Source organism: Ruegeria sp. BHSC037 (assembly GCF_059613045.1).
In genome coordinates, this window is the sequence record NZ_JBXWRT010000006.1 from 57,066 (window position 1) to 113,033 (window position 55,968).

The 55,968-nt window shown below is 61.2% G+C and carries 53 protein-coding genes (1 of these 53 cut by a window edge); 25 read left to right on the forward strand and 28 right to left on the reverse strand.

All coding sequences use genetic code 11. The features are described from left to right. From AC2FMN_RS07590 to AC2FMN_RS07620, 7 genes are all read right to left on the reverse strand, one after another. On the reverse strand, positions 1-778 hold the 5' portion of the coding sequence (locus tag AC2FMN_RS07590; protein WP_496687221.1) for a threonine aldolase family protein. Its footprint begins 257 nt before the window's first position; only the first 778 of its 1,035 coding nucleotides appear in the window; the start codon lies at positions 776-778; its stop codon lies off the left edge, out of view. Continuing rightward, entirely contained in the window at positions 778-1,251 is a 474-nt protein-coding gene (locus tag AC2FMN_RS07595) for a YcgN family cysteine cluster protein (protein WP_496678614.1), read from the reverse strand. Before AC2FMN_RS07595 ends, AC2FMN_RS07590 begins: the two co-directional genes overlap by 1 nt. Continuing rightward, positions 1,248-2,180 carry a bifunctional riboflavin kinase/FAD synthetase gene (locus tag AC2FMN_RS07600; protein WP_496687223.1) on the reverse strand — a complete coding sequence of 311 codons (933 nt, stop codon included), beginning with the start codon at positions 2,178-2,180 and terminating at the stop codon, positions 1,248-1,250. The genes AC2FMN_RS07595 and AC2FMN_RS07600 overlap by 4 nt, the downstream gene beginning before the upstream one ends. Positions 2,181-2,260: 80 nt before the next feature. Further along, positions 2,261-2,704: a MaoC family dehydratase gene (locus AC2FMN_RS07605; RefSeq protein WP_138839951.1), complete on the reverse strand. Its 444-nt coding sequence runs from the start codon at positions 2,702-2,704 to the stop codon at positions 2,261-2,263. A 101-nt stretch (positions 2,705-2,805) separates the two neighbouring features. Beyond that, positions 2,806-3,681, reverse strand: coding sequence for a TIGR01459 family HAD-type hydrolase (locus tag AC2FMN_RS07610; protein ID WP_496687224.1), 876 nt, complete (start codon positions 3,679-3,681; stop codon positions 2,806-2,808). Between the two features lie 238 nt (positions 3,682-3,919). Continuing rightward, positions 3,920-4,840 (reverse strand): manganese-dependent inorganic pyrophosphatase, encoded by a 921-nt coding sequence (locus AC2FMN_RS07615; protein ID WP_496687225.1) that lies wholly within the window; start codon positions 4,838-4,840, stop codon positions 3,920-3,922. Between the two features lie 109 nt (positions 4,841-4,949). Next, positions 4,950-5,930 carry a TraB/GumN family protein gene (locus tag AC2FMN_RS07620; RefSeq protein ID WP_496687227.1) on the reverse strand — a complete coding sequence of 327 codons (981 nt, stop codon included), beginning with the start codon at positions 5,928-5,930 and terminating at the stop codon, positions 4,950-4,952. A 105-nt stretch (positions 5,931-6,035) separates the two neighbouring features. Between AC2FMN_RS07620 and AC2FMN_RS07625 the strand changes: the two genes are divergently transcribed. The 6 genes from AC2FMN_RS07625 (at position 6,036) to AC2FMN_RS07650 (ending at position 11,884) form a co-directional block, all read left to right on the forward strand. Beyond that, positions 6,036-6,710, forward strand: a complete 675-nt coding sequence (locus AC2FMN_RS07625; protein ID WP_496687229.1) for a DUF2161 domain-containing phosphodiesterase — start codon at positions 6,036-6,038, stop codon at positions 6,708-6,710. Between the two features lie 162 nt (positions 6,711-6,872). Beyond that, complete coding sequence (locus tag AC2FMN_RS07630) at positions 6,873-7,184, forward strand: co-chaperone GroES (RefSeq protein WP_496678603.1); 312 nt, start codon at positions 6,873-6,875, stop codon at positions 7,182-7,184. 51 nt (positions 7,185-7,235) lie between these two features. Then, positions 7,236-8,879, forward strand: a complete 1,644-nt coding sequence (gene groL, locus AC2FMN_RS07635; RefSeq protein ID WP_496678602.1) for a chaperonin GroEL — start codon at positions 7,236-7,238, stop codon at positions 8,877-8,879. 193 nt (positions 8,880-9,072) lie between these two features. Next, entirely contained in the window at positions 9,073-9,915 is an 843-nt protein-coding gene (locus AC2FMN_RS07640; protein ID WP_496687230.1) for a DMT family transporter, read from the forward strand. A gap of 38 nt (positions 9,916-9,953) precedes the next feature. Next, positions 9,954-10,727 (forward strand): alpha/beta fold hydrolase, encoded by a 774-nt coding sequence (locus AC2FMN_RS07645; protein WP_496687231.1) that lies wholly within the window; start codon positions 9,954-9,956, stop codon positions 10,725-10,727. Beyond that, positions 10,724-11,884, forward strand: a complete 1,161-nt coding sequence (locus AC2FMN_RS07650) for an alpha-D-ribose 1-methylphosphonate 5-triphosphate diphosphatase (protein WP_496687233.1) — start codon at positions 10,724-10,726, stop codon at positions 11,882-11,884. The genes AC2FMN_RS07645 and AC2FMN_RS07650 overlap by 4 nt, the downstream gene beginning before the upstream one ends. Here AC2FMN_RS07650 and AC2FMN_RS07655 read toward each other — a convergent pair. The 3 genes from AC2FMN_RS07655 to AC2FMN_RS07665 form a co-directional block, all read right to left on the reverse strand. Beyond that, on the reverse strand, positions 11,881-12,948 hold the full coding sequence (locus AC2FMN_RS07655; protein ID WP_496687234.1) for a 5-(carboxyamino)imidazole ribonucleotide synthase: 1,068 nt from the start codon (positions 12,946-12,948) through the stop codon (positions 11,881-11,883). The genes AC2FMN_RS07650 and AC2FMN_RS07655 overlap by 4 nt on opposite strands. After that, positions 12,941-13,429, reverse strand: coding sequence for a 5-(carboxyamino)imidazole ribonucleotide mutase (gene purE, locus AC2FMN_RS07660; protein ID WP_496687236.1), 489 nt, complete (start codon positions 13,427-13,429; stop codon positions 12,941-12,943). Before purE ends, AC2FMN_RS07655 begins: the two co-directional genes overlap by 8 nt. Positions 13,430-13,510: 81 nt before the next feature. After that, the gene (locus tag AC2FMN_RS07665; protein ID WP_005981552.1) at positions 13,511-13,735 is read right to left on the reverse strand and encodes a YdcH family protein; all 225 of its coding nucleotides are present in this window, start codon (positions 13,733-13,735) and stop codon (positions 13,511-13,513) included. Positions 13,736-13,900: 165 nt separating this feature from the next. Between AC2FMN_RS07665 and AC2FMN_RS07670 the strand changes: the two genes are divergently transcribed. The 4 genes from AC2FMN_RS07670 to AC2FMN_RS07685 all read left to right on the forward strand — a co-directional run bounded on the left by AC2FMN_RS07670 (position 13,901) and on the right by AC2FMN_RS07685 (position 16,389). Next, complete coding sequence (locus AC2FMN_RS07670) at positions 13,901-14,314, forward strand: Hsp20 family protein (protein WP_149776452.1); 414 nt, start codon at positions 13,901-13,903, stop codon at positions 14,312-14,314. A gap of 3 nt (positions 14,315-14,317) precedes the next feature. Further along, complete coding sequence (locus AC2FMN_RS07675) at positions 14,318-14,542, forward strand: DUF1150 family protein (protein WP_496678593.1); 225 nt, start codon at positions 14,318-14,320, stop codon at positions 14,540-14,542. Between the two features lie 96 nt (positions 14,543-14,638). After that, on the forward strand, positions 14,639-15,526 hold the full coding sequence (locus AC2FMN_RS07680; RefSeq protein WP_496687238.1) for a PhzF family phenazine biosynthesis protein: 888 nt from the start codon (positions 14,639-14,641) through the stop codon (positions 15,524-15,526). After that, positions 15,523-16,389: a hypothetical protein gene (locus AC2FMN_RS07685; protein WP_496678591.1), complete on the forward strand. Its 867-nt coding sequence runs from the start codon at positions 15,523-15,525 to the stop codon at positions 16,387-16,389. The genes AC2FMN_RS07680 and AC2FMN_RS07685 overlap by 4 nt, the downstream gene beginning before the upstream one ends. Before the next feature lie 75 nt (positions 16,390-16,464). Here the strand turns inward: AC2FMN_RS07685 and AC2FMN_RS07690 are convergent, their stop codons facing one another. The 3 genes from AC2FMN_RS07690 to trxB all read right to left on the reverse strand — a co-directional run bounded on the left by AC2FMN_RS07690 (position 16,465) and on the right by trxB (position 21,128). Continuing rightward, the gene (locus tag AC2FMN_RS07690) at positions 16,465-18,183 is read right to left on the reverse strand and encodes a bifunctional sulfate adenylyltransferase/adenylylsulfate kinase (RefSeq protein ID WP_496678590.1); all 1,719 of its coding nucleotides are present in this window, start codon (positions 18,181-18,183) and stop codon (positions 16,465-16,467) included. A gap of 197 nt (positions 18,184-18,380) precedes the next feature. Beyond that, the gene (locus AC2FMN_RS07695; protein WP_496687240.1) at positions 18,381-20,072 is read right to left on the reverse strand and encodes an adenylate/guanylate cyclase domain-containing protein; all 1,692 of its coding nucleotides are present in this window, start codon (positions 20,070-20,072) and stop codon (positions 18,381-18,383) included. A gap of 114 nt (positions 20,073-20,186) precedes the next feature. Beyond that, positions 20,187-21,128, reverse strand: coding sequence for a thioredoxin-disulfide reductase (trxB, locus tag AC2FMN_RS07700; RefSeq protein ID WP_496687241.1), 942 nt, complete (start codon positions 21,126-21,128; stop codon positions 20,187-20,189). A gap of 208 nt (positions 21,129-21,336) precedes the next feature. Between trxB and AC2FMN_RS07705 the strand changes: the two genes are divergently transcribed. After that, complete coding sequence (locus AC2FMN_RS07705) at positions 21,337-21,837, forward strand: Lrp/AsnC family transcriptional regulator (protein ID WP_005981568.1); 501 nt, start codon at positions 21,337-21,339, stop codon at positions 21,835-21,837. Positions 21,838-21,965: 128 nt separating this feature from the next. On the opposite strand, the gene AC2FMN_RS07710 is transcribed toward AC2FMN_RS07705, so the two are convergent. From AC2FMN_RS07710 to lgt, 4 genes are all read right to left on the reverse strand, one after another. After that, positions 21,966-22,748 (reverse strand): Hint domain-containing protein, encoded by a 783-nt coding sequence (locus AC2FMN_RS07710; protein WP_496687243.1) that lies wholly within the window; start codon positions 22,746-22,748, stop codon positions 21,966-21,968. Between the two features lie 736 nt (positions 22,749-23,484). Continuing rightward, a complete protein-coding gene (gene pgeF, locus AC2FMN_RS07715) occupies positions 23,485-24,243 on the reverse strand; it encodes a peptidoglycan editing factor PgeF (RefSeq protein ID WP_496687245.1) in 759 nt (252 codons plus the stop codon). Then, positions 24,240-25,307, reverse strand: a complete 1,068-nt coding sequence (locus tag AC2FMN_RS07720) for a class I SAM-dependent methyltransferase (RefSeq protein ID WP_496687247.1) — start codon at positions 25,305-25,307, stop codon at positions 24,240-24,242. The genes pgeF and AC2FMN_RS07720 overlap by 4 nt, the downstream gene beginning before the upstream one ends. Next, complete coding sequence (gene lgt / locus AC2FMN_RS07725) at positions 25,304-26,191, reverse strand: prolipoprotein diacylglyceryl transferase (protein WP_496687249.1); 888 nt, start codon at positions 26,189-26,191, stop codon at positions 25,304-25,306. Before lgt ends, AC2FMN_RS07720 begins: the two co-directional genes overlap by 4 nt. A 97-nt stretch (positions 26,192-26,288) precedes the next feature. Between lgt and AC2FMN_RS07730 the strand changes: the two genes are divergently transcribed. From AC2FMN_RS07730 to AC2FMN_RS07750, 5 genes are all read left to right on the forward strand, one after another. Continuing rightward, a complete protein-coding gene (locus tag AC2FMN_RS07730) occupies positions 26,289-26,537 on the forward strand; it encodes an accessory factor UbiK family protein (RefSeq protein WP_005981581.1) in 249 nt (82 codons plus the stop codon). A 339-nt stretch (positions 26,538-26,876) separates the two neighbouring features. After that, positions 26,877-27,377 (forward strand): type III secretion system chaperone family protein, encoded by a 501-nt coding sequence (locus AC2FMN_RS07735; RefSeq protein ID WP_496687251.1) that lies wholly within the window; start codon positions 26,877-26,879, stop codon positions 27,375-27,377. Positions 27,378-27,416: 39 nt separating this feature from the next. Beyond that, a complete protein-coding gene (gene proC, locus AC2FMN_RS07740; RefSeq protein WP_496687253.1) occupies positions 27,417-28,232 on the forward strand; it encodes a pyrroline-5-carboxylate reductase in 816 nt (271 codons plus the stop codon). Further along, positions 28,225-28,563: a tRNA-binding protein gene (locus AC2FMN_RS07745; protein ID WP_496678576.1), complete on the forward strand. Its 339-nt coding sequence runs from the start codon at positions 28,225-28,227 to the stop codon at positions 28,561-28,563. Before proC ends, AC2FMN_RS07745 begins: the two co-directional genes overlap by 8 nt. Then, on the forward strand, positions 28,563-29,513 hold the full coding sequence (locus AC2FMN_RS07750; RefSeq protein ID WP_496687255.1) for a 2-hydroxyacid dehydrogenase: 951 nt from the start codon (positions 28,563-28,565) through the stop codon (positions 29,511-29,513). Before AC2FMN_RS07745 ends, AC2FMN_RS07750 begins: the two co-directional genes overlap by 1 nt. Here the strand turns inward: AC2FMN_RS07750 and AC2FMN_RS07755 are convergent. Then, on the reverse strand, positions 29,510-30,088 hold the full coding sequence (locus AC2FMN_RS07755) for a thymidine kinase (RefSeq protein ID WP_496687256.1): 579 nt from the start codon (positions 30,086-30,088) through the stop codon (positions 29,510-29,512). The two genes, AC2FMN_RS07750 and AC2FMN_RS07755, sit on opposite strands and share 4 nt — an antisense overlap. Positions 30,089-30,456: 368 nt before the next feature. On the opposite strand from AC2FMN_RS07755, the gene AC2FMN_RS07760 reads away from it, so the two are divergent. Next, positions 30,457-30,918 carry a hypothetical protein gene (locus AC2FMN_RS07760; RefSeq protein WP_005981593.1) on the forward strand — a complete coding sequence of 154 codons (462 nt, stop codon included), beginning with the start codon at positions 30,457-30,459 and terminating at the stop codon, positions 30,916-30,918. Between the two features lie 88 nt (positions 30,919-31,006). Here the strand turns inward: AC2FMN_RS07760 and AC2FMN_RS07765 are convergent, their stop codons facing one another. Next, positions 31,007-32,131: a beta-ketoacyl-ACP synthase III gene (locus AC2FMN_RS07765; RefSeq protein ID WP_496687257.1), complete on the reverse strand. Its 1,125-nt coding sequence runs from the start codon at positions 32,129-32,131 to the stop codon at positions 31,007-31,009. Positions 32,132-32,296: 165 nt separating this feature from the next. On the opposite strand from AC2FMN_RS07765, the gene AC2FMN_RS07770 reads away from it, so the two are divergent. The 3 genes from AC2FMN_RS07770 to AC2FMN_RS07780 are packed head-to-tail and all read left to right on the forward strand — an operon-like array spanning position 32,297 to position 36,857. Further along, on the forward strand, positions 32,297-32,764 hold the full coding sequence (locus AC2FMN_RS07770; RefSeq protein WP_496687258.1) for a MarR family winged helix-turn-helix transcriptional regulator: 468 nt from the start codon (positions 32,297-32,299) through the stop codon (positions 32,762-32,764). Further along, positions 32,761-33,798, forward strand: coding sequence for an efflux RND transporter periplasmic adaptor subunit (locus AC2FMN_RS07775; RefSeq protein WP_496687260.1), 1,038 nt, complete (start codon positions 32,761-32,763; stop codon positions 33,796-33,798). The genes AC2FMN_RS07770 and AC2FMN_RS07775 overlap by 4 nt, the downstream gene beginning before the upstream one ends. 11 nt (positions 33,799-33,809) lie before the next feature. After that, positions 33,810-36,857, forward strand: a complete 3,048-nt coding sequence (locus AC2FMN_RS07780; RefSeq protein WP_496687261.1) for an efflux RND transporter permease subunit — start codon at positions 33,810-33,812, stop codon at positions 36,855-36,857. Positions 36,858-37,478: 621 nt separating this feature from the next. Here AC2FMN_RS07780 and AC2FMN_RS07785 read toward each other — a convergent pair. The 3 genes from AC2FMN_RS07785 to AC2FMN_RS07795 are packed head-to-tail and all read right to left on the reverse strand — an operon-like array spanning position 37,479 to position 42,074. Then, positions 37,479-39,506: a caspase family protein gene (locus AC2FMN_RS07785; RefSeq protein WP_496687263.1), complete on the reverse strand. Its 2,028-nt coding sequence runs from the start codon at positions 39,504-39,506 to the stop codon at positions 37,479-37,481. 15 nt (positions 39,507-39,521) lie between these two features. Further along, positions 39,522-40,169 carry a hypothetical protein gene (locus AC2FMN_RS07790; RefSeq protein WP_496687264.1) on the reverse strand — a complete coding sequence of 216 codons (648 nt, stop codon included), beginning with the start codon at positions 40,167-40,169 and terminating at the stop codon, positions 39,522-39,524. 18 nt (positions 40,170-40,187) lie between these two features. Further along, positions 40,188-42,074 carry a CHASE2 domain-containing protein gene (locus AC2FMN_RS07795; RefSeq protein ID WP_496687265.1) on the reverse strand — a complete coding sequence of 629 codons (1,887 nt, stop codon included), beginning with the start codon at positions 42,072-42,074 and terminating at the stop codon, positions 40,188-40,190. 324 nt (positions 42,075-42,398) lie between these two features. Here AC2FMN_RS07795 and AC2FMN_RS07800 point away from each other — a divergent pair, with 324 nt between their 5' ends. The 4 genes from AC2FMN_RS07800 (at position 42,399) to AC2FMN_RS07815 (ending at position 44,720) form a co-directional block, all read left to right on the forward strand. Further along, positions 42,399-43,193 (forward strand): DNA-methyltransferase, encoded by a 795-nt coding sequence (locus AC2FMN_RS07800; protein WP_496687266.1) that lies wholly within the window; start codon positions 42,399-42,401, stop codon positions 43,191-43,193. Then, complete coding sequence (locus tag AC2FMN_RS07805) at positions 43,076-43,411, forward strand: DUF5681 domain-containing protein (RefSeq protein ID WP_496687268.1); 336 nt, start codon at positions 43,076-43,078, stop codon at positions 43,409-43,411. The genes AC2FMN_RS07800 and AC2FMN_RS07805 overlap by 118 nt, the downstream gene beginning before the upstream one ends. A 54-nt stretch (positions 43,412-43,465) precedes the next feature. After that, the gene (locus AC2FMN_RS07810) at positions 43,466-43,750 is read left to right on the forward strand and encodes a hypothetical protein (protein ID WP_496687269.1); all 285 of its coding nucleotides are present in this window, start codon (positions 43,466-43,468) and stop codon (positions 43,748-43,750) included. Between the two features lie 82 nt (positions 43,751-43,832). Further along, positions 43,833-44,720 (forward strand): SAM-dependent methyltransferase, encoded by an 888-nt coding sequence (locus tag AC2FMN_RS07815; RefSeq protein ID WP_496687270.1) that lies wholly within the window; start codon positions 43,833-43,835, stop codon positions 44,718-44,720. Positions 44,721-44,848: 128 nt separating this feature from the next. Here AC2FMN_RS07815 and AC2FMN_RS07820 read toward each other — a convergent pair whose 3' ends face one another. Both AC2FMN_RS07820 and AC2FMN_RS07825 read right to left on the reverse strand, forming a co-directional pair. Further along, positions 44,849-45,997 (reverse strand): hypothetical protein, encoded by a 1,149-nt coding sequence (locus AC2FMN_RS07820; protein ID WP_496687271.1) that lies wholly within the window; start codon positions 45,995-45,997, stop codon positions 44,849-44,851. 75 nt (positions 45,998-46,072) lie between these two features. Beyond that, positions 46,073-47,269 (reverse strand): adenylate/guanylate cyclase domain-containing protein, encoded by a 1,197-nt coding sequence (locus tag AC2FMN_RS07825; RefSeq protein WP_496687272.1) that lies wholly within the window; start codon positions 47,267-47,269, stop codon positions 46,073-46,075. 442 nt (positions 47,270-47,711) lie between these two features. Here AC2FMN_RS07825 and AC2FMN_RS07830 point away from each other — a divergent pair, with 442 nt between their 5' ends. After that, positions 47,712-48,854 carry an NADH:flavin oxidoreductase/NADH oxidase gene (locus tag AC2FMN_RS07830; RefSeq protein ID WP_496687274.1) on the forward strand — a complete coding sequence of 381 codons (1,143 nt, stop codon included), beginning with the start codon at positions 47,712-47,714 and terminating at the stop codon, positions 48,852-48,854. Between the two features lie 212 nt (positions 48,855-49,066). On the opposite strand, the gene AC2FMN_RS07835 is transcribed toward AC2FMN_RS07830, so the two are convergent. The 4 genes from AC2FMN_RS07835 to AC2FMN_RS07850 form a co-directional block, all read right to left on the reverse strand. Next, a complete protein-coding gene (locus AC2FMN_RS07835; RefSeq protein ID WP_496687276.1) occupies positions 49,067-49,606 on the reverse strand; it encodes a cysteine hydrolase family protein in 540 nt (179 codons plus the stop codon). A gap of 414 nt (positions 49,607-50,020) precedes the next feature. After that, positions 50,021-50,269 carry a copper-binding protein gene (locus AC2FMN_RS07840; RefSeq protein WP_496687278.1) on the reverse strand — a complete coding sequence of 83 codons (249 nt, stop codon included), beginning with the start codon at positions 50,267-50,269 and terminating at the stop codon, positions 50,021-50,023. A 33-nt stretch (positions 50,270-50,302) separates the two neighbouring features. Then, entirely contained in the window at positions 50,303-53,482 is a 3,180-nt protein-coding gene (locus AC2FMN_RS07845) for an efflux RND transporter permease subunit (RefSeq protein ID WP_496687279.1), read from the reverse strand. Further along, positions 53,479-55,911 carry an efflux RND transporter periplasmic adaptor subunit gene (locus AC2FMN_RS07850; RefSeq protein ID WP_496687280.1) on the reverse strand — a complete coding sequence of 811 codons (2,433 nt, stop codon included), beginning with the start codon at positions 55,909-55,911 and terminating at the stop codon, positions 53,479-53,481. The genes AC2FMN_RS07845 and AC2FMN_RS07850 overlap by 4 nt, the downstream gene beginning before the upstream one ends. Positions 55,912-55,968 lie beyond the last annotated feature (57 nt).

Consider the following 55,968-nt stretch of genomic DNA (forward strand, 5'->3'; position numbering starts at 1 on the left):
CCTTTCGGGCCGATCGCAGCCACAGATCATCGCGCAGATAGGCCGCCATCTGGGCCGACAGATACCGGTGCTTGGAAAACAGATGCGCCCCGCGCTTGCGGCGCAACTCGAACTCCCAGGCCTTGCTTTCGTCGAAGAAGATCACCGCTTCGACCCCCATCAGCCCGTTCTTGGTGCCGCCAAAGCTGACCGCATCCACGCCCGCCTTCCACGTCATCTCGGCCGGAGAGCAGTTCAGCGTGACCAGCGCATTGGTGAACCGTGCGCCATCCATGTGGACGGGCAGGCCGAACTCCTTGGCGACCCCGCACAGCGCCTGCAGCTCGGCCAGCGAATAGACCGAGCCCCGCTCGGTCACCTGCGTGATCGACACCGGGCCACGCTGAGGACCGTGCACGCCGCGGGTCTCTTCTGCGGCGATGGTGCGGCGCAGTGCATCCGGCTGCATCTTGTCGCCGCCCGGAACCAGCGTCAGCTTGGCGCCAGTGTAGAATTCGGGCGCGTTGCACTCGTCCTCATGAATATGCGCGACGGGCGAGCAGAATATGGTCTCCCACGGTTGCGACAGGGTCGCCAGGGCCAGCGAGTTGGCCGCCGTTCCGGTCGCCACCAGATAGACCGCTGCCCCGGGCGCCTCAAAGATGGCCCGAATCCGGTCGCGCACTTCGTTCATCAGATCGTCGGCGCCGTAAGCCATCTGATAGCCCTGATTGGCCTCGGCCAGAGCGGTCAGGACCTCGGGGTGGACGGGCCCGGAATTGTCGGAGGCGAAATGCATCAGGTTGGCTCCTCGATGATGTAGTCTTCCCACTCTTCCTCGGGCGTCTCGAATTCGGACACGGTCAGGCCCTGAACCGAAACGCCTGCGGCGTGGACGCTGTCGGGCGACCCTGACAGCAACGGGTGCCAATCGTACAGGGGCTTGCCCTCCCACAACAGGCGGTAGGCGCAGGTCTGCGGCAACCAGTAAGCGTGTTCGTGAATGTTGTCCGGACGCATGACGATGCATTCCGGTACGAACTGGTGGCGGATGTCATACTGGGTGCAGCGGCAAGTCGCGTCATCCAGCAGCCGGCAGGCGACACGGGTCAGGGCAACCTCGCCGCTGTCCTCGTCCTCGAGTTTGTTCAGGCAGCACTTGCCGCAGCCGTCGCACAGGGCTTCCCATTCACGCGGAGTCATCTTTTGCAGGGGTTTGCGCTCCCAAAAACGTGGGGTCAGCCCGGCGCGGTCGATCGGATCCTTGCTCATGTCGCGGCCAGGATCTTGCGCGCGCGATCGCAGTCTTCGGTCATCTGGGCGATCAGAGCATCGAGGCCGTCAAAGGTCATCTCAGGGCGCAGGAATTCGACCAGGCCCACCGAGAGGGTCGCACCATAGAGATCGCCGGAGAAGTCAAACAGGAAGGTTTCGATATTCGGGACCTCGCCATGGAACATTGGCCGCACCCCGACCGAGGCCGCCCCGTGATAGCTGCCGGCATGCGGGCCATCCAGCACGTCGACCAGAACCGCATAGACGCCGAATTTCGGGGGGTGGATTCCTTCGATCGACATATTGGCCGTCGGAAAGCCTAATTCGCGGCCGCGCTGTTCGCCGCCGATCACCTCGCCTTCGATCCGGTGCCAGTGGCCCAGCATGGCCGCCGCGTCCCGCGGGCGACCATCGCTCAGGGCTTGCCGGATCGCGGTGGACGAGACCACGTGAGCGGATTGCTGCATCAATGGGGCGATGGTGACGCCGAACCCCATCTGCCGGCCGAACTGCACCATATCCTGCGCGGTGCCGCTGCGGCCTTTACCGAAACAGAAATCGGCCCCGATCACCACATGGACTAGACCCAAACCTTCGCAGATCACGTTGCTGGCGAATTCCTCGGGCGTCAGCCCGGCGAGCGCTGCGTTGAACGGCAGTTCGTACAGTTTCTGCACACCCAGCTTCTCCAGCCGGTGCGCACGCGCATTTCCGCGCATAAGACGAAAGGGCGGGGCTTCCGGGGCGAAATATTCGCGTGGGTGCGGCTCGAAGGTCAGAACGCCCAAGGGCGCATCGGGGCATGCCTTCCGAGCCAGATCGATCACCGACTGGTGGCCAATATGAACGCCATCGAAATTCCCGATCGCGGCGCTGGCGCCGCGGTCCTCTGGATCGACATACTTGTAGTCCCGGATGATCTGCATGGGGCTTGCCTAGCGGGACTGTCCACCGGGTTCAAGCGGCAGTTCCAGACCGGGGCTTGGCTGGTCAATAAAACCTGCCGTCAGTCGAACTTCCGCGAGGGGGCCAGAACCATGGCCTCGCCTATCAGGACCTTCTTGCCATCGACCGAGCAGTGGCAGTCCAGCTTGACTCGGCGCTTGGCAAAGTCGATGTCGATCACCTTGACCTCGGCATAGACCATGTCGCCGGGGCGGACCGGCGCAAGGAATTTGAGCGACTGACCCATGTAGACCGTCCCATGGCCGGGAAGCTGTTCGCCGATCACGGCCGAGATCAGACCAGCGGTCAGCATCCCGTGGGCGATGCGCCCTTCGAAAATTGTATCGCGGGCATAGTCGTCATCCAGATGCACCGGGTTCCGGTCGGTCGAGACCTGGGCGAACATCTCGATGTCTTCGTCCGTCACCACTTTGCGCAGGTGCCGGGTCATACCCATTTCGATGTCTTCGATACAGATCGTTCCGCGCGGAAGATTGTCCAACATGTCGCCCTCACTATGCATCGGCCTAGCAATAAAAAATCACTAAGAGACCAAGTTTGGCAACTTTATTACTTCGCAACTGCAGAAAATCAAGCGTTTTCTGCTTAGCGTAGGCGGCCGATCGTATAGGTTGGGTTAATCTTTTCCTTGAAAATATAATCGCTCAAGGCATCCGGATCCGGTTGGTGCGACGTTTTTGTTTCCGATGCCGCCAGCCCGCCGCTGATGAAAAGGGAATCAATGCCCTCACCCATGGCGCCCGCGATATCGGTATGCGGCCCGTCGCCGATCGCGAGGATCTCGTCGTCTGATATGTCCACTCCCAGCGCGCGAAGGCGGCGCCGTGCCAGATCGTAGATGGGCGGATGCGGTTTGCCGAAATACAGGCTCTCGCCACCCATTTCGGTGTAGAGCTTGGCCAGCGCACCGGCGCACCATTCCCGCACCTCGCCCCGGTCGACGACGATGTCAGGGTTGGCGCACAGCAGCTTCAGGCCTTTCTGCTTGGCGTACAGGAAGTCCGGCCGGTTCACGGCCGGATCGGCCATCGGATCGAACGGGCCACAGCAGACGATCCCCTCGGCCTGGTCCAGCGCTACGCGTTCGATGTGGATCGGGTGATCCAGAATTTTCAGTGGCTCGAAAAAGCCCGCGTCCCGATCCCATTCGCCCATGAAATAAACTTTTTCACCAACTGCACCGCGAAACATTGCCGAGCGCGCGGAATCACCGCTGGTCGCGATCGTGTCGTACGCATCCGAAGGAACGTTGAACTGTTTCAGTTGCTCGGCTACGCCAGCTCGCGGTTTTGGTGAATTGGTCACCAAAACCACCTTTCCCCCTTTGCTGCGGTAGGCTTTCAACGCGTCGACGGCCTCGGGGAAGGCGGTGATACCATTGTGCACGCACCCCCACAGGTCCACAAAAAGGGCTTTGTAGCGGTCGGATACCGCGTCGAGAGCAGGGATGATCTGGGTCATGATTGCCTCTTCTGGCTTGGGCCTCGCATCAACCCAAGCCTATGGCAGAGCCGGACCGAATTTGCCAGAGGGGGCTCTGCCCCCGCCGCCTTGGGACGGCTCCCCCGGGATATTTGCCGCCAGACGAAGGGCGACACCTTGACTTCATCTGGCCCAAAATATCCCGGAGTGCGAGGCAGAGCCTCGCAAATGAAATGGCACCCGCACAGCGGGTGCCAATCCTTGTGTTTCGGCGAAGTCAGACCTTCAGGTTCGGAATGATCTGCTTCTTGCGGCTCATGATTCCCGGCAGAACGACTGTGTCGCCGTCAACCGAGGCGCCAAAGCTCTTTTCGGCGACGGATTTGACCAAGTCGTTGGGCACCAGCAGGGTGGCCTCTTCATTCAGGATGTCAACGACGAAGAGCAGAACCTGGTCCACGCCATCTTCCTTGGCCACTTCGAGCATCGACTGGGCGAGGCTGTCCTTGCGGTCCAGCACCACGCTCGGCGCGGTGGTTTCCAGAACGGAGACGCGGAACTTGGTGCCGTCGACTTCGTATTCCTTGCTGTCCATGCGGATCAACTCGGCGTCCGAGAAAGACGACACATCGGATTTGGCTGCGAACATTTCTGCGGCGTAGGCCGAGATGTCCAGGCCCAAGTCGGAGGCCAGTTTCTCGGCAACGTCTCGGTCATGTGTGGTTGTGGTGGGAGAGCGGAATTCGAGTGTGTCCGACAGAATGCAGGTCAGAGCGGCGCCTTTGATGGCGTCGGGCATCTTGGCGGCATCGTCGCCCATGAGGTCGATCATGATGGTTGCGGTACAGGCCAGCGGACGCACGGTGATGTCGATCGGGCCTTTGGTTTCAAGCCCGCCGACCAGCTTGTGGTGGTCGATGATCGCCCGGATATCGGCGTTGTTAACGTTGGCCGGCAACTCGGCCGGGTTGTTGGTGTCGACGATGACAACCGGAGCATCGGTCTCGACATCCCCGATGATGCGCGGCTTGGGCAGGTCCCAGCGCTGCAGCATGAAGGCGGCCTCGGTGTTGGGTTCGCCCAGCAGGACGGCCTCGGCCTTTTCGCCTTTGACTTCGTTGAGATACCAGGCCCACAGGATCGGAGATCCGGTCGAGTCGGTGTCGGGGGATTTATGGCCAAATACTTGGATGGTCATTTTGGATTCCTGATGCTGGATGTTTGCGCGCCTTATAGAAGGCGGGGCGGGCCTTGTCACCCAGCAGAAAAGGGCCTGCGACCGTTGGTCTGACGCCCGCCGCGCCTGATCAGAACGGCGCCCGGGTCAGGCTGTACCCGGCGAGTGAGACTTGGTTCAGCAGCCCGTGCCGCCCGGGCAGGTGTCCGGCGCCAACTGCAATCACTGCGGTTTGGCTGTCAAGCGCCAGAATCTTCTGCATCCAGTTGGCATTGCGCTGGACCAGCATCTGATCTTCGAAACCGGCCCATTCGCGGGCAAACACCTCGGGCGACAGCCCCGAAGCATCGCGCCCCAGAATTTTCGCCAATTGCAGGATTTCGGCGTGTTTCTCCTCGATATACGCGTTGGCCATCGTCGCCATCTGGTCATCTTCGGCCTGCAATGCATCGGCCATGCGAACCAGCGACTGCACCTGGTCTTCCAGGGGGTGGCTCTGGAAGATTGCGATCAGGTCCTCGATCCTTTCCAGGGAATATTGCGGGATCCCTCGCGCCTGCGCTAGTTCGGCCAGGCGCGCGTCCATACCGTAGTCGGCGTCGGGCATCTGCAGCATGCAAGGCGGCATGCCCAGCATCATCGAAAGGAACCAGGGCTGCATCTTGGCCGCCATCCACCCAGGTATGCCGCGCGCGGCAAGAGAGGCCGAGATCCGCGCCCAGTCCGATTCGCTCATCATCTCGATCAGGGTGGGGCCGGAGGTGATCAGAACCGGGCTAAGATCCGTCGCCAAGGTCTTTTCAAATTCAGCCATGTCGGATTGGGTGATCTCGAAATAGAATGCGTCGGCCCGGCTCAGCGTCGGGGTCAGCCGCTCGACGATCGGGCCCATGCGCGGGTCGTTGAGGTGGAGCGTTCCGATCAGGTGGAGGACCGTTTCCCCCTTGCGCGCGATCCAGTGGTTGCCTGCGGGAAATGGCGTCTGGCTGACGGCGGCCTCCAGTTCGGCGCGCGTTTCAGGCGCCATGGCCAGCCGCAGATCGTGCCCGTCGCAGTCGGCCTTGCCCACGACAGGGGACAACAGAAACAGTGCAAGCAGGAACAGGCGCATGGAACGATCCGATTGCAGGAAATCTCGCCCGTCCTTAGACCCCGCGCATGCGCCATGCGCAACCCATCCACTGGCATTCCCCGAGATTCCCCGTAGCATGAGCGCATGAACCGCGAGCAGGACCTCTATCCCCCGATCAAAGCGCTTCTCGAGCGCCAGGGCTATGTCGTCAAGGGCGAAGTCGGCGCGGCCGACATCGTCGCCGTCCGGGGCGCTGAGGACCCCGTCATCGTCGAGTTGAAGCTGCGATTCTCGCTGGCGCTGTTCCATCAGGCAGTAGCGCGCCAGAAGATCACCGATCATGTCTATATCGCCGTTTGCAGACCGACAGGGCGGACGGCAAGGCGCGCGCTGCGGGACAACCTGTCCCTGTGCCGGCGGCTGGGGTTGGGTCTGATGACCGTCCGCGGCGACGGTGCGGTCGATGTCCATTGTGATCCGGGGCCTTACTCTCCGCGCAAGGCCAAGGGCAGGGCTGCCCGCCTGCTGCGCGAGTTCGATCGGTTGCAGGGCGATCCGAATGCCGGGGGCGCCACCCGCCATGGCATCGTGACGGCCTATCGCCAGGACGCATTGAAATGCGCTGCCCATCTGGCCGAACACGGTGCCACCAAGGGCGCCGAGGTGGCCCGCGCCGCGCAAGTGCCCCACGCCACACGCCTGATGCGCGACAATCACTATGGCTGGTTCGAGAAGGTCGAGAAGGGCATTTACGCCCTTTCAGCCGCAGGGTGTGCGGGCTTGAAACATTGGGCCTGCAGCTGGGAAAACGATGACTAATCCGCGCTGGGCGCGGCGAAAAAATTTTTCATCGGGATTGTTGACAGCTTCCGGGCGACCGCCTAGCTATACGCCGTTAGCACTCGCCAAGTGTGAGTGCTAACGCCTCGCGAAGCCGCGAGGAGGGGATTAACAACCTTTGAGCCTCAAGGAGCTGCAAAGATGGCATTCAAACCACTTCATGACCGGGTGCTGGTGCGCCGCGTGGAAAGCGAAGAGAAGACCGCCGGCGGTCTGATCATTCCCGACAGTGCAAAAGAAAAACCCAGCGAAGGTATTGTCGTTGCTTGTGGCGAAGGCGCCCGCAAGGACAGCGGCGAGCTGATCCCGATGGCCGTTTCCGAAGGCGACAAGATCCTGTTCGGCAAATGGTCGGGCACCGAAGTCACCGTCGACGGTGAAGAGCTGCTCATCATGAAAGAGAGCGACATTCTGGGCATTGTCGAGGCGTCGTCCGCCGCGAAGGCCGCCTGAACGCCTCGGATCATCTGAGACACGCAATTTACCGAAGATACGGAGAGAGACATGTCTGCAAAGGACGTCAAATTCGATACCGATGCCCGCAACCGCATGTTGAAGGGCGTCAACATCCTGGCTGATGCCGTCAAAGTGACCCTGGGCCCCAAAGGCCGCAACGTGGTGCTGGACAAATCGTTCGGCGCGCCGCGGATCACCAAGGACGGTGTTTCGGTCGCCAAAGAAATCGAACTGGAAGACAAGTTCGAAAACATGGGTGCGCAGATGGTGAAGGAAGTCGCCAGCCGCACCAACGACGAAGCCGGTGACGGCACCACCACCGCAACCGTTCTGGCTCAGGCCATCGTCAAGGAAGGCCTCAAGCAGGTTGCAGCCGGCCTGAACCCGATGGACCTCAAGCGCGGCATCGACATGGCAACCGCCAAGGTCGTCGAAGCCATCAAAGCCGCTGCCCGCGAAGTCAAGGACAGCGACGAGGTTGCGCAGGTTGGTACCATCTCGGCCAACGGCGAAGCTGAAATCGGCCGCCAGATCGCAGACGCGATGCAGAAGGTCGGCAACGAAGGCGTCATCACCGTCGAAGAGAACAAAGGTCTGGAAACCGAGACCGACGTCGTCGAAGGCATGCAGTTCGATCGCGGTTACCTGTCGCCCTACTTCGTGACCAATGCCGACAAGATGATCGCCGAGCTGGAAGACTGCATGATCCTGCTGCACGAGAAGAAGCTCTCGTCGCTGCAGCCGATGGTTCCGCTGCTGGAGCAGGTGATCCAGTCGCAGAAGCCGCTGCTGATCATTGCCGAGGACGTTGAAGGCGAAGCGCTGGCAACCCTGGTTGTCAACAAGCTGCGTGGCGGCCTGAAGATTGCTGCCGTCAAGGCTCCGGGCTTCGGCGATCGCCGCAAGGCCATGCTGCAGGACATCGCAATCCTGACCGGCGGTCAGGTCATCAGCGAAGAACTGGGCATGAAGCTGGAAAACGTCACCATCGACATGCTGGGTTCGGCCAAGAAGGTCACCATTTCGAAAGACGAAACCACGATCGTCGACGGTGCTGGCGAGAAGGCCGAGATCGAGGCACGCGTTGCCCAGATCCGCGCCCAGATCGAAGAAACCACCAGCGACTATGACCGCGAGAAGCTGCAGGAGCGCGTTGCCAAGCTGGCCGGCGGTGTTGCCGTGATCCGCGTCGGTGGCATGACCGAGGTTGAAGTGAAAGAGCGCAAGGACCGCGTGGACGACGCTCTGAACGCAACCCGTGCGGCCGTTCAGGAAGGTGTCGTCGTGGGTGGCGGTGTTGCCCTGGTTCAGGCCGGCAAGGCTCTGGGCGACGTGAAAGGCGCAAACGCCGATCAGGACGCAGGCATCAACATCATTCGCAAGGCCATCGAGGCTCCGCTGCGCCAGATCGCCGAGAACGCAGGCGTCGATGGTGCCGTGGTTGCCGGCAAGGTCCGCGAATCGACCGATCCGGCCTTCGGCTTCAACGCCCAGACCGAAGAGTATGGCGACATGTTCAAGTTCGGCGTGATCGACCCGGCCAAAGTGGTGCGGACCGCTCTGGAAGACGCAGCCTCGGTTGCCGGTCTGCTGATCACCACCGAAGCCATGGTCGCCGACAAGCCCGCCAAGGAAGGCGCTGGCGCCGGTGCCGGCATGCCCGACATGGGCGGCATGGGCGGCATGATGTAAGCAATCGAATTCGCCTCGGCGAATTCGACCTCCCGATCAGGGAGCATCTGCTGAAGATGATGCGGGGTCGCCTTCGGGCGACCCCGTTTTTTTGCCGCGCACCGATGCACGCGGCGGACCGGTCGAAAACAGAAGATGTCGCGGGCGAAAGGAATGGGGTGAGTGTCGGCGATGAAACGGCTAAGGAGGGGGCATGCGACTGATTGCTCTGACCACTTTGACCATGTGCGCCTTTGCGGCCAACTCGGTCCTGACCCGGGCCGCTATTGACGGTGGCGCCAGCGACCCGGCCGGGTTCGCGGTCGTGCGGGTCATGTCCGGAGCCGTGGTTCTAGCCTGCCTTGTGATGCTGCGCTCTGGCCGGTTGCGGCTGTGGCATCCCCGCCGCATCGTCGGGGCAGGGGCGCTGTCCCTCTACATGGTCGGATTTTCCGCCGCCTACCTGACATTGGATGCCGGGCTTGGGGCACTAATTCTGTTTGGCGTCGTGCAATTGTCGATGTTCGCGGCCAGCAGCCTTAATGGGGCGGCTGCGGATAGGCGGCAGGTGGCGGGAGCGGTGGTCGCGATGGCCGGGCTGACTTGGGTCCTGTGGCCCTCGGGCTCTGTTCGGGTGGATCCGACAGGCGCGGCTCTGATGGCTGCCGCGGGGGTCGGCTGGGCCGCGTATTCCTTTGCGGGTCGCACTGAAGGTGATCCGCTGGCGGGTACGGCCGCCAATTTCGTATGGGCGCTTCCGGTCACTGCGACCGTGCTGCTGGCGATCGGTGGCACATGGCACCTGACCCCTTGGGGTTTTGCGTTGGCCGCTCTCTCTGGCGGTGTCGCCTCGGGGCTGGGGTATGCTCTGTGGTATCGCATCCTGCCGTTGATGGCCCCGGCTCAGGCGGCGGTCGTGCAACTCAGCGTGCCGGTGATCGCCATCGTCGCGGGGGCGGTTTTGCTGAACGAGGCGCCCGGAGCGCGGCTTATACTGGGCGCCGGTCTTGTTCTTGGCGGTATTCTAGTGGCGGTCTTGCAGCCGAAAGCCAGCTAGGTCTTTCCTCGGTTGGGATAAAGCATTATCTGGCGGGAATGCGTTTTCTGATCGTCATCCTTCTGTGCCTGGCGCCTTCGCTGGCGCACGCCAAATGCGTGGTTCTTCTGCATGGGCTTGCCCGGACCGAGGCATCCTTTTCGGTCATGGAGGAATTGTTCGAACTGCACGGTTATGACGTCGTGCGCCCGGGCTACCCTTCCACCGACCTGCCGATTCCCGAATTGGCGGACCAGACCTTGCCAGCGGCCTTTTCGGCCTGCAACGGCGACACGGCGAACGTGGTGGCGCATTCGATGGGCGGCATCCTGCTGCGCTATTGGCTGCAGGATCATCGCCCGAAAAACCTGGGCCGCGTGGTCATGCTGGGCCCGCCCAATCAAGGTAGCCAGCTGGTCGACGAACTGGGCGATCTCGAGGTGTTCGGCCTGTTGAACGGGCCTGCGGGACTGCAGCTGGGAACAGGCTCCGAGGGCATCCCCCGACGCCTGCCACCGGTGGATTTCAAACTCGGGGTGATCGCCGGGGAAAACTCGTTGAACCCTGTCTTTTCGGCGCTGGTCGACGGGCCGGACGACGGCAAGGTCGCGGTCGAGGAAACCAAGGTCGAAGGCATGGCCGACCACATCGTCTTGCCGGTGACACACACCTTCATGATGAACAACCCGCGGGTCATGGCCCAAGCGCTGCATTTCATCGAATACGGATCTTTCGACCGCAGCATCACCTGGCTGGACGGTGTTCTCGATATCATCGATGAGATCTGCATCGGCCAGGACTGCGGCGAACCCAACTCGGAGCCCACGCGGTGACCGCATTGGAACTGACCTTTACCGGGGCGCAGGTCCTGCACCCTGACTGCGGACTTGTCGGTGATGACCTCTCGATCGCCGATGGCTTGATCCAAGAAGGCGGCGGTGCGCCGGTCGTTGATCTGAACGGCTATCTGGTCCTGCCGGGCATCATCGACCTGCACGGTGACGGGTTCGAGCGTCACATCGCCCCGCGCCGGGGGGCCATGAAGCAGATGGACGAGGGAATCCGCGCCGCCGAGGCCGAGCTGGCGGCCAATGGCATCACCACCGCCGTGCTGGCGCAATTCTACAGCTGGGAGGGCGGCGTGCGCGGCCCTCGTTTCGCCGCCGACGTGTTCCGCGCGATCGCGGCGGTGAAGGGCAGCGTGGTCACTGACCTGATCCCGCAGTTGCGGTTCGAAACCCACCTGCTGGACGATTATGCCGACCTGCCGGGGCGCATCGCTGACTGGCAGGTGCCCTATGTCGTGTTCAACGATCACCTGCCGCATGACCGTCTGGCGCAGGGGCGCACCCCGCCGCGTTTGACAGGGCAAGCGCTCAAGGCCGGTCGCAGCCCCGAGGCGCACCTGAAGATGCTGCAGGCGATGCATGCCCGGACCTCCGAGGTACCCGCCGCGCTTGATGCGCTGTGCGCGGCGCTGGCCCAACAAGGCGTGCGTCTGGGCAGCCATGACGACGCGACGGCAGAGGCCCGTTCCCAATGGCGCAAACGCGGCGTGCATATCGCCGAATTTCCCGAAACGCTCGAAGCGGCCGAGGCTGCCAAGGCTGCGGGCGATCACGTCATTCTGGGCTCGCCCAACGTGGTGCGGGGCGGATCGCACAAGGGTAATGTCAGCGCGCTGGACCTGCTCGCCATGGGGCTGTGCGATGCGCTGGCGTCGGACTACCACTATCCCAGCCCGCGCAGGGCGGCGCTGATGCTGATGAAATCGGGGCTGATGGATCTGGCGGGCGCATGGGCACTGGTGTCGTCGGGGCCCGCACGGGTACTTGGCCTTAAGGACCGCGGGTCGCTGCAACCCGGCCAACGCGCCGATCTGGTCATTCTAGACGCTGAAACGCAGCGCGTGGCGGCAACCATCGCCGGCGGCCGGGTCAGTTTCCTGTCGGGGGATATCGCCGGGCGGTTCGTCGCCGCGGCGCGCTAGCTTTTGATCCGGTTGAAATGGCCCATCTTGCGGCCCGGCTTGACCTCGGCCTTGCCGTACAGGTGCAGGGCCACGTCACGCTGTTGCGCAAGCTCGGGCACGCGGTCCATGTCGTCGCCGATCAGGTTCTCCATCACCACATCCGCGTGACGCTGCCCATCGCCCAGCGGCCAGCCGGCCACGGCGCGGATATGCTGCTCGAACTGATCGACCGCGCAGCCGTTCTGCGTCCAGTGACCCGAGTTGTGAACGCGCGGCGCGATCTCGTTCACGATCAGGCCCTGCGGTGTCACGAACAGTTCGACCCCCATGACGCCGACATAATCCAGCGCGTTCAGGATATTCGCGGCCAGCAGCACCGCGTCGGTCCGCAGGGCAGGGGACAGGCGCGCGGGCACCGTGGTCGTGTGCAGGATGCCGTCGCGATGCACGTTCTCGCCGGGGTCGAAACAGGCCACCTGGCCGTCCAGCCCGCGGGCGGCGATGATCGACACCTCGTGGCTGAAATTCACGAAGCCTTCCAGGATCGCGGGTGCACCCTGCATGTCGGCCAGCGCGGCCCGGGCGTCCTCGGGCGTCTTCAGCCGCGCCTGCCCCTTGCCGTCATAGCCGAAGCGGCGGGTCTTGAGGATCGCCGGCGTGCCGATCCGTTCGATGGCGGCCTGCAGGCTGTCCAGGTCGGTCACATCGGCAAAGGGTGCGGTGTTCAGGCCCAGACCTTGCAGGAATGTCTTTTCGGTCAACCGGTCCTGGCTGACCCGCAGCGCCTCGCGGCCGGGCCGGATGGGGCGGTGCGACTCCAGAACGTCCAGCGCCTCGGTCGGGATGTTTTCGAACTCGTAGGTGATGACATCGACGGATTGCGCAAAAGCGGCCAGCGCCTCGGCATCCTCATAGGATGCGGTGGTCACGCGATGCGCCACCTGGCCCGCGGGCGGGTTGGCGCCCGGCTCAAAAACATGGGTCACGAAGCCCAGTCGCGCCGCGGCCATCGACAGCATTCGGCCCAATTGGCCGCCGCCCAGAATTCCGATCACCGCGCCGGGCTGCAAGGGGCTACTCATCGCGGGGCTCCTCGGGGATCGAGTCCGACAGTGCCGCACGCCAGGCGTCCAGCCGGTCGGCCAAGGCTGCGTCCTGCAGGGCCAGAATGCCAGCGGCCATCAGGCCGGCATTGGCGCCGCCGGCCGAACCGATGGCCATGGTCGCAACCGGAAAGCCCTTGGGCATCTGCACGATGGAATAGAGCGAGTCGACACCGGACAGCGCCCGCGTCTGAACTGGAACGCCGATCACCGGCACCCGCGTCTTGGACGCCATCATGCCCGGTAGGTGCGCGGCACCGCCAGCGCCGGCGATGATCACCTGAAGCCCGCGCTGCACGGCGCTCTTCCCGTACTCCCACAGACGGTCCGGCGTACGGTGGGCCGAGACGATTTTGGCCTCGTAGGCCACACCCAGTTCGTCCAGTATCTCTGCAGCGCCTTTCATGGTGGGCCAGTCCGACTGGCTGCCCATGATGATTCCGACCTTGATCTCGCTCATCTGCCCTGTTCCCCGCCTGCGTTAGGAAGCGCGCACTATAGTGAAATCCGCTTGCGTGGCAATGCGGTTGACCGCGCCGGATCAGGCGATGATGTCAGGGGTCAGGCGATCCTCGATCAGCCGGATGATGTCCTTAAGACGCAGCTTCTGTTTCTTCAGACGCTTCACCGTCAGCTGGTCGGCGGTGCCGGTCGCCTCGAGCGCCTTGATCGCCTCGTCCAAGTCGCGGTGCTGCTGGCGGAACACCTCCAGTTCGACGCGCAGAACCTCGTCGGTTTTCATCGAAATGTCGGTGGGCGCATTCATGGGCGACTCATTCGTGGCTGGTGGAGCGTGACCCACAGAATAGTGCGTTCGGGTGAAATCTCCTAGACCTTGTGGTCGGCCGTATTTCACCCCATATTCTGATGTGTGCGGTTGCCGACTTGGGGCCGCGCATCACGTCGCTTTGACAAAGAAGGACGAGAAAACGTGTCAAAACTTACTCTTGGCTCATACCCGCATCTTCTGGGGTTCGAGCAGTTGGAACGCCTTCTGGAACGGTCCGCAAAGGCCGGAAACGAAGGGTATCCGCCCTACAACATCGAACAGACATCCGATCACTCGTACCGCATCACCCTGGCCGTGGCCGGGTTTTCCGAAGACGACCTGTCGATCACCATCGAGGATCGGCAACTGGTGATCCGGGGCCGTCAACGCGACGACAGCGAGGGGCGCGTGTTCCTGCATCGCGGCATCGCGGCCCGTCAGTTCCAGCGCATGTTCGTTCTGGCCGACGGGGTCGAAGTGGGCGAGGCCATCATGGAAAACGGTCTGCTGCACATCGACCTGACCCGCGCCGTGCCGGAAGCCGTGGTGCAGACGATCAACATCAGGAAAGGGTAAGCCATGAATACACCGTATGAAATCAACACCGAAGGCGATCGGATCGTCTATGTGAAAGCCGTGGACGTGGCCAAGCTGCCGCATGAGGTGCGCGCGCAGGCCGGAGATCTGGAACATCTCTATGCCGTCCACAACTCGGATGGGCAGCAATTGGCGCTGGTTGCCGACCGCAAGCTGGCCTTCGTTCTGGCCCGCCAGCATGACCTGTCGCCGGTGGCCGTGCACTGACACGGCCCGCGACGGCGCAGTTCAGGCCGCGCGAATGGAAATACTCCCACCCGCAGGGCCCAGCCCTGAGCGCAGACGGACAGGGCACGAGGGCACATGAGCTGGTTCGAATTCGATTGGGTGGACGCCTTCAGCGACCGCGCCTTTGGCGGAAATGGCTGTGCGGTCGTGCATGAGGGTGCACATCTGCCCGTTTCGGTCTGCACAGCCTTCGTCCGCGAAACCTCGTTGGTGGAATGCACCTTTACCGGCCCTTCGGATGTGGCCGATGTCCGGGTGCGCTATTTCCTGGCCAGCCGTGAAATTCCCTTTGCCGGTCACCCGACCATAGCCACCGTGGCGGCGATGCGCAGTCGCGGGCTGATCTTGGGCAACACCCTGACCCTGGAAACCGGGGCGGGGATCGTGGGCATCCGTTTGGATGGCGACCAGATCATGATGACGCAGGTCGCGCCGGAGTTCGGCCCGCATGTCGCGCCCGAGCTGGTGGCGGCCGCCATCGGGCTGCCCGCCAGCGCGATCGTTTCGCCGCCGCAGGTGGTTTCGACCGGGCTGCCGTTCTGCATTACCGTCCTGCGCGATCACGCGGCCCTGCGCGCGGCACAACTGAACCTGGATGCGCTGCGCCAAGTGGCGCAGGCGGCGGGCTATTCAGGCGCCGACATGGCCGAACCTTTCCTGGTGACGCTGCAAGGCGCAACCGAGGCGGGCGACACGTTCTCGCGCCTGCTACTGGCCCCGCCCAGCCCGCCGGAAGACCCGTTCACCGGATCGGCCACCGGCGCCATGGCGGCGTATCTGTGGAAATACGGGCTTATGGCCAAGGACAGCTTTGTCGCCGAACAGGGCCACGACATGGGCCGACCGGGGCAGGCCGTCGTCACCCGCGTGGGGCCGCCGGATGCGATGACGGGCATCAAGGTCGCCGGGTGCGGGTTCGTCCTGATGCGCGGCCAGACCGACCTGCCGGACACCCTGCAATGACCGAATCTGCGATCGCGATCCTGCCCTACGGCCACCGTCTGGGGCCGAAACTGACATCGGTGCCGCTGTCCGATCTGATCTGGCCTTTGGGCTGCCCCGAGCGGTTGACGGGCAAGACCGTGGGCGACCTGACACCATCGGACCATCTGCTCATGTATCCCAACTCGACTGTGCATTTGCGGCTGCGGCGCGGCACGCGGGCGCGGATATCTCTGATGATGGGCGAGCCGTCGGCCATCCATGGCAAGCATGACCGGATGCTGCGATGGACCTGGCGGCGATTCTTCCGGGTGTTCACCTTCCACGAGGTGTTGTTGGACAGCTTGCCCAACGCGGTGTTCCTGCCCTATGGCGTGACCCAGGTGCCCGATTGGCGCGACTTGGACGTGACCAAACACCGGTCGTGCTCGCTGATCGCCTCGGCCAAGCGCGATCTCGAGGGGCATCAGCTACGCCATGCGGTGATCGACTGGGCGCGCGAAGCGGGGGCCGATGTCGACATCATGGGCCGTGGCTACAACCCGTTCGAGCGCAAATCCGACGGGCTGGCGCCTTATCGCTATTCGGTCATCATCGAAAACGTGCGTGAGCGGAACTACTTTTCAGAAAAACTGACTGACGCGATCCTGTGCGCGACCGTGCCGATCTATTGGGGCTGCCCGAATATCGGTGATTTTTTCGATACCAAGGGCATGATCCTGTGTAACAGCCAAGCCGATATCCAGCGTGCGATTCAATCGGCGTCCGAAGAGGATTATCAATCACGCCTGCCGCATCTGCGGGCCATACAGGACAAGGCGGCGTGGTTCGGCGATTTCGAAACCCGCGCGGCACAGGCCCTGCGTGACGCCTTGCGCGGCTGACGATCACCTTTGGCGCCGGACCAAAAAGAAAGGCCCCCGGAAACCGGGGGCCTCTGAACTTTGGGGCAGCTCGGATCACGACGCCGCGATCAGCCCCATGCTTTCCAGCTTCAGCAGAACCTGGTGGGCGCAGTTGTCCACGTCCACATTCTCAGTCTCGACCCGCAGTTCCGGGTTTTCGGGCACGTCATAGGGGTCCGAAATTCCGGTGAATTCCTTGATCTTGCCTTCGCGCGCCAGCTTGTACAGGCCCTTGCGGTCGCGGCGCTCGCATTCCTCGAGGCTGGTGGCCACGTGGACCTCGCAGAAGGCGCCAAACTGCTCGATCTCCTCACGCACGGCGCGGCGTGTGGCCGCGTAGGGTGCGATCGGGGCACAAATGGCAATGCCGCCATTCTTGGTGATCTCGGAGGCCACATAGCCGATGCGGCGGATGTTCAGGTCGCGGTGTTCCTTCGAGAAGCCCAGTTCCGAGCTGAGGTTCTTGCGGACGATGTCACCGTCCAGCAGCGTTACGGGACGGCCGCCCATCTCCATCAGCTTGACCATCAGAGCGTTGGCGATGGTCGATTTGCCCGAGCCCGAGAAACCGGTGAAGAAGACGGTAAAGCCCTGCTGGCTGCGCGGCGGATAGCGGCGGCGCAGCTGCTCGACCACCTCGGGGAACGAGAACCACTCGGGGATCTCGAGCCCTTCGCGCAGACGGCGGCGCAGTTCGGTGCCCGAGATGTTCAGGATCGTGACGTTGTCCTTGTCCTCGATCTCGTCCGCGGGTTCGTACTGGGCGCGCTCCTGCACATAGACCATGTGTTTGAAGTCGACCATCTCGATGCCGATCTCGTCCTGGTATTTGCGGAACAGGTCCTGCGCGTCGTAGGGACCATAGAAGTCCTCGCCCTGGCTGTTCTTGCCCGGGCCGGCATGGTCACGGCCGACGATGAAATGGGTGCAGCCGTGGTTCTTGCGGATAAGGCCGTGCCAGACCGCTTCGCGCGGGCCTGCCATGCGCATCGCCAGGTTCAGCAGGCTCATCGTGGTTGTCGAGGCCGGGTATTTGTCCAGCACCGCCTCATAGCAGCGTACGCGGGTGAAGTGGTCGACATCGCCGGGCTTGGTCAGGCCTACGACCGGATGGATCAGCAGGTTGGCCTGCGCCTCACGCGCGGCACGGAAGGTCAGTTCCTGATGCGCGCGGTGCAGCGGGTTGCGGGTCTGAAACGCGACGATGCGGCGCCAGCCCAGCTTGCGGAAATAGGCGCGCAGCTCGTTCGGCGTGTCGCGGCGGGCTTTGAAGTCGTAATGCACCGGCGGCTGGATGCCGGTCACGGGACCGCCAAGGTAAACCTTCCCGGCCACGTTGTGCAGATAGTTGACGGCCGGGTGCGCCAAGTCGTCAGCACCGAAAACCTTTTCGGCTTCGCGCGACTTGTCCGGGGTCCAGCGGTCGGTCACCGTCATGGTGCCCAGGATCACGCCTTCCTGGTCGCGCAGGGCGATGTCCTGACCCAGCTCGATCTGTTCGGCGAACTCTTCACTGACATCCAGTGTGATCGGCATCGGCCAAAGGCTGCCATCGGCCAGGCGCATTTTCTCGACCACGCTGTCATAGTCGGCTTGGGTCAGGAAACCCTTGAGCGGGTTGAACCCGCCGTTCATCAGCAGTTCCAGGTCGCAAATCTGGCGCGGGGTCAGATCCCAGCTGGTCAGGTCGGCGGCTTCGACCTTCAGCTTCTGTGCGGATTCATAAGAAACATACAGCTCCGGGATCGGGGCCAGATTACTCAACATCGTCATTGCAATACTCTTGTCGCAGTGTGGTTGCTTGGTGATTCAGGTGCGTTCCGTGGGGGCATGTGCCCCGGTCGGTGAGCAAAGTCCACACCGTTTCATGAAACAAAGGAGGATATGCGCGGTTTTTGCCGGTTTTGGAAGAATTTTCCCCGAAAATCTCGCGAACGTAGCCAGATTTCTGCAAATCGCCGACAATCGGGTCAGTCGGCGGTGATTTGTTCCGCGGGCGCCAGCAAAGTGTTCAGATCGCTGGCACGTTCAACCGCCAGCGCGGCCAGCGGTTCCGACACGCCGCGCAGCAGGAAACTTCGCAAGGTCAGCGCATCGGTCGCGACCCCCGCCGCGCGCAACACGATCTCCGAGGCCAGAAGCTCGACCCCAAGGGCTTTGGTTTCGCTCTCCAGGCGGCTGGCCACGTTGACCGCGTCGCCGATGATCGTGCGGGCTGCATGACCGGCAGCACCGATTTCGCCCAGGACCAGATCGCCCAGATGCAGGCCCATGCCGATGCGGATCTCGGGGCTGTTTTCCGCAGCCAGCTTCTGGTTGAACCGCTGCAGGGCCCGGCTGATATTTGCGGCGGACTTCAATCCGGCTCGGGCCGAACTGGCCGCATCCGCCGTTTCGTAGACCGCCAGCAACCCGTCGCCCATGTATTTGTCGACGGTGCCCCCGTCGGCGGTGATGGCCGGAACGATCGCATCGAAGAACCGATTCAACAGAAACACGATGTCGTAGGGCAGTTGCCCGGTGGTGCGCGCCGTAAAGCCGCGCATGTCGAGAAACAGCACGGCCAGTTTCCGTTCCTGCCCCTGGCTGGCATGGGCGCGTTGCCGCCCGCCGTCGGGCCGGAACACCCGGAACACGGTCAGCGGATCCTGGGGGCGGACCTGGCAGGCGAGGCGCGTGCGGTCGGCGGCTCCAACAGCCTTCAGGCTGCGCGCTTCGGCCGTGCTGGGCGCGGGCAGCCGGTCCGCGCCGTCTTCGACGATCACCCGGCAGGTGGTGCATCGCCCTTTGCCGCCGCACAGGGCGGTATGGGGAACGCCGTTGGCCCGCGAGATTTCCAGCAGGGTCAGCCCTTTTTCCGACACCACCTCGGGGCCGTCCACATAGCGCACCCGGACCGAATGTCGCCTGCGCCATATCTTGCGCCCGAAATGCACCGCGAGCGCCGCGCCCAGCGCCACCCAGAACACCATCAGCACGTTGTCTTTCACGCCGAGCATGGTTTCAAAGGCTTCGGGGCGGGGCCAGTTGTAATGTTCGACATACTGCTCGCGCAGGTCGGGATCGGCGAAATCGGCCCAGATGCGCCGCCCCTCGGTCAGCAGGCCGGCCAAGGCAAAGCCAGGAATGAAAACGGCGACGCCGATCAGATAGGGCACCAGCTTGCCCCACCAGCGGGTCAGTCTCAGCCACATGTGCAGCCCGATGCAGCCGTGGATCCAAACCACCAGCATCAACGTGCTCTGCATCCAGATTGCCACGTTGGGCCACATCAGGATGATGATGTAACCCATCTCGTCATTGACGCCGAAAACCTCATGCGCATAGCGCGTGTGCACGATATGCGAGATCAACTGTAGGGGGATCAACAGTCCCAGCACCACTTGCAGGGCTGTTTGAAAAGGCATGCGCAGCGTCCGGCGCCGGGCGATCGACATCAGGGCAAGCCCGGCATGGGTCAGCAGTGCAGAATACAGCAGAACGCCGCCCAGAACATGCCGGGTGACCTGCTGCCGCGCATCCTGCATCCCGTGCAGGTGGTCGGTGTGAAACAGACCCAGCCCTATATTCAGGAAATGAAAGAAGGCGAAGGTGAACAGAACCAAGCCGCTAGCGATGCGCAGGCGGGTCGTCCAACTGCCCTGCCAAAGAGGGTTGCCCAATCTATCACCCGTTTCTTACGTGCGTGCCGTAAGTCTGCGGCGCGGGGGTACCCCGGGTCAAGCGTAGGGCAAAACGAAAAAAAAACGCGGCACCTGCGTGCCGCGTTTTAGGGGTCATTCCTGTTCGGCCAGGAACCGTTCGGCATCCAGCGCCGCCATGCAGCCCATTCCGGCCGAGGTCACCGCCTGCCGATACACATGGTCGGTCAGGTCGCCGGCCGCGAACACGCCGGGGATCGAGGTCTGCGTGGTGCCGGGTTTGGTTTTGACATAGCCGCCCATATGGGTTTCCAGCACGTCCTTGACCAGCTCGTTGGCGGGCGCGTGGCCGATGGCGACGAACACACCCTTGCAGGGGATCTCGGTGATCTCGCCGGTCTTGACGTTTCTCACCCGCACGCCTTCGACGCCCAGCGGATCCTCGGTGCCGAACACCTCTTCCAGTTCGTGGAACCACAGCGGCTCGATCTTTTCGTTCTTGAACAGGCGGTCTTGCAGTATCTTTTCGGCGCGCAGCTCGTCCCGGCGGTGGATTAGCGTGACCTTGCTGGCGAAATTGGTCAGGAACAGCGCTTCTTCCACGGCGGTGTTGCCGCCGCCGATCACCACGATCTCCTGCCCACGATAGAAGAAGCCGTCACAGGTGGCGCAGGCCGAAACACCGAAGCCCTTGAATTTCTCCTCCGACGGCAGCCCCAGCCATTTGGCGCGCGCACCGGTCGCCAAGATCACCGCGTCGGCGGTATAAATCGTGCCGCTGTCGCCCTTGGCGGTGAAAGGACGTTTGGACAGGTCCAGGTCATTGATGATGTCACCGATCACCTCGCAGCCCATGGCCTTGGCGTGATCCTGCATGCGCACCATCAGGTCAGGGCCCTGAACCTCGGTGTCGCCGGGCCAGTTTTCGACCTCGGTGGTGGTGGTCAACTGGCCGCCCGGTTCGATGCCCTGCACCAGAATCGGGTTCAGCATCGCGCGGCTGGCATAGATGCCCGCGGTGTATCCGGCAGGCCCCGATCCGATGATAAGAACCTTTGTGTGTCGTGTCTCGGCCATGGAATCCCCACTCGAATTTGCCTGTGCCCGTCGCGGGCGCCGGACCTCGATATAGCGGTGGCATCGCACGGCTTAAAGCCCCTTCCTGTCACGCCTGCGTCAGGCGGGGCGGGCAGGGTCGGCGCGAAAAGAAAATTGCGCAGATGCGAAAGAATATTGCGCGCAGCCTGGGTGCTGATATAAGAACCGAAAAATTCAGGAGCACCGCATGGTCACGACACGGCTGGATGAGATCGACCGAAAGATCCTTGCAGAATTGCAGGCGGATGGGCGAATGACCAATGTCGAACTGGCAAAACGCGTTGGAATTTCAGCGCCGCCCTGCCTGCGCCGCGTGCGCACGCTCGAGGAGGCCGGGTACATCCGCGGCTACCACGCCGAGGTCAACGCCCGCGAGCTGGGATTCGAAGTTCAGGTTTTTGCGATGGTGGGACTGGAAAGCCAGGCCGAGGCGGAACTGCGGGCCTTCGAGGACCGCTGCCGCGACTGGCCGCTGGTCCGGGAATGCCACATGCTGAACGGCGAGGTCGACTTCATCCTGAAATGCGTCGCCCCCGACCTCAGCAGTTTTCAACAGTTCCTGACGGGCGAGTTGCTGACCACGCCGAACGTGGCCAGCGTCAAGACCTCGCTTGTCATCCGCGGCGCCAAGGACGAACCGGGCGTCCCGTTCGACGTGCTGGAAGAACGGATGAACCGGACGGCGTGACCCCGGCCTGCGCCGTTTGCGGTGCGCAAGGCGGCAAGATAGCGGCGATGGCCAACGAAATGGCCCAACTGATCAAGATCTGCATGTTTCCCCCAATTTGATGCAGTTTTAAGTAGTAAGTAGATTGTTCAGGCGATGATCGAGTCCATTTCTCCGTCTCGAGCGCGTTCCATGGCCAGCGGTCCGAAGTCGTTGATTGAATGGACGTGCGCGAACAGATTGAGATAGACCGCCCGCAAGGCGGGGGTCATCATCCGCAAAGCCGTCAGGCCGGGGTGGTAGGTTTCGAACTGCAGGCCGTCCACGTTGATCACCGCATGGCGCCTAAGGCAGATGTGGAACAACTCGACTGGGGTCGGCGGCAAGGTCTCGATCACGTTCATGCCGTCCTGGAATTCATCCACTGGGGTCAGCATCGGCTGACCGTTGTTCAGGTGCCGCAAATGCGCGGGTGTGGCCAAAAGGCGTGCCGCGGGCCCTGCGATTACGCCGGATTGCGGTTTTTGCAGCCCGAAGGCGTCGGCCATAATCCGCGTCAGCGGGCGGGTTCGGCCCCGCGAGTCGGGCCGCCCCGGGATCAGGGTGACCGACCCTTTCCATAGAACCGTCTGCGATGTCCCGTCATGGGTCAGCACCGTGTCGCCAGGCAGCAGATCCTCAATTGCCAAAGGCCCGTGTTCAGTCTCCAGCAGCGACCCGCGGGAAAACGCGCAGAAGGCGTCTTCGAAGACCGGTAGAGCGGGCGCGATATGCCTGGTTTGCGAAATGTCGCCATTTGCCAGCAGGGCGCTGACTTCGTAGCGGCGCAGCTGCGGCCGGGGCGCGTGGCAGGGCTGATCGCCACTTTGCGTCAACGGTGCTGTTTCAATAGCGTTTCTCGCTGCGCGCATCAGAGAATTTGGAAAAGTCATGAAATCTTGATCCTCTCAAATGACCATCTGGGCGATTGCAGCGTGGCCGCATTCGCGTCTGACGGTTCGTATTCCTGTCTCGAGGAGTGATACGTGGCCCGGCAACAACCCGGGCAGGCAGTGCAGAAAATACACGTCTTACATTCGGTCAAATCATTGACCCCCCAGACAAACTCGTAAACCGCGGACGAAATTGTCCACGCACTCATGCCCCTGGCACATTTCTCCGCGCATTCAGTGCGCGGACGGCGCATCCGGTCGGGGCAGGCCCGAGATGCGCAGGCGACCATGGGCAGGCAGCTTGCCCAGGATCGCTGTCCGGATCAGGACTGCAGTGCCAGACGGCGCGCAACCCTGACGGATCTGCTGGATACCCGTTTCCAGGGCATTTCCAGCTTTTGGTTCGATGTCGCGGCTACGACGCCGCGAAGAAAACGCGATTTCGACTTCATGTCACATCCTGCGCAGTTTTGTGGGGATCACCCGTTTTTGTGGGGGTCACCCGTTTCCCGCCGAGAATTCCGGACCATTGCGGCACTGATATGGCCGCACTGGGATCAATTGGAGATGGGATGTGTTTGGTCTTTACGCGCCTCTTTTTTTATCGGTCAGCCATACGAACGAGGTCCCGCGTCCAAAGCTTTGATAACCGTCCGAAAACTCTTCTGATTCCGCCTTCGATGTTTTCACGGAATTGTGGCGAAAAGGGGGCGTCGGAACAAATTTTCGCCGAAGTCTACAGCCGGATCGCAGAGATCAGTCGCCCGTAATCGGCTTCACCCGCATGGGTCGCGCGTCGATAGGAATAAAACCGCTCCGGGTCGGAATAGGTGCAGTGGCGCGTCCATTCGGCATGCCCGACGCCGGCCCGCCGCAGCCGGTGCAGCCCAAAGGCCGGCAGGTCGAACAGCATCCGGTCACCTTGGCCATTCGCGAAAAAGCGGGTGTTGTCAGGATCATCGGCGATGAAATCGTCCAAAAATTCGGGGCCTACCTCATAGGCGCGTTGCGAGATCGTGGGCCCGATCACCGCCCGAATGTTTGCTCGTCGGGCGCCCAGCGTCTCCATCGTGTCGAGCGTGGCCTCGAGCACGCCTTCCAAAGCGCCGCGCCAGCCGGCATGGGCGGCGCCGATCACGTTTGCTTCAGGATCGGAAAACAGCACCGGTTGACAGTCGGCGGTCAGTACAGTCAGGGCCAGATCCGGCGTGGCGGTCACGATCGCGTCGGCCTTGGGTTTGTCGCCAAGGATCGGTCCTTCGATCGTGACGACGGCAGGCGAATGTACTTGGTGAACACCGATCAACGCCTCGGGCGCGATCTCCATCGCAGCGGCCACGCGGCGGCGGTTCAGCGCGACCGCCTCGCTCTGGTCCGAGGACCCCAGCCCACAGTTCAGTCCCGCAAATATGCCCGACGATGCGCCGCCGCGGCGGCTGAAGAAACCGTGTCGAACAGGTGAAAGCAAGTCCGAGGTCAGAATTTCCAGTGTCATGGCTCGAGTCCCGGTGGCGGTGCTGCGGGTTTGCAGTACAGGCCCAGCACCTTGAACAGGTTTCCCATTTCCTCGGGGTGCGTCAACCGTCGATGTGCGGCGACCAGCATGTTCAGCGCATCGCCCGTCAGCGGGCCTGCCAAAGTCTGCGCACGCTGGGTGATGCCCAGCCGTTCAAGGAACACGCCTTGCGGCGTCAGCCGGGTATGGGCGCAGCCCGCGGCGCGGGCGGCCTGGGCCAGCAGCTCGAAGTCCACATGGGCCGTCAGATCGGCCTGGCCGGGGCTGGCCAGCGGGTCGGCCCGTTCGTGTCCCTTCAGGGCCTGGAACGTGTCGCCCAGCGAAAGCCAGTCGCCATAGTCGATGATCAGGCCCACGCCGCCATGGGTGCGGATCCGGCGGGCGATTTCGGTGACGACGGGAACAGCGGCGGCACAGAGTTCGACCAGATCGCCATCCCGCGTGTCCTCGAGCCGTGCGGTCAACGCCGGCTGCGCTGCCCGTGCGCCCAGGCCAAAGGCCAGATCGTCGCCCTTGAGCCCCACTAGGCGTTCGCGCCAGCCGTCGCCGTCGCGCAGGAACTGGCGGATGGGCAGGGCGTCAAAGAACTCGTTGGCCACTAGATATAGGGGCAGGTCCGGCAACGCGCCAACCTGTACGATCCAGTCCGGCGCGTGCCCCGCCAGCGCCTCGCCCTGCAGGCCGCGCAGCACCGGCGACGCCTCGAGAAGCACTACCTGTGCCGCGTCGTGAAACCCCGGCACCCCCTTGGTGGCCCGCAGGATGTCGGCCATCAACGTGCCGCGCCCGGGGCCGAGTTCGGCCAGCGCAAACCGATCCGGCTTGCCCTGGTCGATCCAGGCTTGGGCCAGGCACAACCCGATCAGTTCCCCGAACATCTGGCTGATTTCGGGGGCGGTGACGAAATCGCCCTGCGCGCCCAGAGGGTCGCGGGTGGTATAGTAGCCGTAAGACGGATGCAGCAGGCACTCGGCCATGTAGTCGGCGATGCTCATTGGCCCATTCTGCCGGATGCGGGCGATCAGATGGTCACGCAGGTTCATCCCGCCCTCCGGGCGCGTAGCGCGAACCACAGGCCGAGCGCGATCATCGGCAGGGACAACAACTGGCCCATGGTCAGGCCATAGCCGCCGACATGCAAGGCCAGACCCAGCGGGTTGCCGGGCGAGACGAATTGGGCATCGGGCTGGCGAAAGAACTCGACGATGAATCGCGACGCACCATAGCCCGCCAGGAACACGCCCATAACCCGGCCCGGCCAGTGAAACGCCCCGCGCCGATAGACCAGCCACAAAAGAAGCGCGCCCAGCAGCAGCCCTTCGAGCGCGGCCTCGTACAGTTGCGAGGGATGGCGGGCGCACAGCCCGACGGCTACGTTGGCGCAATCCTGCGCCTCCGTTCCCGGAAAGATCACCGCCCAAGGCAGGTCGCTGGGTCGGCCCCATAACTCGGCATTGACGAAATTGGCCAGCCGCCCCAGCAGCAGCCCAGGCGGCACGGTGTGCGCGATCAGGTCGGCCAGCGGCAGAATCGGCACCGTGTTGCGCCGCGCATACAGATATGCGGCCGTCACCACGCCCAACAGCCCGCCATGGAATGACATGCCGCCCTGCCACACTTTCAGAATGTCCAGCGGATGGCTCAGATAATATCCCGGCTGATAGAACAGCACGAAACCCAGCCGACCACCCAGGATCACGCCCAGGATGATCCAGGTGATCAGGTCCTCCAATTGCTCGGGGCGCATCGGCGGGGTCTGATGGGGCCACAGGGCCGGGCGCCGCAGCGCCATCAGCGCCATGCGCCACGCGATCAGGATGCCGGCGATATAGGCCAGCGCATACCACCGCAGCGCGAATTCCACCCCGAAGGCGGAAATCGAGAACAGCTCGGGCGACAAATCGGGAAAGTTCAAAACAGCCTGCATGTGCGTCTCATTGCCCGGGGTTCGCGGGGCAAGTCAACCTTGAGCCCGCGCCCCTGATCCCCCATATAGGGGTCAACCGCGATACCGGAGAAGTGACATGCAGACCCGCAACAAGTTTCTGGACGATATGTCCCAGCTGATGACCAACGCGATGGGTGTGGCCCAGGGCGCGCGGGAAGAGGCCGAGAATGCGATGAAGTCGCTGCTCGACCGTTGGCTGGCCGATCGCGATTTCGTCACGCGTGAGGAATTCGACGCCGTCCGCGCCATGGCCCAAAAGGCGCGCGAAGAGAACGCCGCGCTCGAGGCGCGCATCGCCGCGCTGGAGGCCAAGCTGGACAAGTAAGCCTGGTCGGGGCGCTCCGCGCCCGAATCCCTAGTCAAAAACTTCGGAAAAAACGCTCCTTTTCGCAGGGTCCGGGCCGGGATCCTGCGGTGAGGTGAATCTTGCCGTCAGTTGAGCATAAATCAAGACAAACCTGCGATTGCCGCCAATATTTTGATCGCCGTTGCCATCCATCCACAACTTATTGCTGTTATCCCCAAGTTTGGGGGTTGTCAGAGTCCGGCCTGCAGCGCACCATATTTAGTACAGGCCAAAGGGGGAAGCCCGGCTTGTAGAGCAGGCAACTAGCGCTGGGGCGCTGCCAGCCCCGAAATGCTAGATTTTCAGTGAGGTGGCATCATGGCCCTGTCCGAGCATTTTCTGGAAGAAGACCTTCATCCGATCGACATTGTCGAACATCTGGCCGAGCATCACGACTGGGATTTCGACCGGATCGGCGACGACCAGATCGCCATGGCGGTCGAAGGCCAGTGGCGCACCTACTCGATCACCCTGGCTTGGTCCAATTACGACGAAACGTTGCGCATGGTCTGTTCGTTCGAGATGGAGCCGCCATCCGACCGGATTGGTGATCTGTACGAACTGCTGAATCACATGAATGATCAATGCTGGGCCGGGGCCTTCACCTATTGGGCCAACCAGAAGCTGATGGTCTATCGGTACGGCTTGGTTATGGCGGGTGGCCAGTCGGCCAGCCCCGAGCAGATCGACACGATGATCACCGCCGCCGTCCTGAGCGCCGAGCGCTACTATCCGGCGATCCAGCTGGTGACCTGGGGCAACCGCAGTGCCGAAGAGGCGATGCAAGTCGCCATTGCAGAGGCTTACGGCCGCGCGTAAAGCTTTGCCCTGAACCGCAAAAGCAGGGGAGGGGCGATCATGGACATGTCACGCGTCGCAGATCAGGGGCTGGTGCTTCTGGGATGTGGCAAGATGGGGTCGGCCATGCTGGCCGGCTGGCTGGACCACGGATTGCCCGCCGCCTCGGTCTGGGTGGTCGACCCGAACCCCTCGGATTGGCTCAGGGCGCAGGGGGTCAACCTGAACACTGCGCTGCCCGAATCCCCAGCGGTGGTTCTGGTGGCGGTCAAGCCGCAGATGATGGGTGATGCGCTGCCGGCGATCCAGGCGCTGGGCGGGGGCGGCAGCCTGTTCATCTCGGTCGCCGCGGGGACCCAGATCGCCAGTTTTGAAAAAGCGCTGGGCGCGAATACGCCGATCGTGCGCGCCATGCCCAACACGCCGGCGGCGATCCGGCAGGGCATCACCGCGCTGATCGGCAACAATCATGCCTCGGAGGACGACATGACCTTGGCCGAGGGCCTGCTGTCGGCCGTAGGCCAGACGGTGCGCCTTCAGGACGAAGGCCAGATGGATGCGGTGACCGGTCTCAGCGGTTCGGGTCCGGCCTATGTGTTTCACCTGATCGAAACCATGGCCGCCGCCGGTCAGGCCAACGGTCTGCCCGCCGATCTGGCGCTGCACCTGGCCAAGGCCACGGTGGCCGGGGCCGGGGCGCTGGCCATGGCGGCCGAGGAAGACCCCGCGCAGCTGCGCATCAACGTCACCTCGCCCAACGGCACCACGCAGGCCGCACTCGAGGTGTTGATGGACCCGGAAACCGGCTTTCCGGCGCTGCTGAAGCGCGCCGTCACCGCTGCCACTGAACGCTCGAAGGAGCTGTCGCATGAGTGAGATTTCCTTCGACGATTTCCTCAAGGTCGATATCCGCGTGGGCGAGGTGATCCGCGCCGAACCTTACCCCGAGGCGCGCAAGCCCGCGATCAAGATGTGGATCGATTTCGGTGAAGAGATCGGCGAACGCAAGACTTCGGCCCAGGTCACCGCGCATTACAAGCCGGAAACGCTGGTGGGCAAACAGGTGCTGGCGGTCGTGAATTTTCCGCCGCGCCAGATCGGCCGGTTCATGTCCGAGGTTCTGGTGCTGGGCCTGCCTGACGAAAACGGCGAGATCGTTCTGATCGGGCCCGACGGCAAGGTGCCGTTGGGCGGGCGGATGCACTGATGAAATTGTGGATCACCCGCCCCATGCCGCCTGCGGTCACCGACCGCGCCCGCACCGAATACGGCGCCGAAATCCGCGACAGCACCGCGCCGTTGGACCCCGACGAGTTGCTCTATGCTCTGCGCGCGTTCGACGTTGTGATCCCGACGTTGGGCGACCTGTTTTCCGCCCGCGTGTTCGAGCAGGTGCCCCAGCCGCGCTGCCGGCTGCTGGCCAATTTCGGCGTGGGCTTCAACCATATTGACGTGGCCGCCGCGCGCGCGGCCGGGGTGCAGGTCACCAACACGCCCGGCGCGGTGACCGACGCCACCGCTGACATCGCAATGACCCTGCTTTTGGCCACGGCGCGCCGCGCGGGCGAGGGCGAACGGTTGGTCCGGTCGGGTGCGTGGCAAGGCTGGCACCCGACCCAGATGCTGGGCCATCATGTGACGGGCAAGCGGGTCGGCATCGTCGGCATGGGCCGGATCGGGCAGGCCATTGCGCGGCGCTGCCATTTCGGGTTCGGCATGCAGGTCGCCTATCATTCGCGCAGCCCGAAGGCGCTGGACTTTCCCGCGGACTGTGCTTCTGATCTTTCTGGGCTTGCCTCGGCAGTCGATTTCCTGGTGATTGCGGTCCCCGGTGGGGTCGAGACATTCCACCTGATCGACGGCGCGGTGCTAGCGGCGATGCGCCCCTCGGCCATCCTGATCAACATCGCTCGCGGCGAAGTGGTGGACGAGACCGCGCTGATCCATGCGCTTCAGGCGCGTCAGATCGCCGGGGCGGGGTTGGATGTCTATGAGTTCGAGCCCGCCGTGCCGGAGGCCCTGCGCGACATGGAAAACGTGACCTTGCTGCCGCATCTGGGGACCGCGACCGAAGAGGTGCGCACCGACATGGGGCACATGGCACTGGACAACGTGGCGGCCTTTGTTGCGAGGCGTCCGCTGCCGAACCCGGTCTAGGCGCCCACAGCCTCACGCCAGTGTCTGCGGCACAGCGAGACATAGGTCTCGTTTCCGCCGATCTGCACCTGCGCGCCTTCGGTAATGGCGCGGCCATTTTCGTCCTGGCGGATCACCATCGTGGCCTTGCGCCCGCATTTGCAGATGGTGCGCACCTCGCGCATTTCATCCGCCAGCGCCAGCAGGGCGGCCGAGCCGGGAAACAGCTTGCCCTGGAAATCCACCCGCAACCCATAGGCCAGCACCGGCACGTTCAGGTCATCGACCGCGCGCGCCAGTTGCCAGACTTGGGTTTCGGACAGAAACTGCGCCTCGTCCACGAAGACACAGGCCACCGGCCCTTGGTTCAGCCGGTCGCGAACCATTGCGAACACGTCATCCTCGGGGCGGAACGTGTCGGCCTGGGCCGAAATCCCGATCCGCGAAGCGATGCGCCCCATCCCTGCACGTCCGTCGATGGCGGCGGTCATCAGATAGGTGTCCATGCCACGCTCGCGATAGTTGTGCGAGGCCTGCAGCAACACTGTCGATTTGCCCGCGTTCATGGTTGAGTAGTTGAAGTACAGCTTGGCCATGGCCCGGGTCTAATCGGACGCGTCGGCGCGGGCAAGCGGTCAGTTCCGGCCGCGATGCCGGGGGAAGGTCGACGCCGCCGTTGCGGTTGCAGAGGCAGAGCTTGGCTCTTGGGGATGGATTACCTCGTGCACGCAACAGCGACACCGCCGGTCGCAATTCGACCGAACCTTTCGCAAAGCCAATCAGATTGGCTTTGCTTGTACTCATTACCGGCTGAATATTGCCGCCACTCACTCAGATATCCCTTGGTTCTTCGAGGGATGGCAAACTTATGGCATTTCAAAGATTATTCCTGTATGGGAATTATTCCTACCCTTTCCCCGGAGTGGACAGCCGGGAGGGCAATGTCGAAGACTCGGGGAAGAACATGGCGGATATCGGGCCTTATCTGAAGAAACACACCGAAGCCCTGGTCAAGGATGTCGGCATCGAGGCGGCATGCGAGATCACCGGAAAGTCGAAGGCAACTCTGGGCCGGTATTATTCGGACAATCCCGAGCACGCCGACAGGTTCATGCCCGTTGATGCGGTGGCCCGGCTCGAGGCGGTCGCGACCTATCCGCATGTGACCTCGGCGCTGGCCGACCTGAAGAACATCACCCTGTCCTATGACGAGCGAAATTCACAGCGCAGCCGCACGGGCGGTGTCAACTCGGACGTGATCGCGCTCAGCCAGCGTTTCGCTATGCTGATGACTGAATACCAGTCGGCGATCGAGGATGGGATCATTACCGTGAACGAGGCCAAGCGCCTGCTGAAGGAAACCTCGATGCTGCAGCAGGTGCTGATCGAAATGAAGCTGCATCTGGAAGAAGAAAGCGTCAGCTAACGTCCGTCTGGGCAGGTTGCGCCCGACACCTTTCATGCCTGACGTGACGGAGCGGCTCGTTTGGACCGACCTTGGCGGAACGGCCCCTCTAGGCGTGGCGTTTGACGAGGACGGACCCCACCGAATACCCCGCCCCAAATGAACAGATCAGGCCGATGTCACCATCCTGCAGGTCGTCGGAGTATTTCGAGAAGGCAATGATCGATCCGGCCGACGAGGTGTTGGCATAGTCCTGCAGGATGTTGGGCTGTTCGCCCGGCTCAGGTTCGCGGCCCAGGACCTTCTTGCCGATGAAGTCGTTCATCGTCTTGTTGGCCTGATGCAGCCACAGGCGCCTCAGATCGCTGCTTTGGATGCCTTCGGCGTCCATGTGGTCGCTGATGTGCTTGCTGACCATCGGCAGCACTTCCTTGAACACCTTGCGTCCGTTCTGCATGAACTGCATGTCGCGGCGGTCCTTCAACCCGTCGGGCCGGGTGCGCCGCAGAAAACCGTTGTTGTTGCGGATGTTGTTGGAAAACTCGGTCGCGCAGCGGGTCGACAGGATCTCGAAATGCGGGCCTTTGGCATCTTCGATCCGTTCGATCAGAGTCGCCGTGGCCACGTCGCCGAAGATGAAATGGCAATCCCGGTCGCGCCATTCCAGGTGCCCCGAGCAGATCTCGGGGTTGACCACCAGCGCCGCCCGCACGGACCCGGACCGGATCATGTCGGCTGCCGCCTGGATGCCGAACGTGGCCGAGGAACAGGCCACGTTCATGTCGAACCCGAACCCGGTGATGCCCAGCTCTTTTTGGATTTCGATGGCGATGGCGGGATAGGCCCGTTCATGGTTCGACGCGGCACAGATCACCAGATCGACATCCGCCGCCGTCCGCCCCGCTTGGGCCAGCGCCTTGTGGCAGGCGTCCAGTGCCATCTCGGTCATGATACCCGGCTCGTCATCGCTGCGCTGGCGCAGCAGGGGGTGCATCACCTCGGGGTCCAGCACGCCGGTCTTGTCCATGACGTACCGGTTCTCGATGCCGGATGCCTTGACGATGAACTCTTCCGAGGAATGCTGCATCGGCTCCATCTCGCCGGCGGCGATGGCCTCGGCATTGGCGGCGTTCATCTTGTCCGCATAGGCGTTGAAGGCTTTGACCAGCTCGGCGTTGGTGATGACGTTTTCGGGCGTGAAAACCCCGGTACCGGTGATTGCGGGCGTATACATGTCGGGTCCTGAACGTTTCGGATTCGCCCAAAATGCAGTCACAACGCCCCCAGATCAAGAGAGGTTGACCCAAGGGAATCAAGCGTGGAAGCCAAGGTTCAACTTCAGGTGTTGAATAGTTCGAATTTTGAAGTATATGACCACCCGATCCGCGCGGAGAGGAAGATGACGAACGAAATCGGCCAGCGGCTGTCCAGCCTGACGCCCGAGATCCAGGCGATGATGGGAGTCTATGCGCTGTACTGGAAGCTGGAAGAAAGCTTTGCCAGCATCGAAACCGACCTCAGTCAGCAGGAATGCCACATGCTGGTCAAGCTGGACCAGCCCAAGCGCATGGGCGTGCTGGCGGCTGACATGCTGACCGTGCCGTCGACGATCACCGCCACGGCGGACGCGTTGGAGCGCGCAGGCTATCTGACCCGTCAGTCCGACCCCAGCGATCGCCGGGCCTGGCTCCTGGTGCTGACCGACAAGGGAACCGAGACCCGTAACATGCTGGTTGCCACCGCCGGAGAGCTTTTTCGCAGCGCCTCTGGCCTGAACGACGCCGAAACCGCCGAATTTGCCCGACTTGCCTGCAAGATCCGTACCAACATTTTGAAAACGGGAATACCCGAGGGACTGACGAAATGAAGCTGCTGACTTCTCTGGGTCTTGCCCTGGCCTTTGTGGCCACGCCGATCGCCGCGCAGGAAGCGGTGAAACCCGTGAAACTGATGGTGGTGCAGGAAACCGCCCCTGGTTTCTCGAGGCAATTCTTCGGCCGTGTGGCTGCGCGCCAGACCGTGGACCTGGCGTTTCAGGTGGGCGGCCAGATCTTGGAACTGCCCGTCAACGAAGGCTTCGAGGTTCCCAAGGGCGGCCTGATCGCCCGGCTGGATCAGGAGCCGTTCGAGCTGGCGCTGGATCGCGCCAAGCTTCAGAAGGAACAGGCCGACCGCACGCTTGCGCGCCTGTCGCGTCTGCGCGGCACCACCGCCAGCGAGGTCGCCGTCGATGATGCCGAAACCGCCGCGCAACTGGCGGCCATCGCCGTGCGCGACGCCGAATACAACCTGGAACATGCCACCCTGACTGCGCCATTCGATGCACTGGTTTCGCGGCGCGAGGTCGAGAATTTCACCACCGTTTCGGCCGGCACCCCGATCGTGCGCATCCATGACATGTCGGAACTGCGCATCGAGGTGGACGTGCCCGAAATCCTGTTCCAGCGCACCAGCCAGGAGGATGGATTCACCATCACCGCGAAATTCCCGGCCAGCGATCAAGTGTTCCCGTTGGAAATCCGCGAATTCGACGCCGAAACATCCAGCGTCGGTCAGACCTTCCGCATCCAGTTCGGCCTGACGCCGCCCGAAGGGTTGCGGATACTGCCCGGCTCATCGGTCACGGTGAACGTCAAAGTCGATGACAAACGCACCGGCATCATCGTGCCCCCCACCGCCATCGTGCCCGACGCCGAGGGCAATCTTGGCGTGATGGTGTTTTCGCCCGTGGGCGCCGACGAAGGCACCGTCAAATGGGTTCCGGTCACGGTCGAGCCCACCCAATCGGGCGACGTGCGGGTGCTGACCGGCCTTTCGGATGGGGATGAGATCGTCGTCGCGGGCGGCGCGGTTCTGACCGTCGGGCAGACCGTCCGGCGTTTTGCCGGCTTTGCCAACTGAAGGGGGCGACGATGAATATCGCACGCGCCTCGATCGATAGGCCGATCCAGACCTGGCTGATCATCCTGGTCACCTTGCTGGGCGGCATCTGGGGCTTTTCCGCGCTGGGCCGGCTGGAAGACCCCGCCTTTACCATCAAGAATGCCGTCATCATCACCAGCTATCCCGGCGCAACCGCCGAGCAGGTCGCAGAAGAGGTCTCGGAGCCGCTGGAATCCGCCATCCAGCAGATGGGCGAGGTCGATGTCATCACCTCGGTCAACCGCCCGGGCCAGTCGCTGATCGAGGTCGAGATCAAATCCACCTATGACGGGTCTGAACTGCCCGACATCTGGACCCGCCTGCGGGCCAAGGTGCGCGATGCGTCGCGCGGTCTGCCCTCGGGGGTCAGCGCGCCGTTCGTCAATGACGGGTTCGGCGACGTGTTCGGCTTGTTCTATGCCGTCACCGCCGAAGGGTTCACCGACGCGGAAAAACACGAACTGTCCACCTTTCTGCGCCGCGAATTGCTGACGGTCGAAGGCGTGGCCGATGTCGAGGTGCAGGGCCTGCCGGACGAGGCGATCTTCATCGAGCCTGACCTTGCCATTTCGGTCAACCAGAACGTTCCGCTGACCGCGATCAACGAGGCTATCGCCAACGCCAACTCGGTTCAGGAATCGGGTACCCTGCGGGCCGAGGATCACCGCACCACGATCCTGACGGCGGACGGGTCCGACAGCGTGTCGGAAATCGCCGGGCTGTCGGTCGGCTCGCAAGGGCAGGTGATCAACCTGTTCGACATGGCCAATGTCTATCGCGCCCGCCAGACCGATCCCGACATCCTGATCCGCGTCAACGGGGTCGAGGCATTCACCCTAGGCATCGCCGGCCTGTCGACCGAGAACATCGTCGAGGTCGGCAAACGCGTCGACGCCAAGCTGGCCGAACTGGACGTGGAAATCCCCGCCGGGGTGGAAATTCTGCCCATCTACCAGCAGCATGTGGTGGTCGAGCAGGCCTCGAACGATTTCCTGGTCAACCTGGCCATGTCGGTGGCCATCGTGGTGGTGGTGCTGGGCATCTTCATGGGCTGGCGCGCGGCCGTCGTCGTAGGATCGACCTTGCTTTTGACGGTGGTGGGCACACTGCTGTTCATGGCGGTGTTTTCCATCGAGATGGAGCGCATCTCGCTGGGGGCGCTGATCATCGCGATGGGGATGCTGGTCGACAACGCCATCGTGGTGGCCGAAGGGATGCAGATCGCGATGCTGCAGGGCAAGAACTCGCGCGATGCCGCAGACGAGGCCGCCTCCAAGACCCAGATCCCTTTGCTAGGGGCCACGGTCATCGGCATCATGGCCTTTGCGGGAATCGGGGTCAGCCCGGATGCGACGGGCGAATTCCTGTTCTCGCTGTTTGCGGTGATCGGCATTTCGCTGCTGCTCAGTTGGGTTCTGGCGATCACGGTCACGCCGTTGTTGGGGCACTATTTCTTCAATCAGGGTAAAGAGGGAGGGATCGACGCATACAGTGGCCTTCTGTTCCGCCTTTATGGCGCGACGCTGGCCTGGGCGCTGCGGTTCCGCTGGCTGGTGGTGGCCGGGCTGGTGGGCATCACGGTTGCCTGTTATGCGGGCTTCGGGCTGATGAAGCAGCAGTTTTTCCCCAACTCGAACACGCCGCTGTTCTTCGTGCATTACAAGCTGCCGCAGGGCACCCCGATCGACCGAACGGCCGCCGACATGGCCGTGTTCGAGGACTGGCTGGCCCAGCGTGACGACGTGGTCTCTGTTGCGACATTCGTGGGGCAGGGGGCGACGCGCTTCATGCTGACCTATTCGGCCGAAAAGCCGAACCCCAGCTATGGGCACATGATCATCCGCACCGAAACGCTCGAGGACATCCCCGCGCTTCAGGCCGAGCTTAAGGCCTTCGGTTCGGCCCGGTTCCCCGAGGGCGAGTTCCGCACCAAGCGCCTGGTCTTCGGCCCCGGCGGCGGCACCCCGATCGAGGCGCGGTTCTCGGGCAGCGATCCGGTCGTGCTGCGGCGACTGGCCGACGAGGCGGTGCGGCGCATGTCAGAGGCATCTCCCAACGCGCTGGACGTACATCACGACTGGCGCGAGCAGGAATTGGTGCTGCAGCCGATCTATGCGACCGAACGCGCCCAGACCGCCGGCGTTGCCCGCGAGGACATTGCCGCGACGCTGCAATTCTCGACCGATGGCATCACCGGCGGCGTGTTCCGGGAGCGCGACCGTCTTATCCCCATCATCCTGCGCCGTCCGGCGGACGGAGACTATTCGATCGTCGATCAGGTGGTGTATTCGGACCAGTCCCAGAAATTCGTACCTATCGAGCAGATGGTGGACGGGTTCCAGTACAAGGCGCTCAACACTCTGGTGCACCGGCGCGACCGGGTGCTGACCATCACAGTGGGCGCCGATATCCCCGCCGATCTGACTGCCGCGGAAGTGCATGCCGAGGTGCGCGACGCCATCGAATCGATGGACCTGCCGCTGGGCTACAAGATGGAATGGGGCGGCGAGTTCGAGGATTCGGGCAAGGCACAGGCGAGCCTGGGCAGGCAACTGCCGCTGAGCCTGCTGATCATGGTTCTGATCTCGGTGCTGCTGTTCAACGCAATCCGGCAGCCGATCATCATCTGGCTGCTGGTGCCGATGTCGGTGAACGGTGTGGTGATCGGGCTGTTGGGTACGGGGCTGCCCTTTACCTTCACCGCGCTTCTGGGTCTGCTCAGCCTGTCGGGTATGCTGATCAAGAACGGCATCGTGTTGGTCGAGGAAATCGACCTGGTCCGTGCCACCGGCAAGCCTCTGCGCGAGGCGATCATCGAGGCCTCGGTTTCGCGACTGCGTCCGGTAATGCTGGCGGCGATCACCACGATTCTGGGCATGGCGCCGCTGCTGACCGACGCCTTCTTCGTGTCGATGGCGGTCACGATCATGGGCGGTCTGGCCTTTGCGACGGTCCTGACCATGGTCGCTGCGCCGGTATTTTACCTGTTGTTCTTTTCGCGCGAAGAACAACGCAGGCTGGCGGCGCAGGCGGCGTAGATCGCAATCGAAAGGACCTCGGGTGCATTGCAGGCGCTTATCGAGGGGAGGTCGGACGGATCAGCCGGCCTTCGGGCTGGCTGATTTCAGCGCGACATCAAGCTTTGCGTATTGGGTGCAAACGCCCAGCGACGTCTGGCAATAATTTCGGGATCGCGCGAGGCCCCGCCGACAGGAATAACGCCGCAATCGGGGGCGAAAGGTTGGACCAGAGCAGACCAGCCAAGACCGCCTCATTCACGAAAAAAACCGCAGGTGGCCAGACAGGTATTTCATCGATCAACCTCCTGCAGTTGCTTCTTTATTTAGATGCAGGAGTGTTCTCGGTTCTCGGGGACATACGTCAGGTTATGCTCCCCGCGCGCTCTCTGCTTTGAGGTCACTGCGCTTTGCGCCTTCCCATGAAGGGTTCCACACGGGCCATCTGCTCGTCGCTCAGCCGGAATCGATCTGACATGTTCACCGGTTTCTTTGGGTGCGATGAATCATGTGGCACGGCGGAAATCAATGGGTCCCGAGCCTAAGGGGAGGGGGTATCTGAAATTAGCCAAGGACTGGCAAGTTGCCCACCAAACCGAAGGTCAACACTTCCGCAGTCAGCCAATGCTCGGATGCTCAGTTTCACTTTATCTCGATGATGAGTTGGCGGGAGATAAAACGGCTTGGCATCCATCCTACTCGGCCAACTCGGTGTGCGTTTCTTGATAATCTATCGACGGGAACCAGCATCCCATACATCGCTTCGGCGTCCTTGAGCGAAGGTTGCCCAGGCGCCCAATTTTCCAATGTCAAATCCGAACCTGAGCGCCAGCGCCATCCCAACGAAGTCTTGGTCAACCCGATCGCAGGCCCGTAATTGTTTTTTATGCTCGACGCTTGAGCAGTCCAAAGTTTTTGATCGAAACGAACCATATCAAATACGAACTCTTCTTCCTCCTTCGTTTCGATTTCGACGAGTTTGCCACCGACTTCTCTGAGATACGCGTCCAGGTCAGGTTCTCCGATCGTGGTACCGAGATCTACGGCCACGTACAGACTCCCTTGGAAAAAACCGTAGATTAGGGGCTTTCGCTTGAAAGTGCGGACGACTCTGGCAAGCCTAGCATCGTTTTCCAGAATCCCTATTGCCTCGGGATCAACAGGTCGAGCTATCGCCCCCGAAGTGGAAAAAAGGCCGGATGCGGGGGTGTCGCGGTCAATTTGGCCAAGGGCGGCCAAGGTCGCACGTGTTGGCAGTCCTGTCTTCGGCAAGCCCAGCGCAAGTTGAACCTTCTCGATCGCCCCGATGGTCCGTGGACCGATCTGACCGTCAATTTGCCCGATATCGTTCCCCCTGGATTTCAGTGCCCACTGCATCTCGGACACCAGCTTCTTGGGCAGATCGAGCATTTCCAAGCCGAGCCTTCGCATTTCCGCATTCATGACTTCACCGTCTCGGATCGTGCGATATCGTCCGAAGGCTCGGGCTTGAAGATCGTCAAAGAGGGCCTGCTCTTCGCGCACAATCGCGCTTTTGGATAGCCTTCCGGCCGGGAAGCGCTCAAAATAGAGTGCCCAGCCGCGTGGAGAGGCAATTTTTTCGGCAGCAGCATAGGCGGTCAGTTCATTCTGAATGTTAGAGGCCGATTTTTCAACGTCACTCTTGGGTGGTGCGGCGGCAGTACGGGTGAGTTCTTCGTGCTTGCGCACAGCCAAACGAACCAGGGGGTGTGCCTCATGAACACCAAACCGTTCCAGAAAAGTTTGCCAGGCACCTATAGAGCCATCTTGATCCGCATCAGCGAAACCCGCTGCGATTTCTTGTCCAATGGAGGGCGCTTCCGGAACTGGAGTCATTGCTGCGACCTGAACCTCTGGCACCAGAAAAATGTCCTCGCCAGGAAGCGAACCGTAGGTAAACGGCTCTTGATACCCGTCGGTTGACCGATAAACGGAATCGCGGATCTTGCGAAACATCTTTCCAATCTCAAGCCCTGGCTCCTCGATATGGGCAAGAAGCGCCTCGGCATAAGGGCTGTTTCGCCCCTCACCATCCAACGCCAAGGTTCCACCCCGTGCCGAGTAGCCCACCAGTACGCCACCGGGATCAATCCGCCCAAGGCCCTGCCCGACCGAGCGGGTCGCCGAGGTTCGGAGCATGTCGGTCAGGAACGGGTTGTTTCTGCACGCATCCACCAGGACGACCTTGAGAGCCGACGTATCGGCCACCGCATTGATGACCGCATCCAGCCTGATCGCCTCGAACTCTACGTCCCGGTCGCTTCGGAGTTCGGCGTTTACAGGGATCAAGTAGTTGGTCTTGTCGATTTCCACGCCATGACCAGCGAAGTAGACAAACACCATATCCGCGTCTTGAGCTGTTTCGGCAAAATCCCGAATCGCAAGACGCATCTCGCGATAATCCAGATTGAGGCCGGATGTTACTGCAAATCCGATTCTTTCTAGTGCCTTCGCGATGTCCTCGGCGTCATTGGCCGGGTTTCCGAGGTTGCTGACGAACTCATAGTCGGAATTGCCGATCACAAGTGCGACGCGTTTTTCCGCCGCAGCCACCGATGGAAGGATGGAAGCGAGTAGCAAAAACCATGCGACCAGACGAATAAATTGTCTCTTCCTGGCTGACGCCTTTGACAGAAACTCGAGTCTCATCTTTGCTTTCCCGTTTCAAAGTCCTGCCGATTGCAGAAGCTGCGTGAAACCGCTGACATCCTGCACGCGGACACGACCCGAAAAGTCGATATCGGTCAGGTATCCAAGCGCATCGAACCAGATGCCTGCTGATGCCGCCTCTGCTGCGTTCCCAAGGCGCGGTCCGCTACGCTCGATCAGGCTGGTTGCTCGCTCTACGACTTCGCGCGTTTTGCCATCGGCCAGATAGATCGTGATCGCATGGATTCGCCCCGGCTCCAGATCTCTGTCGCCCCTTGCCATGTCGAGCCCGTAGAGTCCGGGGCGGAAACGTGCGTTTTGGGCTGTCCCGGCAACCCGCACCCCTTCCTCCAGCAACGTGACCTCGGCTTGCATGATACCATCAAATGGTTCCGTCAACTCCCAGACGACAAGAGGGCGGCTTTCAGAAGATAATCCACCTCCGTCGGGAGCAATCACACGAACCCGCTTGCCAGAAACCTCGAGATCTCGGGTGCCCGCGCCAACGCGGTCGGCTGGCACGCCCGAGGCCGGAGGAACGAAAACAACCGTAGTTTGCTCTTTGGACTCGTTAGCCTTCTTTGATTCCGCTGTGACCGAGGCTGCGCCGACAAAAAACGTCGCAACAGCCAAAGCAGGAATAACCAAGAAGTCGAGTTTCATCGAAACACCCGATGTCGGTTACCGAATTAGTCCCGCGATCGTATAAATCCGATGGGTTGTCGTTTTGTCGTCATGCAGAAGAGTGCCTGCGGGCGAGCACTCGGCAAATCCATCCAAAAGGAGCATAAATTCTTCGCTGCAGCATATCGTAACAGGCTGAATTTGTCGACCTTCCAGCGTCTTGGCATAGGCTTCGATACGAGCCGCAACATTGACCGCATCCCCGACCAGATTGTAGCGCATCGAGCCCTTTCGCCCGATCGTCCCGCCAAAAACCAACCCGCTGTGAAGCCCAATCCTCATGGCATATGGCCAGCGAACACCGTCTGCCGAGTTGAGTCGTGCAACCGTCTCGCGCATTTTGAGGGCGCAAGCGCAGGCTGCGCGGGCATCATCGGTCAGTTCTTTGCCGCTCTCGCGGGCCAGGGGCGCACCGAAGGCAACCAAGATGCCATCACCGGTGAACTTCTCGACAAATCCACCGTGGCAGGCAGCATCTTTGCTGAGAGCGTCAAGCAGCGTACCAATCCAAGCAAGGTAGGCATCAGGTTCAGCTTTGCCGCCCACCGTCGTAGCGCCGACCACATCGGCGAACAGCAAACTCACCTGCAATCGCCGCGGGATCGTTTCGCCCTTGGAGAGTATGGATGCCCGCTGGTTCCAGATTTCCTGCGCCAGTTCTGGCGACAACTGGCTTTCAAAGAGCTGAGACATGACGCGACGTTGTTGCCGCGCACGTGAAGCCACAAAGATGAACGTCAGCACAAAGGCCGTGATCCACGCGGCGGTAACCGGCACAGCGGGCAACCAGAGGTGCCAGTTCAGCGAGAATGTCATTCCTCCCAACAGTCCAATGGCCCCGGCTCCGCCAAGCAGGATTGCCAAGACCGGGTTCCGGAACAGGACAACGATCCCCGAAGCCAACACACTGGCAGCAACAACCATGAAGCCCTGGATCCAATGTGGTAGGTCCGTTATCGGGCGCAGTCCGTTTTGCACGTGGTCAACCAATTGCTGGACCAATGCCGCGTGAACCTGAAGCCCGTAGACATATTGAGTTCCAGAATTCCGGTTCAGCGGTGTAACGAAATGATCCTTGATCGAATCGCTGATTAGTCCGATCAGAACCACTTTCCCTCTCAAATCGGTTTCGCCTTCCAGCAATTCCCTAGCAGACAGCATCGGTGCCACGGGCAGGCGCTGGGCAAAATGAGCCATGATTTGATAGCCACTTGCGTCCAGCCTGGCATAGCTGCCGAAATCCGAGCTCAAAGGCGGCACGGGTATGTTGCCCAGCTTCAAAACCTGGGGGTCGTCGGGCCACGGGGTCAGTTCGGCGATGCCCAAAGCGGAGAATGCGAGTTGGAGTGAAAAAGAGTATTTCAACGTTTGGCCATCGTTCACCAGAAGCAGCGAGCGACGCGCCACGCCGTCACGGTCGACTGGCACATCGGCAAATCCGAATGAGCCCCTTTTCAAAGAGACATCTGGCGGCGCGATAACGAAGTCGCCTGCATTTCCCAGCTTGCCGATCGTCGTGACGCGCGGATTTTTCAGTACCGCCTCCAGCGTAGCGGCACCAGGTTCGACCGGGCGCTCGCGAAGGATGTCCACACCTACCACTTTCGCCCCCGCCCCCAAAGCGGCATGTATTAGCCGGGCCAGTTGCTCATCACTGATCGGCCATCCCCATTCCGCGAGTTCATTGTCGCGGACGGCAACTATTGCGACGTCGGGCGTGAGATCGGACGATGCAGCTTGTGAAGTGGCAAAATCATAATGGGCGAGTTCAACAGGCTCGAGAATGCCTGTGCCGCGCGCCAGCAACGTCAAGCCCGAAACAATTGCAGACACGCAAGTAACGAGAGACAGCCCTGCTATTTTCGAGAACAACGTCAACTGCATAATCTAATTCGGCCATTCAGCATCAAGCCAAGACTACAACAGTTTTGCAATGCTGCTAATCGACTTGAGCTACTGGCTAATCCTTGGGCGGTGTCCGGCGTGTTTTTGGCTTCTCTCTCTGCTCCTGACGGTCGGGTTGAGTTTCGTCTTGTCTCAGGCAATGGATCATCGCTGGAGGTTTTACGCTAAGGGCGGAATGGGCGCGTGCGGTAGAAAAACCTGACCCACTTTAAGACACCGGCCCGGCCTCTGACCTGGTTCGACAGGCGTGCAGGTAGATGCATCGCTCCGCAAAATGCCCCCGAAACCATGGTAGCAGATGAGATGTCGGCATCAGAGTTCACGCGCTTTTTGCGGCGCGCGTTCCGCAACCTTGTTGATCACAGTGTCGACGGCTCGATCCACTTCATCTGCATGGACTGGCGTCATATGGGCGAGATACTTGCAGCGGGTCAGGGGGTCTGCGACGATCTCAAGAACCTGATTGTCTGGGTCAAGGACAACGGGGGTATGGTCACCTTCTACCGCTCACGGCACGACTTGATCTTTGCCTTCAAGAGGGGGGACGCGCCGCATATCAACACTTTTGAATTGGGGCAGCACGGGCGCTACCGGACCAATGTCTGGCAGTATCGCGACGTCAACACCATGCGGGCAGGGCGCATGGAAGAACTGGCGCTACATCCGAACGTAAGGCCCGTGCAGATGATTGCCGATGCCGTCTGCGATGTGTCCGGACGCGGTGACATTGTGCTCGATGTCTTTGGCGGACCCGGCTCGACGTTGATCGCGGCTGAGAAAACCGGCCGGCGCGCCTATCTCTGCGAGTTTGACGAGATCTATTGTGATCGCATCATTGCCCGCTGGGGGGCCTGTGCCAGGGACGAGGCGGCGCAGGTTCTCTGCGGCTGGACGCCAGCGGTGACAAACAAGGCGATGGAGGCGGCGGAATGGGCAGCGACAAGGACAAGCGCGGGCTCGTGGCCCGACCCGGCTATGACGTGGGATATGGTAAACCGCCGAAAGACGCCCGCTTCAAACCGGGCAAGTCTGGTAATCCGAAGGGGCGGCCTCGGGGATCAAAGAGCAAACGTCCGGGCATTCATGAGGAACGTATGAAAGATATCATTCTCGATGAGGCATACCGCGACATCACGATCCGGGAAGGGCACCGCAGCGTGACAATCCTCATGGTGCAGGCGGTCATGCGGTCTCTGGCTGTGAACGCCGTCAAGGGCCAGCACCGCGCGCAGCGGCTCTTCTCACAGTTGCTGGCTGAGGTGGAAAGCTCCCGCAACATGCTTCACGCTGAATATTTGGACAAGGCGCTGACCTAAAAGATCGAATGGGAGAAGGAACTGCGCAGGGGCGCAGAAGCCGGGATAAAAACCATGGATAAGCCCATTCCGCATCCGGATCACATCAAGATCGACTTCCGAACTGGTAAGGTGCGCATTGTCGGACCAATGACCAAAGGAGAGAAAAAGGAATTGGACGACTGGCGTAGAAAACTCTCTGACCTCCGTGCCAATATCGACGATCTGCGTGAGGCGATGGTCCACGAGACCGACCCAGATGAGATCGTAGAGCTCGAACGCCACACCCGGATAGGTAAAGAGCTGTACGAGCGGACCAGCACCGCTTTGGCAGTGGTCGAGCAACCCACTTCGGAGTGAACACGAGGCCAAAGTGCCCAAGTGCTTTACGCCGACTTGCTTCGAGTGAAGAGTATACCGATGAGGAGAAGGGAGCGAGACTATGGCCTTTCCTGAAGCAATGGCAGCAATCCAAAAACACATCAGGGCGGCAGACGCACTCGCTGCGCTGGGCGCAAGAATTGGGGCGGCCTCAGGCCACCTCCGACCAAATGATACTCTTACCTCGAAACTTGACGCTGTCGTCGACGCGTTCGAGCCCGACTTGCTGGACGGCTTGACGGACGAAGAACTGGACGCGCTGTATGGGTTTGTCAGGGCAGCCATGCGCCAAATGCTGCATCTACTAGAACTACCCGACGACGGCAGCTTTGGTTGGTCGTTCGACGACTCCGGCATTCTCGAAACTCAGGGACGTTCATCCCGGCTCGTGACGAAATTGCTGACCGAGTACGCAGCAAAAGAGCCGGAATTCGAGGCCACCCTGTCAAACGCTCCACGGTTTCTTGATGTTGGGAGCGGCGTCGGATGGATTTCTCTTTCCATGGCCCAGCAATGGCCATCGCTTACCGCAATCGGCATAGACATCCTCGGGCCTGCTCTGGACCTTGCCGCCAATAACTTGGAACAAACCGGGCTAACCGATCGCGTCACCTTCAGAAACGAGAACGTCGTCGACCTGAAGGAAAATGCTGCATTTGACGTTATCTTCGTACCGGTCATTTTCCTTCCCGAGGCCATCATTGACCAGACCTTCAAGAACCTTCAACAGGCACTCAAGCCGGGGGGATGGCTGTTTGCGGCCGCATATCGCGTGCCAGAGGATCGCAAGTTGGCTGCTCTCAATGACCTGCGGACGACAATTTCAGGAGGTCGAGCCTGGAGCGACAAAGAACTGGCGACTATGGCGGAGAACGCCGGGCTTGTTTCGGTTGGAGATATCGCCGCTGGATCGCCACTTCATCTTTGGGCGTCCCGCCGTGAAACCTAGAGTGAGCCAGTGAGCGCTTTGTCCGCGCAGCAGACGCTCACGAGAATACTGCGAGCGTCCGCACCGAGCCCAAAGCAGAACGTTAGAATTTCTCAGTTTGCCACGCAGCAACAGATAAGCTGCCGAACTCAGCGAAAACTGGAGTAGTAACAATCAGCGTTGAAACCTGTTATTTTGCTGATTGTTTCGAGACGGCCCTTTGATCTGTAAGCTGACGCTGTTGTTACATCGTAGCCATATTCCCGCTTTAAGATGATCGGTAAGCCAACAGCGAATTGATGCATGTGGGGGATTTCTGCGTTTGGGTCCTTGATTGCATTTTTCGGGGATTTTTGCAGGGCGCGCTCCCGAAAATCAGAGTAACTCCGCCCACCATTCACCGTTTGATTAGCAAGGTTCTGAAACCTTGGGCCAAGTTTGGCGTCCTTGAAAAAGTCGGTGCCGAAACTTCTGGCAACTAGCGCGTAACCAAAGGCGCTTTCTGCTCCCAGAGTGTGATACCAATAGCCGCGGTAGCCGCGAAATGAGTTTTCTTTCAGCATGCCTTGGGCATCTATCTTTTTGATGAAAGAGGAGCGGCGCTTGCGTATTTCGCTTTTGGCGAGCCGTGCATCACGTTTCCACCTAGCGTAGGCAAGCACGCCCAAACCATAGTCTCCAAATTCATACAATCCGTCACTTTGCGCGCCGTTTGACGCCAGTGGGGAAATGAATTTCTTGTAGATCTTGTCAAAGTACGTATCCAGAATTCGTTTCTGATCTGGTGTTGCGTACTCCTCAAGCACAATGGCCGAATACAACATTGCAACGCCAGTATACCCAGTGTGTTGCACAACATGCAGTGGACATGGTCGGTCGCTTCGGCGACCTTTCCAGCACTCCACTTTTTTTGCGCTATTATATGATGGGGCATTCAGCAGGGCGTTCGCTTGCGCAAGATTGACCAGAGTGCCCAAGATTTTATTCCCGGCCGTGGCGTCACCTTTTGCCGCCGCGCCATATGAAACTTCTAAGAGCTTTGTCCACCTTTTGGAGAAGGCATCGTGGTTGACGTTCAGAGAATTGGTGCTCGTCATGCTCGCCGAACTTAGTGCTGAAATCATCTTAAGGTCACTGTTCAGGCGAGATGAAGAAAAAAACTTCGAGCATGCAGAGCCTTGCAGGCGTTCAGCGAAGAAGTCCGTTGGGAACGTCACGTTTTGCGCGCTTGCCGACGTCGAAATGATCGACGACGCGACAAAAACGGATAAGATCCAATGTCTAAAGAAAAATTGCATTATGCTTCTTCAGGTTCCCCGTACTCAAAGAATTGGAATATATTGATACTTACAACGTCAAAGGCCCGCTTTTTTTCATTTAGTACTATCCACGCGCTCAATTTCCAAAATATACCCTCGTGCTGAGCCGGCGCCATTTGCATCGTCCCAATACGGTGAAGGCTGGTGAACGTAATTGTGGAACCGAACGACGTCCGAGTTCCCACCATGATTGTTTGGCTGGCCTTCTGACCAGTTCGAAAACGTAACCGGTTCGCCGCTGACCAGCGCCCACCCACCGTCTGGCTCAATGGCACCTTCTTCCTGATATGTGCCGATCCAAGGTCCGAAAGCTTGCCCATCCTGATGCATATCCCACAAGCGCTCATCGTTCTTAATGAGTTCGAAAACAAAACTGTTCTCCGCTTCGGATGTAATGGAGGCTAAATAGCCACCCCTTTTTTTGGCATCTGCAACAGCTGACTGCCAGGAACTGCCCCATGTCAAAATTGCATAATAGGAATGTTCATTCCATTCGCCTGATGCAACAACGTCAGACATCTGGGGCAGTGGAGGTGCATCCAGGTTGCTTTCAGACGTCCACGGCGGCGACCCACCAGAAAGCGTTGTAGTGCTGTCACGAGCAGTAAGAACATACACAAGACCCAAGCAGGCAGCAGCGAAAAAGGCACCTCCCGCGGCCAGAATGCGCAGCTTGTTTTCTTTGCGCGCACTGACATCTTGGATGCCCTCAACGTTGTAAGCGCGCACCGGACGATCAATGTTTCTTAGTCGCTTGGTTCCCATAGCACGGAACCCAAGGGACAGCTTGCCTTGTATCTGGTCGTGTACCTCGCCAGACAAGCAGATCCCACCGGGTTCAGCGAGGCTTTCTAGTCGAGCGGCCACATTTACGCTGTCACCTAAAAGGTCACCATCTTGAAGGATCACGTCTCCGACATTTATCCCGATGCGAAACTGAACTTGTGAAGACAACGGAACGGAGAGGTTGCGTGTCCGAATTGCTTCCTGAATTTCAACGGCACATCGCACCGCTTCGACAGAGCTCGCAAATTCAGCAATAATGCTATCGCCAGCGGTGTTGGCAATCCGACCACCAAAGTTCTCAATAAGCGCATCAGTCACTGATCTATGCTCTAAGAGCATTTTAGCAGTGCCTTCTTCATCGACGCTGGTAAGACGACTATATCCGGCCACGTCGGCAGCCAGTATGGCTGCAAGACGTCTTGCAATCTTGTTAGTACTCGCTTGCGTTTCGTTATCTTGCGGCAAAATTCATTATCTTATGATGCAATGGTAAGTGTGTTAAGTTCGCGACTGACGCTTACAAAAAATACCGAGACCAAATCGAAAATCTAGCGCTTTCTTATTTCCAGCTCCCGCAGTTTTCCAATGATAAGGCGTTCGTCTAACTTTTTGCTTCAAGGTGAATGCCAGCTAAGTCCGCTGAGCTGACCTATGTCGCGTTGATCAGCCCCACCTGAGTGGTCCAGTTTGACTGTTAGTGCATAGTCGGCCTCTGGTCCATCGGGACGCCGGTTTCCGGGGCCGGTGGGCGGTAACCCAGGGCGCTGATCGTGCGCCCCGATGTTCCCTGTTCCGGCGACTAGCGCTGGCGGGGGAAAGCGCCGGTCGACCGTTCCACGCGCTGCCGTCTGATTGAACTGCGTGAACATGCATGCAAGATGGAATGATCTTGCAAGGAAGCATGCCGATGACCGAGACCCCAAGACTGTTCCAGCCCCTCAGGATTCGGGGCGTCGAAACCCGCAACCGTGTCGTCATCTCGCCGATGTGCCAGTACTCGGCGCATGAAGGGCACATGGATGACTGGCATCTTGTGCAACTCGGCCGCTTCGCGATTGGCGGCGCCGGCATCGTCTTTACCGAGGCGACCGCCGTGCAAAAGGCCGGGCGCATCACGCACGGGTGCCCCGGGCTTTGGGCCGACAGCCAGATTCCGGGTCACGCAAGGATTGCACAATTCGCGCTGCGGAACGGTGCCATTCCGGCGCTCCAGCTTGGGCATGCGGGGCGCAAGGCAGGGATGCAGCGGCCGTGGTTCGGCAATGGCCCTCTGAACGACGCCGATATCGCCCGCGGCGACATGCCCTGGACGCCGGTCGGGCCAAGCGCGCTACCTGTTGCCGATGGCTGGCCCGTTCCGCATGAGCTGCCGGTGTCCGAGATCAAGGCCCTGATCGACGATTACGTGTCCGCGACGCACCGCGCGCGAGAGGCCGGCTACAGGATAGTCGAAATTCACGGCGCCCACGGTTACTTGCTGCACAGCTTTCTGTCGCCGCTCTCGAACAGGCGCAAGGACGCCTATGGCGGGGATTTGACCGGGCGCATGCGGCTTGCCCTCGAAATCGCCGAAGCGGTGCGCGGCGCCTGGCCGGAAGACCTGCCCTTGTTCTTTCGCACCTCGGCGGTCGACGGGTCGCCCGATGGGTGGAGCCTCGAGGACACTGTTGTGCTGGCGCGTGCGCTCAAGGACATTGGCGTCGACGTGATGGATTGTTCCTCAAGCGGCATCGCCGGGGCCGCAACGGCAAGCGGCTCGCAAAAGCGGCAACCGGGTTTCCAGGTTCCCTATGCTGATCGCGTCCGGAACGAAGTCGGCATGGCAACGATGGCCGTGGGCCTGATAACGCACCCTTTGCAGGCCGAAAACATCCTTGCAGACGGGGCCGCGGATCTTATCGCCATCGCGCGCGAGGCGCTGGTCGATCCGCAATGGGCGCTGCATGCCGCCAGAGATCTGGGCCACGACACGGACTTTACGGAATGGCCCGTACAATCGGGCTGGTGGCTCGCCAGCCGTCAAAGGACATCGGATTTCTATAAGCCTTGAAGTCGTGAACTTCTCGTTGGTGAGCGCCTTCTGGTTCACAAAAAGGAGCTTTCGGAGGGGCTGCATATCTTACCTTGCCGATGAACCGTTTTGGTTATGCAAAAGCACGGAGCAAGATACTGAAGTCGCTAGCCGTGTTGCCCGGGGTGATAACGCATGGTGCTAGGTCAGCGCTTCGCTATGTGGGATGTCGCATGCCACCCGTTCGGGGCTCAGGCAAGGTAGGAATCTGTATTGGTTACAGTCGCGTAGCTGCCGTTCAGCGCCCCCATAATAGTGGCGTGAACAAATTCGGCCGGCACTGTAACGTTCCCAAAAGAGGTTTCCTTCGCGCCGCAAGCATCTTCTATGACGGTCACATCGAACCCGAGGTCGCGTGCTGCGCGTGCCGTCGCGTCGATACACATCTGTGACATCGCTCCGCAAATCGTGACGCTGGTTACCCCCGCATCGCGAAGCAGAGCTTCCAACCCGGTATCGTGAAAGCTGTTGGGTCTGTGTTTCAGAACTGTCGTTTCATCACCTTGAGGTGAGACTGTATCATTGATCCTTGCGCCATCCGTACCTGCGACGAAGAACGGCCCACCTTGCGGCATTTCATGGTGCACATGGACAATCATATCCTTTTTCGTCCGGGCTGCCTTCAGGAGCCGTGCTGCATTGACAGCAGCCTCTGCCATATTGGCAACGGGCCATTTTCCACCTTCGAAATAATCATTCTGGATATCCACAAGTATTAGAGCAGTCTTCATGCTTGGGCCTCTTCCTCGGCAGGTTGCGTGCAATAAGCAAGGCATGATGCAACGAAGTTGCCTGCGGTCAAGCCTGACGCTGCCGTGCGATCGTGTTCTGGTTGTCGAACACCATGTGGATCATCTCGGGCGTTTCGGTCAGCCGTGTACCGTCCATAGGGGTTGTGCCTTACTTTTCGGAATGCGCCATAAGAGAAGTTGCTGATAGGCAAATCGAGATCGCGCCCAGTAAGCGGTAAAGGTTTCGGTTCATATCCCAGCCCCGTCATAGAATTGTGGGCGACCGGCGCGGAGTGGCCGGTCGCTGTGTTCCGAGGTTCAGTTCGGCATCATCGCGCCAATTGCGTACATGCCGTCCGATCCCTTCACGAGCATAAGCGTAACCTCGTCGCCCGCGGCAATCTCACCCATCATTTAGGCGTTATCGAGAAGCGGCAAATCCATCGTCATCGCTGGCCAGCCGATCTCCGGGATTGGGCCGTGGCTGACATTGGCCATGCCGTCGCCGATCGAGTTAACGACGGCCTTTGCGTGTACGGCGCCTTCCATCTGTTCGGACGACATTGGCATGTTGGAATGGTCCATATTGCCGTGGTTCATCTGAGCGAGGGCCGGCAGGGTTGTGAAGGCCAGGAGGCCGAGCGTTGCAGTCAGTTTCTTCATTGTAAACTCCAGGAGTTCAGGTTGCAGTTTCTATTATTCGGCAGGCGCTGAATGTTCAGGCCGCAGAACGAGGGGGCCGATCTCGCGGTTGACACGGGGCAGTGCCAGCATCTTCCAAATCACGAAGATCGAAGGGATGACGAAAAGGGTCAGCAGGGTTGCGGTGACCATGCCGCCGATCATCGGGGCCGCAATCCGCTGCATGATCTCGGAGCCGGTGCCGGTGCCGTACATGATCGGGATGAGCGCCGCGAAAATCGTGGCCACCGTCATAACCTTGGGCCGGACCCGCAGAACCGCACCTTCGAAGACGGCCTCCTCGATGTCGTCCCGAGTCAGCTTTCGGTTCTCCGCCTGTGCGAGCTTGCGGCGCTTCTCCCAAGAAAGATTGAGGTAGAGAAGCATCACGATGGCGGTCTCGACCGCGACCCCCGCGAGCGCAATGAAGCCGACGAGCACTGCCACAGAGATGTCGAAAGCGAGATACCACAGGAACCAGACGCCCCCGGCCAACGCCAACGGCAGGGCCGCGAGGATGATGCTCACCTCGATGATCCGGTTGAAGGCCATGAAGAGCATCAGCGTGATGATCAGAAGCGTCGCAGGGGCCACGATAGTGAGCCGCTCTTGCATCCGTTCGATGTATTCGTACTGGCCAGACCAGGTGAGCGAATAGCCCGGGGGCAAGGTGACCTCTTCGGCTACTCGCGCACGGGCCTCAGCGACATAGCTGCCGAGATCGCGCCCTGCGATGTCGATGAAGACGAAGCCGGTGCGCCGGGCGTTCTCGGACCGGATCATCCCCGGACCGTCCACGATGCGGATGTCGGCAAGTGCCGCGAGCGGCACATGGGCACCCGAGGGTGTGACCACCGGCAAGGTTTCGAGCCGCTCGGGGCTGTCCCGCCAGGACTGTGGGTAGCGCAGATTGATCGGGAACCGTTCTAGCCCTTCGACGGACTCCGACACCTGCATGCCACCGATTGCCGTCTGAACAACGTCCTGCACGTCCCGGACGCTCATCATGTAACGGGCGGCCGCCTCTCGTCTCACGTCAATCTCGATGAAGCGCCCACCGATGGGTTGTTCGGCATAGGCCGAGGCGGTGCCATCTATCCCTTTTACCGCTTCTTCAACGGCGACACCGATTTGCTCGATGACGTCTAGATCGGCGCCTGAGATTTTCACGCCGACCGGCGTCTTGATCCCCGTCGCCAGCATGTCGATCCGGTTCTTGATCGGCTGGATCCACACATTCGTGACGCCCGGCACCTGAACCACACGGTCAAGTTCGTCGCGGATCCTCTCCATCGTCATTCCGGGGCGCCATTCCTCCTCGGGCTTCAGCTGGATCGTGGTTTCGATCATCGTCAGCGGCGCCGGATCGGTTGCCGTGTCCGCGCGTCCGAGTTTGCCGTGCACCGTCTCCACCTCGGGGATGGTTGCGATCAGCCGATCAGTTTGCTGCAGGACCTCGCGCGCCTTGCCGATCGAGACACCGGGGTAGAGCGACGGCATGTAGAGAAAGTCACCCTCGTTCAGTTCCGGCATGAACTCCGAACCGAGGCGCTGGAGCGGATACCACATCGAGGCGACGACCGCGGCGGCCAGCAGCGTCGTGGCCCAGGGCCAGGCGATGGCCGCGTCCAGGAACGGGCGATATGTCCAGACAACGATGCGATTGAGGGGGTTCTTGCGTTCGGGCAGGATCCGACCGCGAATGAAGTATCCCATCAGCACCGGCACCAGCGTGATCGACAAAATCGCCGCTGCCGCCATTGCATAGGTCTTGGTATAGGCCAGCGGCTTGAACAGCCGTCCTTCCTGATTTTCAAGAACGAAGACCGGAAGGAAGCTCACAGTAATGATGGCAAGCGAATAGAAAAGCGCAGGTCCAACTTCGGATGCGCATTCCTGCACGATCCGCCAACGGTTCTCAGCCGTCAGCTTCTCCTTTTCGAGCCGACGGTGCATCGCCTCGATCATCACGATGGCGGCGTCGACCATTGCGCCGATGGCGATGGCGATGCCACCCAGCGACATGATGTTGGCGTTCACGCCCTGGGCCTTCATCAGGATGAAGGCCGCGAAAATGCCCAGAGGAAGCGACAGTAGGATCACCAGCGACGAGCGCAGGTGCAGAAGGAAGGCGGCGCAGACCAGCACAACGACGATGAATTCCTCGGTCAGCTTCTTCTGCAGGTTCTCGATGGCCCGTTCGATCACCCCGGAGCGGTCGTAAGTCGTGACGATCTCGACGCCCTCGGGCAGGTTTGGGCGCAGTTCTTCTATCCGAGCCTCCACCGCCTTGATCGTGGCCAGTGCGTTGCCGCCCCAGCGCAGGATCACAACGCCGCCCACAGCGTCGCCTTCGCCATTGAACTCGCCGACGCCGCGTCGCATCTCCGGCCCGAGCCGGATATCGGCCACGTCACCCAGCGTCAGCGCGGCACCTCGCTTATTGACCATCAAGGGCGCGCTGGCGAGGTCCGAAAGCTCGTCAATGTAGCCCGACGAGCGGATCATGAACTCCGCTTCGCCCATCTCGATCACGCTGCCCCCGGTCTCCCTGTTTGCGGCCTGGATCGCTCCGCGCAGCTGCGCGAGCGTGATGTCATAGGCTCTGAGCTTGTTTGGATCGACGACAACCTGGTACTGCTTGACCATCCCGCCGATGGTGGCGACTTCAGAGACGCCTTCGACTGCCTGTAGCTCGTATTTCAGGAACCAGTCCTGAAGCGTCCGGAGCTGCGACAGGTCATGGTTCCCGGTGCGGTCGATCAGGGCATATTGGTATATCCACCCTACGCCCGTCGCATCCGGGCCGAGCTGCGGGGAGACGCCCTCGGGAAGACTTCCGGTAATTTGGCCGAGATATTCCAGAACCCGCGAGCGCGCCCAGTAAAGATCAGTGCCGTCCTCGAAGACAACATAGACGAAGCTGTCCCCAAAGAACGAAAAGCCGCGCACGTCCTGCGCGCCTGGCACAGCCAGCATCGCCGTGGCCAGTGGATAAGTGATCTGGTTCTCGACCACCTGCGGCGCCTGACCCGGATAAGGCGTGCGCACGATCACCTGCACGTCGGACAGGTCGGGGATCGCGTCCACCGGTGTCTCGCGGATGGCCCAGACTCCGGCCGCCGCCATCATGAGCGCGAGCGCCACGATGATGAAGCGGTTCGCAATCGAGGCGCGGATGATAGCCGGAATCATTGAGAGACACTCCGAGCGGCGGCAGTGCCCACGAGGGTCATCGAGAAGTCGGGGTTGCGATGCAAAAGCAGGATGAGTTCTTCACCTGTGGGCAAGGCAGTCGGATCAATGTCATCAGCGATGGCGAAATCCATGGTCATGCCCGGCATGCCGATCTCGGCCATGGGTCCATGGGTGATGTTTGCCATCCGAGCGTCGGGGTCGACTGCGTTGATGGTGCCCGAGACCTCCATCGGCGGTTGCACGGGCTCAGCCCCCGCCAAAACCATCGTCATGCCGTCTGGGCGCGCAAAGGTGAGCGACACTTCCATCCCGGTCGGCAAAGAGGTCGGGTCGAGATCGGCATCGACGGAAAACTCCATTGTCATCCCTGGCATCCCGATCTCCATGATCGGCCCGTGGGTTATGGTCGCCCGCCCGGCCTCGGCATCGACGGCGTCGATGGTACCGGTGACGGTGATTGGCGGCGCACTCGGGACGACAGGCTCGGCGTCCGCCAGCACCATGGTCATTCCATCCGGCCTTGCGAAGGTGAGGGTCATCTCCTGATCTGTTTCGGTTCCAGAGAGGTCCAGTTCCGGGGCCACTGCGAATGCCATCGTCATGCCTGGCATGCCGATTTCAGTGATCGGTCCGTGGGTGATCGTTGCCTGTCCCGTTGCCGGGTCGATGGCGTCAATCGTTCCTGAAACGACGATTGGAGGAGCCGCCGCGGTCGGCGTCTCGTCAACTTCCTCCACCGCCGGTGCATCTTCGCCCTCGGCGCGCACCGCGATAATGGAGAACATGCCGTTCTCATCCTTGGCGAGATCGAACTCGATTGGCGTATCGAGTGGCACGCTCGCGGGATCGATGCCGGCCAGATCAAGATCCATCTGCATGGCAGGCCAGCCCAGGTCTGGAATAGGGCCATGATCGAGCGTTAGCTTGCCTTCGGGCGTCACGGCCAGCGCCATACCTGTTCCCGTCGCAGCGACACCATCATCGGGACCCAGTTCGATCAGGCCAAGCAGACCGTCGGCGCCGCGTGCGGCGCGGAACGACACCTCCTCTCCCTCCCGCAGCCGGTCCAGCGACACGTCCGCGCGCACCGGGAACTCGGACGTCATTGCCGGCCAGTCGAGGCTTTCCAGGGCACCATGGCGAAGCGTCGCGACCCGCCGGTCACGGTCCAGCGCGACAAGCGTGCCTGTCCCACGAGCCGGCTCTTCATCGGTCGGCGCCATCCGCATGAAGCCCGCACTCAGGGCGCTTTCGCTGTCGATCAAAAATTGCGCCGAGGCGACGACCTCCTCACCCGGATACAAGCCTTGCAGGATTTCCGTGCGGCCACCTTCTCCGAAACTGTCGCGAAGGCCCGTCGTGACGAGCCGCGGCCGGAATGTTCCCTCGCCCGTCTTCAGGATGACCCGCTCCGCCGATCCGGTGCGGATCACAGCCTCGGACGGAACTGTAAGTGCCTGACGGCTTGTATTGGGAAGGAGGCTCACGTTGCCGAACATGCCGGGCCGAAGCAGGCCTTCCGCATTGTCGAACCGCAGGCGGACGGGAAGAGTGCGCGTTCGCGGGTCGAGCTCGGGATAGATGTAGTCGATCCGGCCCTCGAAGATCCTGCCGGGAAGATGCTCGAAGCGGGCGACAGCAGTCATGTCTTCGGACAGGCGCGAGATGTCACGCTCGAACACATCCACGATCAGCCAGACCTGGCTCAGATCGGTGATCGAGACCGCCTGGGTGCCGGGTTGCAGGAACATGCCATCCGCAGCCTCAAGGGCCACTACGATGCCATCTCTTGGAGCTTCTACGGTGATGCGGCGCGCAATTTCGCCGGATGCCTCGATCTCTGCAATCTGTCTGTCGGTAGCCCCATGGCTGCGCAATTTGTTACGCGCAGCCTCAAGGGACAGGCCGGTGCCTCGCTCAAGCGAGCGCAGGAAATCGAAGCTCGCGACGCCGAATTCCGGAGAAAAGAGCTCGAACAGCACGTCGCCTTTTCGTACGACGTCGCCAACCGCCCTGACGTTCAGAACCTCGATCCATCCATCGACGCGCGTGTGGACATGGCTGGTCAGATGCTCGTCGTAGCTGACAAATCCGACGGTTTCGATCCTTGGCGCCACATCCGTCATCCGAGCTAGCGCGGTCCGTACCCCGATGGCGTTGATCTCGGCCGCGCTGAGCGAGACCTCCGAAGGGTCGTCGGAAGGTTCCTGCCCGGCATAAACCGGGATCAGATCCATTCCCATGGGCGACTTGCCCGGGCCGGGTTGCCGGAAATTCGGGTCCATCGGAGCGACCCAATAGAGGATCTCCGGACCGTCCGATCCCCCGGTATTCTCCGGACTAAGGTAGAGCCTCTCAAGTGTGATACCGCCTGCGGTGCCGCCCGCCAAAGCAAGGATCGCGAGAGCCGTGTAGCGTCCACGCATTGCAACCTCCTGCCAGCCGATCCGCTGTGGATCGGCCAAGAAATCAAGATGAACCCG

Coding starts and splice junctions, on each gene's coding strand:
- AC2FMN_RS07595 (WP_496678614.1), bottom strand. CDS start 1,251: ATGAGCAAGGATCCGATCGACCGCGCCGGGCTGACCCCACGTTTTTGG.
- AC2FMN_RS07600 (WP_496687223.1), bottom strand. CDS start 2,180: ATGCAGATCATCCGGGACTACAAGTATGTCGATCCAGAGGACCGCGGC.
- AC2FMN_RS07605 (WP_138839951.1), bottom strand. CDS start 2,704: ATGTTGGACAATCTTCCGCGCGGAACGATCTGTATCGAAGACATCGAA.
- AC2FMN_RS07610 (WP_496687224.1), bottom strand. CDS start 3,681: ATGACCCAGATCATCCCTGCTCTCGACGCGGTATCCGACCGCTACAAA.
- AC2FMN_RS07615 (WP_496687225.1), bottom strand. CDS start 4,840: ATGACCATCCAAGTATTTGGCCATAAATCCCCCGACACCGACTCGACC.
- AC2FMN_RS07620 (WP_496687227.1), bottom strand. CDS start 5,930: ATGCGCCTGTTCCTGCTTGCACTGTTTCTGTTGTCCCCTGTCGTGGGC.
- AC2FMN_RS07625 (WP_496687229.1), top strand. CDS start 6,036: ATGAACCGCGAGCAGGACCTCTATCCCCCGATCAAAGCGCTTCTCGAG.
- AC2FMN_RS07630 (WP_496678603.1), top strand. CDS start 6,873: ATGGCATTCAAACCACTTCATGACCGGGTGCTGGTGCGCCGCGTGGAA.
- groL (WP_496678602.1), top strand. CDS start 7,236: ATGTCTGCAAAGGACGTCAAATTCGATACCGATGCCCGCAACCGCATG.
- AC2FMN_RS07640 (WP_496687230.1), top strand. CDS start 9,073: ATGCGACTGATTGCTCTGACCACTTTGACCATGTGCGCCTTTGCGGCC.
- AC2FMN_RS07645 (WP_496687231.1), top strand. CDS start 9,954: ATGCGTTTTCTGATCGTCATCCTTCTGTGCCTGGCGCCTTCGCTGGCG.
- AC2FMN_RS07655 (WP_496687234.1), bottom strand. CDS start 12,948: ATGAGTAGCCCCTTGCAGCCCGGCGCGGTGATCGGAATTCTGGGCGGC.
- purE (WP_496687236.1), bottom strand. CDS start 13,429: ATGAGCGAGATCAAGGTCGGAATCATCATGGGCAGCCAGTCGGACTGG.
- AC2FMN_RS07665 (WP_005981552.1), bottom strand. CDS start 13,735: ATGAATGCGCCCACCGACATTTCGATGAAAACCGACGAGGTTCTGCGC.
- AC2FMN_RS07675 (WP_496678593.1), top strand. CDS start 14,318: ATGAATACACCGTATGAAATCAACACCGAAGGCGATCGGATCGTCTAT.
- AC2FMN_RS07680 (WP_496687238.1), top strand. CDS start 14,639: ATGAGCTGGTTCGAATTCGATTGGGTGGACGCCTTCAGCGACCGCGCC.
- AC2FMN_RS07685 (WP_496678591.1), top strand. CDS start 15,523: ATGACCGAATCTGCGATCGCGATCCTGCCCTACGGCCACCGTCTGGGG.
- AC2FMN_RS07690 (WP_496678590.1), bottom strand. CDS start 18,183: ATGACGATGTTGAGTAATCTGGCCCCGATCCCGGAGCTGTATGTTTCT.
- trxB (WP_496687241.1), bottom strand. CDS start 21,128: ATGGCCGAGACACGACACACAAAGGTTCTTATCATCGGATCGGGGCCT.
- AC2FMN_RS07705 (WP_005981568.1), top strand. CDS start 21,337: ATGGTCACGACACGGCTGGATGAGATCGACCGAAAGATCCTTGCAGAA.
- AC2FMN_RS07710 (WP_496687243.1), bottom strand. CDS start 22,748: ATGACTTTTCCAAATTCTCTGATGCGCGCAGCGAGAAACGCTATTGAA.
- pgeF (WP_496687245.1), bottom strand. CDS start 24,243: ATGACACTGGAAATTCTGACCTCGGACTTGCTTTCACCTGTTCGACAC.
- AC2FMN_RS07720 (WP_496687247.1), bottom strand. CDS start 25,307: ATGAACCTGCGTGACCATCTGATCGCCCGCATCCGGCAGAATGGGCCA.
- lgt (WP_496687249.1), bottom strand. CDS start 26,191: ATGCAGGCTGTTTTGAACTTTCCCGATTTGTCGCCCGAGCTGTTCTCG.
- AC2FMN_RS07730 (WP_005981581.1), top strand. CDS start 26,289: ATGCAGACCCGCAACAAGTTTCTGGACGATATGTCCCAGCTGATGACC.
- AC2FMN_RS07735 (WP_496687251.1), top strand. CDS start 26,877: ATGGCCCTGTCCGAGCATTTTCTGGAAGAAGACCTTCATCCGATCGAC.
- proC (WP_496687253.1), top strand. CDS start 27,417: ATGGACATGTCACGCGTCGCAGATCAGGGGCTGGTGCTTCTGGGATGT.
- AC2FMN_RS07745 (WP_496678576.1), top strand. CDS start 28,225: ATGAGTGAGATTTCCTTCGACGATTTCCTCAAGGTCGATATCCGCGTG.
- AC2FMN_RS07750 (WP_496687255.1), top strand. CDS start 28,563: ATGAAATTGTGGATCACCCGCCCCATGCCGCCTGCGGTCACCGACCGC.
- AC2FMN_RS07755 (WP_496687256.1), bottom strand. CDS start 30,088: ATGGCCAAGCTGTACTTCAACTACTCAACCATGAACGCGGGCAAATCG.
- AC2FMN_RS07760 (WP_005981593.1), top strand. CDS start 30,457: ATGGCGGATATCGGGCCTTATCTGAAGAAACACACCGAAGCCCTGGTC.
- AC2FMN_RS07765 (WP_496687257.1), bottom strand. CDS start 32,131: ATGTATACGCCCGCAATCACCGGTACCGGGGTTTTCACGCCCGAAAAC.
- AC2FMN_RS07770 (WP_496687258.1), top strand. CDS start 32,297: ATGACGAACGAAATCGGCCAGCGGCTGTCCAGCCTGACGCCCGAGATC.
- AC2FMN_RS07775 (WP_496687260.1), top strand. CDS start 32,761: ATGAAGCTGCTGACTTCTCTGGGTCTTGCCCTGGCCTTTGTGGCCACG.
- AC2FMN_RS07780 (WP_496687261.1), top strand. CDS start 33,810: ATGAATATCGCACGCGCCTCGATCGATAGGCCGATCCAGACCTGGCTG.
- AC2FMN_RS07785 (WP_496687263.1), bottom strand. CDS start 39,506: ATGAGACTCGAGTTTCTGTCAAAGGCGTCAGCCAGGAAGAGACAATTT.
- AC2FMN_RS07790 (WP_496687264.1), bottom strand. CDS start 40,169: ATGAAACTCGACTTCTTGGTTATTCCTGCTTTGGCTGTTGCGACGTTT.
- AC2FMN_RS07795 (WP_496687265.1), bottom strand. CDS start 42,074: ATGCAGTTGACGTTGTTCTCGAAAATAGCAGGGCTGTCTCTCGTTACT.
- AC2FMN_RS07800 (WP_496687266.1), top strand. CDS start 42,399: ATGTCGGCATCAGAGTTCACGCGCTTTTTGCGGCGCGCGTTCCGCAAC.
- AC2FMN_RS07810 (WP_496687269.1), top strand. CDS start 43,466: ATGGATAAGCCCATTCCGCATCCGGATCACATCAAGATCGACTTCCGA.
- AC2FMN_RS07815 (WP_496687270.1), top strand. CDS start 43,833: ATGGCCTTTCCTGAAGCAATGGCAGCAATCCAAAAACACATCAGGGCG.
- AC2FMN_RS07820 (WP_496687271.1), bottom strand. CDS start 45,997: ATGCAATTTTTCTTTAGACATTGGATCTTATCCGTTTTTGTCGCGTCG.
- AC2FMN_RS07830 (WP_496687274.1), top strand. CDS start 47,712: ATGACCGAGACCCCAAGACTGTTCCAGCCCCTCAGGATTCGGGGCGTC.
- AC2FMN_RS07835 (WP_496687276.1), bottom strand. CDS start 49,606: ATGAAGACTGCTCTAATACTTGTGGATATCCAGAATGATTATTTCGAA.
- AC2FMN_RS07840 (WP_496687278.1), bottom strand. CDS start 50,269: ATGAAGAAACTGACTGCAACGCTCGGCCTCCTGGCCTTCACAACCCTG.
- AC2FMN_RS07845 (WP_496687279.1), bottom strand. CDS start 53,482: ATGATTCCGGCTATCATCCGCGCCTCGATTGCGAACCGCTTCATCATC.
- AC2FMN_RS07850 (WP_496687280.1), bottom strand. CDS start 55,911: ATGCGTGGACGCTACACGGCTCTCGCGATCCTTGCTTTGGCGGGCGGC.